This window comes from Klebsiella sp. CN_Kp100 (assembly GCF_040065315.1).
Taxonomy (GTDB): Bacteria; Pseudomonadota; Gammaproteobacteria; order Enterobacterales; family Enterobacteriaceae; genus Klebsiella; species Klebsiella oxytoca.
In genome coordinates this window covers 173015-228853 of sequence record NZ_JBEAIJ010000059.1, presented here as the reverse complement: position 1 = coordinate 228853, position 55839 = coordinate 173015, and the positions used below count along the sequence as shown (strand labels likewise).

At 54.0% G+C, this 55839-nt stretch carries 58 protein-coding genes and 3 tRNA genes (2 of these 61 only partly in view); 40 read left to right on the top strand and 21 right to left on the bottom strand.

The window, feature by feature from the left end:
• On the top strand, positions 1–1342 hold the 3' portion of the coding sequence (gene dgcQ, locus ABLV12_RS26975) for a cellulose biosynthesis regulator diguanylate cyclase DgcQ (RefSeq protein WP_070556987.1). 326 nt of this gene lie to the left of the window's left edge; only the last 1342 of its 1668 coding nucleotides appear in the window; its start codon lies beyond the left edge, outside the window; the stop codon is at positions 1340–1342.
• A gap of 329 nt (positions 1343–1671) precedes the next feature.
• Here the strand turns inward: dgcQ and yodD are convergent, their stop codons facing one another.
• Positions 1672–1887, bottom strand: coding sequence for a YodD family peroxide/acid resistance protein (yodD, locus tag ABLV12_RS26970; protein WP_004103467.1), 216 nt, complete (start codon positions 1885–1887; stop codon positions 1672–1674).
• A 132-nt stretch (positions 1888–2019) separates the two neighbouring features.
• Between yodD and dsrB the strand changes: the two genes are divergently transcribed.
• Positions 2020–2208: a protein DsrB gene (gene dsrB, locus ABLV12_RS26965; RefSeq protein ID WP_004103466.1), complete on the top strand. Its 189-nt coding sequence runs from the start codon at positions 2020–2022 to the stop codon at positions 2206–2208.
• Between the two features lie 41 nt (positions 2209–2249).
• Here dsrB and rcsA read toward each other — a convergent pair whose 3' ends face one another.
• Positions 2250–2873, bottom strand: coding sequence for a transcriptional regulator RcsA (rcsA, locus tag ABLV12_RS26960; protein ID WP_004103465.1), 624 nt, complete (start codon positions 2871–2873; stop codon positions 2250–2252).
• 456 nt (positions 2874–3329) lie between these two features.
• Here rcsA and yedD point away from each other — a divergent pair, with 456 nt between their 5' ends.
• A complete protein-coding gene (gene yedD / locus ABLV12_RS26955; protein WP_026055909.1) occupies positions 3330–3746 on the top strand; it encodes a lipoprotein YedD in 417 nt (138 codons plus the stop codon).
• A gap of 38 nt (positions 3747–3784) precedes the next feature.
• Here the strand turns inward: yedD and amyA are convergent, their stop codons facing one another.
• On the bottom strand, positions 3785–5272 hold the full coding sequence (gene amyA / locus ABLV12_RS26950) for an alpha-amylase (RefSeq protein ID WP_348867486.1): 1488 nt from the start codon (positions 5270–5272) through the stop codon (positions 3785–3787).
• Between the two features lie 202 nt (positions 5273–5474).
• Here amyA and tcyJ point away from each other — a divergent pair, with 202 nt between their 5' ends.
• The 5 genes from tcyJ (at position 5475) to sdiA (ending at position 9805) form a co-directional block, all read left to right on the top strand.
• Positions 5475–6275, top strand: a complete 801-nt coding sequence (gene tcyJ, locus ABLV12_RS26945) for a cystine ABC transporter substrate-binding protein (RefSeq protein ID WP_017145622.1) — start codon at positions 5475–5477, stop codon at positions 6273–6275.
• 95 nt (positions 6276–6370) lie between these two features.
• Positions 6371–7357: a D-cysteine desulfhydrase gene (dcyD, locus tag ABLV12_RS26940; protein ID WP_004113837.1), complete on the top strand. Its 987-nt coding sequence runs from the start codon at positions 6371–6373 to the stop codon at positions 7355–7357.
• A gap of 15 nt (positions 7358–7372) precedes the next feature.
• Entirely contained in the window at positions 7373–8041 is a 669-nt protein-coding gene (gene tcyL, locus ABLV12_RS26935) for a cystine ABC transporter permease (protein WP_049591813.1), read from the top strand.
• Positions 8038–8790: an L-cystine ABC transporter ATP-binding protein TcyN gene (gene tcyN, locus ABLV12_RS26930; protein WP_348867485.1), complete on the top strand. Its 753-nt coding sequence runs from the start codon at positions 8038–8040 to the stop codon at positions 8788–8790. Before tcyL ends, tcyN begins: the two co-directional genes overlap by 4 nt.
• 292 nt (positions 8791–9082) lie before the next feature.
• Positions 9083–9805 (top strand): transcriptional regulator SdiA, encoded by a 723-nt coding sequence (gene sdiA / locus ABLV12_RS26925; protein ID WP_004113835.1) that lies wholly within the window; start codon positions 9083–9085, stop codon positions 9803–9805.
• A gap of 67 nt (positions 9806–9872) precedes the next feature.
• Here sdiA and ABLV12_RS26920 read toward each other — a convergent pair whose 3' ends face one another.
• Positions 9873–10097, bottom strand: coding sequence for a DUF2594 family protein (locus ABLV12_RS26920; protein WP_004103455.1), 225 nt, complete (start codon positions 10095–10097; stop codon positions 9873–9875).
• A 463-nt stretch (positions 10098–10560) separates the two neighbouring features.
• On the opposite strand from ABLV12_RS26920, the gene uvrY reads away from it, so the two are divergent.
• From uvrY to ABLV12_RS26880, 8 genes are all read left to right on the top strand, one after another.
• Positions 10561–11217, top strand: a complete 657-nt coding sequence (gene uvrY, locus ABLV12_RS26915; RefSeq protein ID WP_004122102.1) for a UvrY/SirA/GacA family response regulator transcription factor — start codon at positions 10561–10563, stop codon at positions 11215–11217.
• Positions 11214–13046: an excinuclease ABC subunit UvrC gene (uvrC, locus tag ABLV12_RS26910; RefSeq protein WP_004113833.1), complete on the top strand. Its 1833-nt coding sequence runs from the start codon at positions 11214–11216 to the stop codon at positions 13044–13046. The genes uvrY and uvrC overlap by 4 nt, the downstream gene beginning before the upstream one ends.
• Positions 13047–13103: 57 nt before the next feature.
• Positions 13104–13652, top strand: a complete 549-nt coding sequence (gene pgsA, locus ABLV12_RS26905; RefSeq protein ID WP_004113831.1) for a CDP-diacylglycerol--glycerol-3-phosphate 3-phosphatidyltransferase — start codon at positions 13104–13106, stop codon at positions 13650–13652.
• Positions 13653–13803: 151 nt separating this feature from the next.
• Positions 13804–13879 (top strand) — tRNA-Gly (locus ABLV12_RS26900).
• 38 nt (positions 13880–13917) lie between these two features.
• Positions 13918–13991: transfer RNA gene (locus tag ABLV12_RS26895), tRNA-Cys, on the top strand.
• Between the two features lie 13 nt (positions 13992–14004).
• A tRNA-Leu gene (locus tag ABLV12_RS26890) sits at positions 14005–14091 on the top strand.
• 199 nt (positions 14092–14290) lie between these two features.
• Positions 14291–15178, top strand: a complete 888-nt coding sequence (locus tag ABLV12_RS26885; protein WP_064398741.1) for a dihydrodipicolinate synthase family protein — start codon at positions 14291–14293, stop codon at positions 15176–15178.
• A gap of 66 nt (positions 15179–15244) precedes the next feature.
• Positions 15245–15913, top strand: coding sequence for a YecA family protein (locus tag ABLV12_RS26880; protein ID WP_023321234.1), 669 nt, complete (start codon positions 15245–15247; stop codon positions 15911–15913).
• A 26-nt stretch (positions 15914–15939) separates the two neighbouring features.
• Here the strand turns inward: ABLV12_RS26880 and tyrP are convergent, their stop codons facing one another.
• Positions 15940–17151 (bottom strand): tyrosine transporter TyrP, encoded by a 1212-nt coding sequence (gene tyrP / locus ABLV12_RS26875; RefSeq protein WP_004103448.1) that lies wholly within the window; start codon positions 17149–17151, stop codon positions 15940–15942.
• A gap of 195 nt (positions 17152–17346) precedes the next feature.
• On the opposite strand from tyrP, the gene ABLV12_RS26870 reads away from it, so the two are divergent.
• Positions 17347–17586: a YecH family metal-binding protein gene (locus ABLV12_RS26870; protein ID WP_017145627.1), complete on the top strand. Its 240-nt coding sequence runs from the start codon at positions 17347–17349 to the stop codon at positions 17584–17586.
• A 37-nt stretch (positions 17587–17623) separates the two neighbouring features.
• On the opposite strand, the gene ftnA is transcribed toward ABLV12_RS26870, so the two are convergent.
• Complete coding sequence (gene ftnA, locus ABLV12_RS26865) at positions 17624–18121, bottom strand: non-heme ferritin (protein ID WP_004113821.1); 498 nt, start codon at positions 18119–18121, stop codon at positions 17624–17626.
• 419 nt (positions 18122–18540) lie between these two features.
• Here ftnA and ABLV12_RS26860 point away from each other — a divergent pair, with 419 nt between their 5' ends.
• On the top strand, positions 18541–19179 hold the full coding sequence (locus tag ABLV12_RS26860) for an RpiB/LacA/LacB family sugar-phosphate isomerase (protein WP_004103442.1): 639 nt from the start codon (positions 18541–18543) through the stop codon (positions 19177–19179).
• Positions 19180–19228: 49 nt separating this feature from the next.
• On the opposite strand, the gene ABLV12_RS26855 is transcribed toward ABLV12_RS26860, so the two are convergent.
• Positions 19229–20650 carry an MFS transporter gene (locus ABLV12_RS26855; protein ID WP_064398748.1) on the bottom strand — a complete coding sequence of 474 codons (1422 nt, stop codon included), beginning with the start codon at positions 20648–20650 and terminating at the stop codon, positions 19229–19231.
• Positions 20651–20858: 208 nt separating this feature from the next.
• On the opposite strand from ABLV12_RS26855, the gene azuC reads away from it, so the two are divergent.
• Together azuC and ABLV12_RS26845 are read left to right on the top strand one after the other, a co-directional pair.
• Entirely contained in the window at positions 20859–20942 is an 84-nt protein-coding gene (gene azuC, locus ABLV12_RS26850) for a stress response protein AzuC (RefSeq protein ID WP_014229869.1), read from the top strand.
• 79 nt (positions 20943–21021) lie between these two features.
• On the top strand, positions 21022–21273 hold the full coding sequence (locus tag ABLV12_RS26845; RefSeq protein WP_004103438.1) for a DUF2766 family protein: 252 nt from the start codon (positions 21022–21024) through the stop codon (positions 21271–21273).
• A 46-nt stretch (positions 21274–21319) separates the two neighbouring features.
• Here ABLV12_RS26845 and ABLV12_RS26840 read toward each other — a convergent pair whose 3' ends face one another.
• Positions 21320–22831 (bottom strand): MFS transporter, encoded by a 1512-nt coding sequence (locus ABLV12_RS26840; RefSeq protein ID WP_024274409.1) that lies wholly within the window; start codon positions 22829–22831, stop codon positions 21320–21322.
• A gap of 283 nt (positions 22832–23114) precedes the next feature.
• Positions 23115–23657 (bottom strand): non-heme ferritin-like protein, encoded by a 543-nt coding sequence (locus tag ABLV12_RS26835; protein ID WP_023321233.1) that lies wholly within the window; start codon positions 23655–23657, stop codon positions 23115–23117.
• A gap of 548 nt (positions 23658–24205) precedes the next feature.
• On the opposite strand from ABLV12_RS26835, the gene ABLV12_RS26830 reads away from it, so the two are divergent.
• From ABLV12_RS26830 to otsA, 6 genes are all read left to right on the top strand, one after another.
• Complete coding sequence (locus ABLV12_RS26830; RefSeq protein WP_004113816.1) at positions 24206–24763, top strand: DJ-1/PfpI family protein; 558 nt, start codon at positions 24206–24208, stop codon at positions 24761–24763.
• 288 nt (positions 24764–25051) lie between these two features.
• Positions 25052–26032 (top strand): arabinose ABC transporter substrate-binding protein, encoded by a 981-nt coding sequence (locus tag ABLV12_RS26825; protein ID WP_064398751.1) that lies wholly within the window; start codon positions 25052–25054, stop codon positions 26030–26032.
• 61 nt (positions 26033–26093) lie between these two features.
• Positions 26094–27608, top strand: coding sequence for an L-arabinose ABC transporter ATP-binding protein AraG (araG, locus tag ABLV12_RS26820; protein WP_004103427.1), 1515 nt, complete (start codon positions 26094–26096; stop codon positions 27606–27608).
• Between the two features lie 14 nt (positions 27609–27622).
• Positions 27623–28603, top strand: coding sequence for an L-arabinose ABC transporter permease AraH (gene araH, locus ABLV12_RS26815; RefSeq protein ID WP_348867494.1), 981 nt, complete (start codon positions 27623–27625; stop codon positions 28601–28603).
• A 158-nt stretch (positions 28604–28761) separates the two neighbouring features.
• Entirely contained in the window at positions 28762–29565 is an 804-nt protein-coding gene (gene otsB, locus ABLV12_RS26810) for a trehalose-phosphatase (protein WP_016808315.1), read from the top strand.
• Positions 29540–30964, top strand: a complete 1425-nt coding sequence (gene otsA / locus ABLV12_RS26805; RefSeq protein WP_348867484.1) for an alpha,alpha-trehalose-phosphate synthase — start codon at positions 29540–29542, stop codon at positions 30962–30964. Before otsB ends, otsA begins: the two co-directional genes overlap by 26 nt.
• A 28-nt stretch (positions 30965–30992) precedes the next feature.
• Here the strand turns inward: otsA and uspC are convergent, their stop codons facing one another.
• Both uspC and ABLV12_RS26795 read right to left on the bottom strand, forming a co-directional pair.
• The gene (uspC, locus tag ABLV12_RS26800) at positions 30993–31421 is read right to left on the bottom strand and encodes a universal stress protein UspC (protein WP_348867483.1); all 429 of its coding nucleotides are present in this window, start codon (positions 31419–31421) and stop codon (positions 30993–30995) included.
• A gap of 103 nt (positions 31422–31524) precedes the next feature.
• Positions 31525–31710: a hypothetical protein gene (locus ABLV12_RS26795; RefSeq protein WP_158414345.1), complete on the bottom strand. Its 186-nt coding sequence runs from the start codon at positions 31708–31710 to the stop codon at positions 31525–31527.
• Positions 31711–31786: 76 nt separating this feature from the next.
• Here ABLV12_RS26795 and ABLV12_RS26790 point away from each other — a divergent pair, with 76 nt between their 5' ends.
• Both ABLV12_RS26790 and ABLV12_RS26785 read left to right on the top strand, forming a co-directional pair.
• Entirely contained in the window at positions 31787–33370 is a 1584-nt protein-coding gene (locus tag ABLV12_RS26790; protein ID WP_004103413.1) for an MFS transporter, read from the top strand.
• Between the two features lie 4 nt (positions 33371–33374).
• Positions 33375–34514, top strand: a complete 1140-nt coding sequence (locus tag ABLV12_RS26785; RefSeq protein WP_064398752.1) for a glycoside hydrolase family 88 protein — start codon at positions 33375–33377, stop codon at positions 34512–34514.
• Between the two features lie 76 nt (positions 34515–34590).
• Here ABLV12_RS26785 and argS read toward each other — a convergent pair whose 3' ends face one another.
• On the bottom strand, positions 34591–36324 hold the full coding sequence (gene argS / locus ABLV12_RS26780; protein WP_049591819.1) for an arginine--tRNA ligase: 1734 nt from the start codon (positions 36322–36324) through the stop codon (positions 34591–34593).
• A 229-nt stretch (positions 36325–36553) separates the two neighbouring features.
• Between argS and ABLV12_RS26775 the strand changes: the two genes are divergently transcribed.
• Entirely contained in the window at positions 36554–37123 is a 570-nt protein-coding gene (locus ABLV12_RS26775; RefSeq protein ID WP_004113810.1) for a VOC family protein, read from the top strand.
• Between the two features lie 76 nt (positions 37124–37199).
• Entirely contained in the window at positions 37200–37943 is a 744-nt protein-coding gene (cutC, locus tag ABLV12_RS26770) for a copper homeostasis protein CutC (RefSeq protein WP_064383030.1), read from the top strand.
• A gap of 298 nt (positions 37944–38241) precedes the next feature.
• On the opposite strand, the gene cmoB is transcribed toward cutC, so the two are convergent.
• Genes cmoB through ABLV12_RS26745 form a run of 5 tightly spaced genes read right to left on the bottom strand, consistent with a single transcriptional unit; the run spans position 38242 to position 41874 of the window.
• Entirely contained in the window at positions 38242–39264 is a 1023-nt protein-coding gene (gene cmoB / locus ABLV12_RS26765) for a tRNA 5-methoxyuridine(34)/uridine 5-oxyacetic acid(34) synthase CmoB (protein WP_160885933.1), read from the bottom strand.
• Positions 39261–40004 carry a carboxy-S-adenosyl-L-methionine synthase CmoA gene (gene cmoA, locus ABLV12_RS26760; RefSeq protein WP_004103405.1) on the bottom strand — a complete coding sequence of 248 codons (744 nt, stop codon included), beginning with the start codon at positions 40002–40004 and terminating at the stop codon, positions 39261–39263. The genes cmoB and cmoA overlap by 4 nt, the downstream gene beginning before the upstream one ends.
• Before the next feature lie 39 nt (positions 40005–40043).
• Complete coding sequence (locus ABLV12_RS26755) at positions 40044–40439, bottom strand: MAPEG family protein (protein ID WP_004103403.1); 396 nt, start codon at positions 40437–40439, stop codon at positions 40044–40046.
• Positions 40440–40492: 53 nt separating this feature from the next.
• On the bottom strand, positions 40493–41311 hold the full coding sequence (locus ABLV12_RS26750; protein WP_160885935.1) for a DUF72 domain-containing protein: 819 nt from the start codon (positions 41309–41311) through the stop codon (positions 40493–40495).
• Positions 41308–41874 carry a hydrolase gene (locus ABLV12_RS26745; protein ID WP_064397741.1) on the bottom strand — a complete coding sequence of 189 codons (567 nt, stop codon included), beginning with the start codon at positions 41872–41874 and terminating at the stop codon, positions 41308–41310. Before ABLV12_RS26745 ends, ABLV12_RS26750 begins: the two co-directional genes overlap by 4 nt.
• Before the next feature lie 269 nt (positions 41875–42143).
• Between ABLV12_RS26745 and aspS the strand changes: the two genes are divergently transcribed.
• The 7 genes from aspS (at position 42144) to ruvB (ending at position 48472) form a co-directional block, all read left to right on the top strand.
• The gene (gene aspS / locus ABLV12_RS26740; protein WP_004103400.1) at positions 42144–43931 is read left to right on the top strand and encodes an aspartate--tRNA ligase; all 1788 of its coding nucleotides are present in this window, start codon (positions 42144–42146) and stop codon (positions 43929–43931) included.
• 1 nt (position 43932) lies between these two features.
• Positions 43933–44376, top strand: a complete 444-nt coding sequence (gene nudB, locus ABLV12_RS26735; protein ID WP_004103398.1) for a dihydroneopterin triphosphate diphosphatase — start codon at positions 43933–43935, stop codon at positions 44374–44376.
• A gap of 149 nt (positions 44377–44525) precedes the next feature.
• On the top strand, positions 44526–45266 hold the full coding sequence (locus ABLV12_RS26730) for a YebC/PmpR family DNA-binding transcriptional regulator (RefSeq protein ID WP_004103396.1): 741 nt from the start codon (positions 44526–44528) through the stop codon (positions 45264–45266).
• A 154-nt stretch (positions 45267–45420) separates the two neighbouring features.
• Positions 45421–45942 (top strand): crossover junction endodeoxyribonuclease RuvC, encoded by a 522-nt coding sequence (gene ruvC / locus ABLV12_RS26725; RefSeq protein WP_004113791.1) that lies wholly within the window; start codon positions 45421–45423, stop codon positions 45940–45942.
• 131 nt (positions 45943–46073) lie between these two features.
• The gene (locus tag ABLV12_RS26720; protein ID WP_335269962.1) at positions 46074–46718 is read left to right on the top strand and encodes a hypothetical protein; all 645 of its coding nucleotides are present in this window, start codon (positions 46074–46076) and stop codon (positions 46716–46718) included.
• Positions 46719–46841: 123 nt separating this feature from the next.
• Positions 46842–47453, top strand: coding sequence for a Holliday junction branch migration protein RuvA (ruvA, locus tag ABLV12_RS26715; protein ID WP_004103390.1), 612 nt, complete (start codon positions 46842–46844; stop codon positions 47451–47453).
• Positions 47454–47461: 8 nt separating this feature from the next.
• On the top strand, positions 47462–48472 hold the full coding sequence (gene ruvB, locus ABLV12_RS26710) for a Holliday junction branch migration DNA helicase RuvB (protein ID WP_004103386.1): 1011 nt from the start codon (positions 47462–47464) through the stop codon (positions 48470–48472).
• A gap of 207 nt (positions 48473–48679) precedes the next feature.
• Here the strand turns inward: ruvB and znuB are convergent, their stop codons facing one another.
• Positions 48680–49465, bottom strand: a complete 786-nt coding sequence (gene znuB, locus ABLV12_RS26705; protein WP_004113787.1) for a zinc ABC transporter permease subunit ZnuB — start codon at positions 49463–49465, stop codon at positions 48680–48682.
• Positions 49465–50217 (bottom strand): zinc ABC transporter ATP-binding protein ZnuC, encoded by a 753-nt coding sequence (gene znuC, locus ABLV12_RS26700; protein WP_004103383.1) that lies wholly within the window; start codon positions 50215–50217, stop codon positions 49465–49467. Before znuC ends, znuB begins: the two co-directional genes overlap by 1 nt.
• 78 nt (positions 50218–50295) lie before the next feature.
• Here znuC and znuA point away from each other — a divergent pair, with 78 nt between their 5' ends.
• The 3 genes from znuA to lpxM all read left to right on the top strand — a co-directional run bounded on the left by znuA (position 50296) and on the right by lpxM (position 53670).
• Entirely contained in the window at positions 50296–51240 is a 945-nt protein-coding gene (gene znuA, locus ABLV12_RS26695; RefSeq protein ID WP_064397736.1) for a zinc ABC transporter substrate-binding protein ZnuA, read from the top strand.
• A 15-nt stretch (positions 51241–51255) separates the two neighbouring features.
• On the top strand, positions 51256–52578 hold the full coding sequence (mepM, locus tag ABLV12_RS26690; protein WP_004113780.1) for a murein DD-endopeptidase MepM: 1323 nt from the start codon (positions 51256–51258) through the stop codon (positions 52576–52578).
• A 117-nt stretch (positions 52579–52695) separates the two neighbouring features.
• Positions 52696–53670, top strand: coding sequence for a lauroyl-Kdo(2)-lipid IV(A) myristoyltransferase (gene lpxM, locus ABLV12_RS26685; RefSeq protein ID WP_348867482.1), 975 nt, complete (start codon positions 52696–52698; stop codon positions 53668–53670).
• A gap of 70 nt (positions 53671–53740) precedes the next feature.
• Here the strand turns inward: lpxM and pyk are convergent, their stop codons facing one another.
• Both pyk and ABLV12_RS26675 read right to left on the bottom strand, forming a co-directional pair.
• Entirely contained in the window at positions 53741–55183 is a 1443-nt protein-coding gene (pyk, locus tag ABLV12_RS26680; protein ID WP_004103379.1) for a pyruvate kinase, read from the bottom strand.
• A gap of 125 nt (positions 55184–55308) precedes the next feature.
• Positions 55309–55839, bottom strand: partial view of a MurR/RpiR family transcriptional regulator gene (locus ABLV12_RS26675; protein ID WP_004103378.1) — the 3' portion only. 339 nt of this gene lie beyond the right edge of the window; 531 of the gene's 870 nt are visible here — the last part of the coding sequence; its start codon lies beyond the right edge, outside the window; it ends in the stop codon at positions 55309–55311.

The window sequence follows — 55839 nt, the reverse complement described above, 5'->3', positions numbered from 1 at the left end:
AGTTGAGATTCACAATCGACGAACGCTGCCGGTCTACGGCGTTGCCGATGCCTTTATCGACGGCGACGAACTTCTTTCCCGCGACACTCCCTTTTCCGGGAACGAGCTGATGGCTACCCTTGAACTCGGTTATATGCTGCGCCTGGCCAATAACAACCGGGGTTTCGCTAAGCGTATGATGTACGTGTCGCGCAGCGGCTTTTTTATCACCACTGAGCCGCTGAAAAATTCGACGCAGGCGCTCGCGCTCTATTCCCAGGCTACGAGCGATGCCTGGTTTACCCGCCAAACGCAGCGTAATAACCCTGCTCGCGGTATCGTATGGCAAACGGTTCCCGGCGATGAATCGCCGCGTGAAATACCGGTGATAACGGCGTCTATTCCGCTTGATTTCCAGCGTTTCTGGCTCGGTGTCCTGGCGATGGACTTCTCGGTACAGGAGATGAAGGCGTTTCTGGTCAATGCGATAAAGACGGGTGAGGAAGGCGAGTATCAGCTTTATGATAATCAACTTAATTTGATAGCTTCTTCTGCGCCGGGCAACGTGCTGACGCTGCTGTCTACACATGAACAGGAGATGCTGAAGCGCGCTTTTGCTGGTGAGAATCAGGGGGGGATTCGCCTGGTTACCCGTTATATCAGCTGGGAGAAGATCCGCAATTTTGATGGGGTGCTAATCCGTATTCACACTATTCAGGAGGGGGTACGCGGCGACTTTGGCAGCATCACTATTGCCCTGGTGTTGATGTGGTTAATGTTCACCCTGATGTTGATGATCTCGTGGTTCGTTATTCGGCGAATGGTGCGCAATATGAGTATGCTGCAGACCTCCCTCGAATGGCAGGCATGGCATGATGCGTTGACCCGCCTGTTAAATCGGGGGGCGTTATTTGAACGCGCCACGGCAGCTGCTCGCCAGAGCGAACGCCTGAAGCGTCCAGTGGCGGTGATTCAACTCGATCTTGATTACTTTAAAAGCGTTAACGATCGGTACGGGCATCATGCGGGGGATCGCGTGCTGACGCTGGTGGCCAGTACTATCGCCAGCCATATTCGCGAAGGCGATTTTGCAGGGAGGGTTGGCGGAGAAGAATTCTGCATCGTCCTGCCTGGTACCAGACTAAAAGAGGCGACGGCCATTGCAGAACGGATCCGTATACGGGTCAATAGTCGTGAAATTTTACTCGGCAACAGCGCCTCTTTACGTATCACCGCGTCGTTTGGAGTGAGCTGCAGTGAGGATTCCAGCGACTACAGCTTTGAGAACCTGCAGTCGGTCGCCGATCATCGTTTGTATCTTGCCAAGCAAAACGGGCGCAATCAGGTATGTGCGGACGGGTGATGTATCATTTATCGTGTGAATAAAATGAATTTAAATCATCCGTTTTGGCTATTTTAGTGAGATTATTCTTAAAAACATTGAGCGATGCGCAAACGTTCGTGGAAGAATAAATAGCGAGAGTCCTTGCCTGGCGAGCTTTGCCAGCGCAGGCGTCTTTCTTGACCCCATTTTTCAATAATTTACTCCATGAATGTTTGTTGTCATGCAAAATAATTGAGGGTAATGTTTGTAGCGCATCGGATATCCTGGTGTAACGAATTTTCAAGTGCTTCTTGCATTAGCAAGTTTCATCCCGACTCCTGCGAGTCGGGATTTTTTTCGCGCAACGATCAGCGATTAGCTTCGGTAACGCTAAAGTCATGGATATCGAGTTCAAAGGCCTCGGCCAGCTCGCGCCAGGTATGGTAACCCCGGCCATCAATGCTGACGTGATGAGGATCGTCTTGCGTTCGCTGGACTTCACTTTCGCTGATTTCATTAATCGCCGCCAGCAGGGCGTCAACATCAACGCTTCCCGTGCCTTTGTGCTCTTTGGCGATTTTCATTTCGGCTACCTCGCTTAACTCAGACAGGGCTCCTTAAGTATAGACGGTCTACAAAAACAGCAGTTGCCCGGCCGGACACTGCGCGATCGGCAGTTTTGTTCTACACTGGCTCAAAAATAGAGGAGATGAGTTATGCAGGTAAACGATCGTGTCACGGTGAAGACCGATGGTGGCCCACGTCGGTCGGGCGTTGTGCTGGCAATAGAGTCGTTTAGCGAAGGGGTCATGTATCTGGTTTCGCTGGAGGATTATCCGCTGGGGATCTGGTTTTTTAACGAGCACGGCCATCCTGACGGTATATTCGTTGAGCGGGAAGAGTGATTCGCCGCGAGTAAACTGGCGGCAGCGGCCGCCAGCGTTTTTCAACGCAGGTTGACGTGAATTCCGGATGTGATGTTTTCGGTCAGGCGGACGATGTGATAAATCACCTGTTTATTGTGGGTTTGAATCTTCTTTTTAATATTGCCCTTGTGCGAGGACACGGTCTTGGCCTTAATGTTCATCTGCGCTGATATGTGCGAGGTTCCGTGTCCGGCCATCCACATCTGAAGCATATTTGATTCGGTCTGGCTTAAGGTCAGCGTGGGAATATTAATCCGGGCAGCACGATAGTTCTCATATTTAAGACGGTTGGCGAGAATGTCATCAAGGTCTTTTTCGGTCAGCGATTTCGAGCACACGAGTAAGTTTTTGCGCACCAGCAGGTAATGGTCGAAATGAATATTGGCCAGCGACATAAAGATAATGAATAGCGTGGCGGGATACTGGCTGATGATTTGTCGGACAAGCTGGTTGCTCTCTTCATGATGAATAAAACAATCTTCATTGATAAATACTACGGCAGGGCGGCTGGCCTCACACATTGCCTTCAGGTTTGACGCACTCTGTACTTCTGCGATCTCACGCTTCTTTACCCCCCTGCTTGTCAGGTACCCGGTTAATCCCAGCCGGGTGAAGCTGCATAAATCCATGATAATCGTTGACATGACCCATCCTCAATCAACACGTAACGATAATTTATCCCTCGCCGACAAGCGCGATGAAGTCCATTTTGTTAGCAATTAAAACGACCGCTGCCGTGGAACCATTAGGCAGCCTGAACTATTCCTTAATATGCCCCTAATTTGCCAGGAATATTCTCAAAGTAAAGACGACAAAAGGCTATGTGGAAGAAATAAAAACATTAAATACCCGTCATATATAAGTTTGGCATTTTTACGCTTTTTTAAAATAGGATTATCCTTATATTGAGTGGTTAAAATAACGTCTTCGAATTAATGGCATTAATGGAATGGATGAGAATAACTTAACATTCCATGGCTATTTTTTGCCATATAACGCGGTGCAGGCGGGCGCTCTGCTTAGCCTGTACTCGATTCCGGAAGAGTGGCGGGCTTACCGCTTTAATGCCACAATGCTTTTTTTATCGGTTTGTGGGATGAATGATGAAAAAGATGGTACTGGCTGGCGCGCTGCTAGCCCTGACCGGGTGCGTGCAGGTTGATAGCTACAGCGATGTTGTTAAAGCGCCGGCGCCTGCAGGGCTGGAGGGATACTGGCAAACGGCAGGCCCGCAGAGTGAAATGATGAGTCCTGACGCGATAGCGAGCCTTATCGTGACCAAAGAGGGTGATACGCTTGACTGTCGACAGTGGCAACGGGTGATCGTCCTGCCGGGGAAATTAATGAAGCGTGATGATGTGATCTATAACGTTACCTCCGCGTTAGATGTCTATCCGCTTGAGCGTGAAGGCAATACGCTGCGCTACGATCGTATGACGCTTAAACGGGTGGATCGCCTCACTCCGGAGTGTGAACTGGCGTGGAAAAAAGCGTCGGCTGATAAAAGCGGACGGTAAGCTTGATGCGGGCTGAATCCTTCTCAGCCCGCGAAGTTTTATAGTGCTTCCTCAATCACCCACACGCTTACGCTGCCGCCACTACAGGTGAAAGTCCCGTTTCCTTCATCGTCGGTTTCAATAACCTCATCGCGGTTGCCGAGAAAATCTCGCCAGCGTTTATTGCGGTAATTTTCGCCCAGAGGGAGCGTTTTTTCCCCATCGTCGCCGTTGGATAGTACGACCACGCAGCCCGGATCATCCTCGGTGCCGCTCCGGCTGAAGGCAATACAGTTCGGATGATCGAACCAGAGCGTTTGTACACCGTGGGCAAAACGCTGGCGGGCGTCGATCAGTTCGTGTAGTTGTTCGATTACCGGCATCTCAATAGCGTAGCTCTCGCCATCGCCACCGGTATCTTCATAGCTGGCGCCGAAGAGATCGGCATAAAAGACCGAGGGAACGCCGTTTTCACGCAGCAGAATCAGCGCATACGCCAGCGGCTTGAACCAGGCCTCAACCGGCGCCTCGAGCGCCTGCAGCGGCTGAGTATCATGGTTGGTCACCAGGGTGACGGCGTGGAATGGGTCGGCTTCAACCAGCGTGCCGCTGAAAATCTGGCTCATGTCGTAATCGCGACCCTGCCGCGAAGCTTCATGAAATTTCATCTGCAGAGGGGCGTCGAACAGCATCGTCTTGCCGTCAACCATGGCGATATACTGCTGAAGCTTATCAACTTCGTGCGACCAGTATTCCGCGACGATAAACAGCGGTTTTGTCGCCACCTCCTGGACGTGTTCGATCCACTCTTTATAAAACCAGGCGGGGATATGTTTAACCGCATCAAGGCGGAAGCCATCGCACCCGGTCTGCTCCATTACCCAGCGCGCCCAGTATTTAATCTCCTCGGTAACCGCCCGATTGCGAAAATCGATATTTTCGCCCATCAGATAGTCGAAGTTGCCCATTTCATCATCGACCTGATCGTTCCATCCGTCGCCGGTGTAGTCATTGACGAGTTTAAACACGCCATCTTCTTCAGGATTCTCTATATGATCGATCCCGCTGAAGCACTTATAGTCCCAGATGAATTCAGAGTATTTACCGGCGCGGGCGGGGAAGGTGTAACGCGTCCAGGCCTCGCACTCAATAATCTCATCAGAGATTTGCGTACGATCGTTTTGATCAACGCGCTGAATGCGTACCGGCTCTTTTTCATCGGCCCCCATTTTGTGGTTAACCACAACGTCAAGCAGCACGGCGATATCGTGCTGGCGCAGCGCGGAGATTGCGGCGAGGAGCTGGTCTTTATCGCCATATTTGGTGGCGACTGAACCTTTTTGGTCAAACTCGCCGAGGTCAAACAGGTCGTAGCAATCATAGCCGACAGAGTAGCCGCCGGAGGCGCCCTTGTAGGCAGGAGGCAACCAAACCATGTTGATGCCGATTTCGTTAAGGTTTGGCGCGAGGGCTTCGACTTCACGCCATAATTCGCCGCCGGTTGGGTAGTACCAGTGAAAGCACTGCAGTAACGTGGGGTTTTTCATCTTCCTTGCTCCAGACGTCATCAAGCTGACCATTGCAGTATGAGAGATATCCAGCAAAACGGAGATGTTTTCGATACGTTTTCGCTATGCCCTAAAAGGCACCATATATAATAATTCGGAATAAGATGTAGCATATCGATGTTGGTGACTGAGGCTAAACGCCTTACACTGCAGCAAAATATCACTCTGTTAGGGGTATCTAATGAAATTAGCACTTCTGGGTCGTCAGGCGCTGATGGGCGCAATGGCCGTCGTTTTAATGGCTGGCGTCAGCGCAAAAACCTTTGCGGCTGAAAACCTGCTTAATCAGGTCAAAGAGCGTGGCACTCTACGCGTGGGTCTGGAAGGGACTTACCCGCCGTTCAGCTATCAGGGAGATGACGGTAAGCTGACCGGTTTCGAGGTGGATTTTGCCAACGAACTGGCGAAACATCTGGGCGTAAAGGCTGACCTTAAGCCCACCAAGTGGGACGGCATGCTGGCTTCGCTAGATTCTAAACGTATCGATGTCGTGATAAACCAGGTCACCATTTCCGATCAACGTAAGAAAAAATATGATTTCTCGACGCCCTATACTGTTTCAGGGATTCAGGCGCTGGTGAAAAAAGGGAACGAGGGCGTGATTAAAACCGCCGCTGACCTGAAAGGTAAGAAAGTCGGCGTGGGTCTGGGCACCAACTATGAAGAGTGGCTGCGTCAGAACGTCCAGGGCGTCGACATTCGTACTTATGATGATGATCCGACGAAATATCAGGATCTGCGCGTGGGCCGTATCGACGCCATCCTGGTTGACCGCCTGGCGGCGCTGGATCTGGTGAAGAAAACCGGCAATACCCTTGCCGTCACTGGTGAAGCCTTCTCCCGCCAGGAATCCGGCGTCGCGCTGCGTAAAGGTAACGAAGACCTGCTGAAAGCGGTTGATGGCGCCATTGCAGAGATGCAAAAAGATGGCAGCCTGAAGGCGCTATCGGAAAAATGGTTTGGCGCTGACGTCACGAAGTAACGGTCGGCGGTGAAAAAAGGCGCTCCTGATAGCGCCTTTTTTTATTTCGCGCTTCACAGCGTGCATAATTAAGGATAATTCAGTCAGGAGGTTTTATGTCACTGCAAAATTTAACCCTTTTCCCGCGTCTGGAGCTGATCGGCGCGCCGACGCCGCTTGAATATCTGCCGCGCCTTTCCGATTATCTCGGTCGTGAAATCTTCATCAAGCGTGATGACGTCACCCCGCTTGCAATGGGTGGTAATAAGCTGCGCAAGCTTGAGTTTCTTGCGGCTGATGCGCTGCGGGAAGGTGCGGATACGCTGATTACCGCCGGAGCCATCCAGTCGAACCATGTCCGTCAGACGGCAGCGGTGGCGGCAAAACTTGGCCTGCACTGCGTGGCGCTGCTGGAAAACCCAATGGGTACCCGGGCTGAGAACTATCTGACTAACGGTAACCGATTGCTGCTTGATCTGTTCAATACCCAGGTCGAAATGTGCGACGCGCTGACCGATCCTGATGCTCAGCTGGAAGAGCTGGCGACCCGCATTGAAGCTCAGGGCTATCGTCCCTACGTGATTCCGGTGGGCGGTTCGAACGCGCTGGGCGCGCTGGGCTATGTGGAGAGCGCGCTGGAAATTGCTCAGCAGTGCGAAGGGGCGGTTGAGCTTTCCTCCGTGGTCGTCGCATCCGGCAGCGCCGGTACGCATGCCGGTCTTGCGGTGGGACTTGAACAGCTGATGCCAAATGTCGAGCTTATCGGCGTAACGGTATCGCGCAAAGTAGCCGACCAGCTGCCAAAAGTCGCCGCGCTGCAGCAGGCGGTGGCAAATAGCCTGGAGCTGGAAGCAAAGGCCGGTATCCAGCTATGGGATGATTACTTTGCGCCGGGTTACGGGATACCGAACGACGAAGGAATGGCGGCGGTCAAGCTGCTGGCGCAGCTGGAAGGTATCCTGCTGGATCCGGTCTATACCGGAAAGGCAATGGCCGGACTGATTGATGGTGTCAGCCAGAAGCGCTTTAAGGATGAAGGCCCAATCCTGTTTGTTCATACCGGCGGCGCGCCTGCGCTGTTCGCCTATCATCCTCATATCTGATGCAGAACACATAGAATGCAAGAGAGTATCCAACTGGTTATCGATTCCGCGCCTTTTCTACTGAAGGGCGCGGTATTTACGCTACAGCTCAGCATCGGCGGCATGTTTTTTGGCCTGGTGCTGGGGTTTATTCTGGCGCTGATGCGCATGTCACCCATCTGGCCGATTAAATGGCTGGCGCGGATGTATATCTCCATCTTTCGCGGAACGCCGCTGATTGCGCAGCTGTTTATGATCTATTACGGCTTGCCGCAGTTCGGTATTGAGTTGGATCCTATTCCCGCAGCTATGATTGGCCTGTCTTTAAACACCGCGGCCTACGCGGCAGAAACGCTGCGCGCGGCGATTGCCTCCATTGATAAAGGACAGTGGGAGGCGGCGGCGAGTATTGGTATGACGCGCTGGCAGGCGATGCGCCGCGCGATTCTTCCCCAGGCCGCACGGGTGGCGCTGCCGCCGCTTTCCAACAGCTTTATCAGCCTGGTCAAAGATACCTCTTTGGCCGCGACTATCCAGGTGCCGGAGCTGTTCCGCCAGGCTCAGCTAATCACCTCGCGCACGCTGGAAGTTTTCACCATGTACCTGGCTGCTTCGCTGATTTACTGGGTAATGGCAACGGTGCTTTCCACGCTGCAAAACTATTTTGAAAATCAGCTGAACCGCCAGGAGCGTGATCCAAAATGAGTGCGATTGAAGTAAAAAACCTGGTGAAAAAATTCCATGGCCAAACGGTGCTTCACGGTATCGACCTTGAGGTTCAACAGGGCGAAGTGGTGGCGATTATCGGACCCAGTGGTTCAGGGAAAACCACGCTGCTGCGCAGTATTAATCTGCTGGAACAGCCGGAAAACGGTACCATTCGCGTCGGCGACGTGACCATCGATACCGCGCGCAGCCTCGGTCAGCAAAAAGCGGACATCCGCCGTCTGCGTCAGCATGTGGGCTTCGTGTTTCAGAACTTTAATCTTTTTCCCCACCGTACGGTGATGGAGAACATCATTGAAGGGCCGGTGATCGTCAAAGGGGAGGATAAAAATGAATCCATCGCCCGGGCGCGTGAGCTGCTGGCCAAGGTGGGGCTTACCGTTAAAGAAAACAGCTACCCGCGTCGTTTGTCCGGCGGGCAGCAGCAGCGCGTGGCAATTGCTCGCGCGCTGGCGATGCGCCCCGATGTCATCCTGTTTGATGAACCAACCTCGGCATTGGATCCCGAGCTGGTGGGGGAGGTGCTGAACACCATACGTCAGCTGGCGCAGGAGAAGCGTACGATGGTTATCGTTACCCATGAGATGAGCTTTGCCCGCGACGTAGCGGACCGCGCTATTTTTATGGATCAAGGGCGTATCGTTGAACAGGGAGACGCGAAATCTCTTTTTGCCAATCCTCAGCAGGCGCGTACCCGCCAGTTCCTCGAAAAATTTCTGATGCAATAATCTCAGTGCCCAGGCCGCTTCCGCTAAGGCTGAGGGGAGCGGCCTGCTAAACGACGCTTAACCGAGTTTCGGTAAAAGTTAAAAGTCCAGCCTCAGGACATAATCAACGCCGATATATCTGTCAAGGTTTTGTGCCACAACTGCGGGCATACTTTTCACGCATCAGGCGCTGTTGCCGGCCGCCATCTAATAAATGCGATGGCTACCATATTTTATACATATAAGCAGGATTTATGTGTTAGTTTTATGTATTTATAATAATGATTATCACTCAGGAGTTATTTGGTCAGTTATGAGGGACAATGATTTTTTCAGCTGGCGGCGGGAAATGCTGCAACAATTTCAGTCAGCTTCTGCAGGCGAAGGAGTTTTTCATCTACTCCAGCAGCAGGCACAAGCGCTGGAATATGACTACTTCGCGCTCTGCGTACGGCATCCCGTGCCTTTCACTCGCCCCAGGGTAACCCTGCAATCGACCTATCCTCCGGCCTGGATGTCGCATTATCAAGCCGAGAATTATTTCGCGATTGACCCGGTACTGCGCAAGGAGAATTTCCTTCGCGGGCATCTACCCTGGAACGATAAGCTATTCCACGACACCCCTGAATTATGGGACGGTGCGCGCGATCATGGCTTACGCAAGGGGGTAACGCAGTGCCTGACGCTGCCTAACCATGCACACGGATTCTTATCCGTCTCAGGAACCAGCCACAGCCAGGGGCCCTTTGAGGAAGATGAACTGGAGATGCGCTTAAGAACCCTGACCGAACTGAGTCTGCTGACGCTCTTGCGGCTGGAGGACGAAATGGTTATGCCGCCGGAAATGAAATTTAGTCGACGTGAACTGGAGATTTTGAAATGGACAGCGGAAGGCAAAACCTCGGCTGAGGTCGCAATGATTCTGTCTATCTCAGAAAATACCGTCAATTTTCATCAGAAGAATATGCAGCGAAAATTCAATGCGCCAAACAAAACGCAAATTGCCTGCTACGCGGTAGCGACGGGATTAATTTGATCTTATAGGTTGTTCTGCGTGCCAGACGTAAGACCGGCTGTTAGTCATACCTTCAGCCGGTGAATCATTACTGACGATATGCCTGCTTAATTTGCTTAACGGTGCTGGAGAATACGGCAGCCTGAGCCACATCTTCCATCTGCGCAATTTGCTTTTCCATTTTAATAATCACTCGGCCTGCATCAGCCTGACCCATGGCCTGCAGCATCAGCGTCATCATCGCTTTCAGGCACGAAACTTCCTGTGCCAGTTCTTGATTATTTTCCGCAGTGGAAAAATCTGGTGTGCTCATCGATATCCTCGTTTGCTTTCTGCGCAAATGCGCATGTCTAAAAGTGAAGGCGGCGCAGTATACCACAAGCAAAGGAAAAAAAAGGAGTGCTTGATTTTCGTTCTCTCATTTGAATGGTGAATGTTTTAATTGGCTGAATAATACGTAATCATGAGATGTAAGCAGCTTAATTTTTTCCATGACGCCGTTTCACTGTTAATATTTGTTACATATTCAGGCGCATATTTCTCATCTACGCAGAGTGTTGTGTTTTTACGTAATCTGTGTGATGAATGTTAAAAAACAACCGTTTCGCAACTCTATGTTAAGTATGGCTTTCCAGCAGGTGTGCAGGCAGATTTCCATAATTGCCTAAGAAATCTTTTCCAGGACATTTTTTGACTTTTAAAGTTACGCTAAAACCCGGTAATATGTAGGAGATAAGCTATCAGTGGCGTTATCCCTAATTCTGGAGAATATTCCTTTGATCAACGTCCTTCTTGTTGATGACCACGAACTAGTGCGCGCAGGGATACGACGCATTCTGGAAGATATAAAAGGGATTAAAGTTGCCGGCGAGGCCTGCTGCGGTGAGGATGCCGTGAAATGGTGCCGCGCAAATCCCGTTGATGTAGTCCTGATGGATATGAACATGCCGGGAATCGGCGGCCTTGAGGCTACGCGAAAAATTGCCCGTTCCGTTGCTGATGCCAAAGTGATTATGCTGACCGTGCATACGGAAAATCCGCTGCCGGCGAAAGTCATGCAGGCCGGCGCCGCTGGCTACCTCAGTAAAGGCGCTGCGCCGCAGGAGGTAGTCAATGCGATTCGTTGCGTGGCTTCGGGTCAGCGTTATATCGCATCCGATATCGCTCAGCAGATGGCGCTCAGCCAGATTGAACCGGAAAAGGCCGAATCGCCGTTTGCCAGTTTGTCTGAGCGAGAATTGCAGATTATGCTAATGATTACTAAAGGTCAGAAGGTCAACGAGATATCAGAGCAGTTAAATCTGAGTCCCAAGACCGTGAACAGCTACCGCTATCGCATGTTCAGTAAATTGAACATTCACGGCGATGTGGAGCTGACGCACCTGGCAATTCGCCATGGCCTGTGCAATGCGGAGTCGTTAGCAAGTCAGTGAGTGATGTTTTTGATGCAAAAGCTTTCCTGAAAACCGTAACCAGCCAGCCGGGCGTCTATCGTATGTATGATGCTGGCGGTACTGTTATCTATGTAGGCAAAGCAAAAGATCTGAAAAAGCGGCTTAGCAGCTATTTTCGCAGCAACCTGGCTTCGCGTAAAACCGAAGCGCTGGTGGCGCTTATTGCCCAGATTGACGTTACCGTGACCCACACCGAAACGGAAGCGCTGCTGCTTGAGCATAACTATATTAAGCTTTATCAGCCGCGCTATAACGTGCTGCTGCGCGATGATAAATCCTACCCCTTTATTTTTCTTAGCGGCGATACGCATCCCCGCCTGGCGACGCATCGTGGAGCCAAGCATGCGAAAGGCGAATATTTCGGTCCGTTCCCCAACGGCTACGCCGTTCGCGAGACGTTAGCGCTGCTGCAAAAGATCTTTCCTGTCCGCCAGTGCGAAAACAGCGTTTATCGCAACCGCTCGCGGCCGTGCCTGCAGTACCAAATTGGCCGTTGTCTCGGGCCATGCGTTGCCGGGCTGGTGAGTGAGGAAGAGTATGCTCAGCAGGTCGACTACGTACGCCTGTTCCTGGCGGGTAAAGACGATCAGGTACTGACTCAGCTGATTGCCCGCATGGAAAAAGCCAGCCAGGCGCTGGAGTTTGAAGAGGCTGCGCGGATCCGCGACCAGATTCAAGCCGTCCGTCGGGTAACGGAGAAGCAGTTCGTCTCCAATACCGGGGACGATCTCGATGTTATCGGCGTGTCGTTTGATGCCGGAATGGCATGCGTCCACGTGCTGTTTATACGCCAGGGGAAAGTCCTTGGCAGCCGCAGCTATTTCCCCAAAGTGCCGAATGGTACCGAACTGGGTGAAGTGGTGGAAACGTTTGTCGGGCAGTTCTATTTACAGGGCAGCCAGATGCGGACGCTGCCGAGCGAGATCCTGCTGGATTTCAACCTCGGCGACAAAACCCTGCTGGCGGATTCGCTCTCAGAACTGGCCGGACGCCGGGTTAACGTACAGACCAAACCTCGCGGCGATCGCGCCCGCTATCTGAAACTGGCGCGGACTAACGCCGCGACGGCGCTGACCACCAGGCTTTCTCAGCATTCAACGATAACTCAGCGCCTGCAGGCGCTCGCGACGCTACTCAAACTCCCCGCCGTCAATCGGATGGAATGTTTTGATATCAGCCATACGATGGGCGAACAGACCGTCGCGTCGTGCGTGGTTTTCGATAGCAACGGACCGCTGCGTGCGGAATATCGCCGCTACAATATCACTGGCATCACGCCCGGGGACGATTATGCGGCGATGAATCAGGTACTTCGTCGTCGCTACGGCAAGGCAATAGAAGAGAGTAAGATCCCCGATGTCATCCTGATCGACGGCGGTAAAGGCCAGCTTGGCCAGGCGAAAACGGTCTTTGCCGAGCTGGACGTGCCGTGGGATAAAAGTCATCCGCTGTTATTAGGCGTGGCAAAAGGCAGCGATCGCAAAGCGGGCCTGGAGACGTTGTTTTTCGAACCGGAAGGCGAGGGCTTTAGCCTGCCGCCGGATTCCCCCGCGCTGCATGTCATACAGCATATTCGCGACGAGTCGCACGATCACGCCATTACCGGCCACCGTAAAAAACGGGCAAAAGTAAAAAGCACCAGCACGCTGGAAACCATCGAAGGGGTGGGGCCAAAACGCCGACAGATGCTGCTGAAATATATGGGTGGTCTGCAGGGACTGCAGAAGGCCAGCGTCGAAGAGATTGCGAAAGTACCGGGTATATCTCACGGTCTGGCAGAAAAGATCTTCTACTCGTTGAAACATTAGGGGCTCTGTAGCAACATAGGGCTAATTTTTACTTACAACAGATAGTTACCCGTTACCATGCAATTTAATATCCCTACGTTGCTTACTCTGTTTCGCGTCATTCTTATTCCATTCTTTGTACTGGCGTTTTATCTCCCGTTTAGCTGGGCTCCTTTTGCCTGCGCGCTGATTTTCTTCATCGCGGCGGTGACCGACTGGTTTGATGGCTACCTGGCGCGTCGCTGGAATCAGAGCACTCGTTTCGGCGCTTTCCTTGATCCGGTTGCGGACAAAGTCATGGTGGCGATTGCGATGGTGCTGGTGGCCGAGCATTATCATACCTGGTGGGTAACGTTACCGGCCGCTACGATGATCGCGCGCGAAATCATCATCTCCGCGCTGCGCGAGTGGATGGCTGAACTGGGTAAGCGCAGCAGCGTAGCGGTATCATGGATTGGTAAAGTAAAAACAACGGCCCAGATGGCGGCGCTGGTGTGGATGCTGTGGCGGCCAAATATCTGGGTTGAATGGGCGGGGATAGGGCTATTCCTCGTGGCGGCGGTGCTGACGCTGTGGTCGATGCTGCAATATCTGAACGCCGCGCGCGGGGATTTGCTTGATCAGTGATCGTTTCGGCGCAATTTTCAGCAAACAACACAAGGTTTTGAAAAATATCGTTGACTCATTGCGCCAGGTAAGTAGAATGCATCGCATCGAACGGCAGCACAGTCTGGCAGACGATAACAAAATCAACTAATTAGCAAATTAGCTTGATGATGCGGGAATAGCTCAGTTGGTAGAGCACGACCTTGCCAAGGTCGGGGTCGCGAGTTCGAGTCTCGTTTCCCGCTCCAGTTTAAGACATCGGCAGTTGCGGGTGTTAAAGCATTAAGGCGCGTTAGCAAAGCGGTTATGTAGCGGATTGCAAATCCGTCTAGTCCGGTTCGACTCCGGAACGCGCCTCCAATTTCTATCCCGAGCCCGGATGGTGGAATCGGTAGACACAAGGGATTTAAAATCCCTCGGCGTTCGCGCTGTGCGGGTTCAAGTCCCGCTCCGGGTACCATTGGGATAAAACAGAATAATCAAAGCAATAAGCAGTGTCGTGAAACCACCTACGGGTGGTTTTTTTGTTTTTGTCCCTTATGAAAAACCGCTTCAGCGCTACCTCGCGATCGTCGGGTACATTTTGTCATAGGACAAAATACTTTTCTGTTGCTATTATCTGCCAGCACTCAATCATTATCTCAATAAGTGGGGATGAAATGTTTACTGGCCTCTGCGCTTTTCCTCTGACTCCGTTACATCCACATGGCGTTGATGAATCGGCATTTGCCCGAATTGTCACTCGTCTCGTCGAATCTGAGGTCGATTCCCTCGGCGTACTTGGCTCCACCGGAAGCTATGCCTGGCTTAGCCGTGAGCAGAGAATGCAGGTGGTGCGCCAGGCAAAATCGCATGCCGGACCCATTCCGTTGATGGTCGGCATAGGGGCGCTGGGGACCGATCAGGTTCTCCGTCTGGCTGAAGACGCGCAGATGGCAGGCGCCGGCGCGCTGCTTCTGCCAGTAATGGCTTATCAACCCCTGACAGACGAGGAGATTTTGACTTTTTACCAGACCGTCACCCAACAGGTCTCCGTCCCCGTCTGCGTTTACGACAATCCCGTTACCACGCATGTGACGACTTCGGATGAACTTAAAGGCGCGATCGCCGCGCTACCCGGGATCGCCTCAATTAAAATCCCCGGCCCCGCGAAAAATGAAACCGTCCGCCGGATTCAGAGCCTGCGGCGCCAGCTACCGGCAGGGGTGAGTATTGGCATTAGCGGGGACGCCTGCGCGGCCGATGGCCTGAATGCCGGCTGCGAAGTCTGGTATTCGGTGTGCGGCGGCCTTTTCCCGCAGGTCGCCAAAGAGATAACCGCGGCGGCAGCGCGAGGGGACGCTGAGCAGGCGACGGCAATCAGCGCCAGGCTCGCGCCGCTGTGGATGTTATTCAGTAAATATGGTGGCAGCCTGCGAGTGACCGCCGCAGCGGCAAGTATCCTCGGGCTGTGTGGGGAGGATTGCTTACCGCGACCGCTGCTTCCGCTTTCGTCGGATGCCTTTAGCGAAATTGCGGAAACACTTCGCACGCTGAAGCTCCTGTAGCCGGGTAGTTTTCTTTCGCTATTTCCGCTACTGTAAGCGCCATTTTTTACGACGATGAGCCTGTTTATGAAAACTGGACCCCTGAACGAAAGCGAAGTGGAATGGCTGGATGATATCCTGTCGAAATACGCGGTAGAAGGCACCATCATGGATGTTGCTGAACTGGATGGCCTACTGACGGCCATACTCTCCGGGCCGACCGAGATTGAGCCCGCGCAGTGGCTGATTGCTATCTGGGGCGGAGCGGATAATGTGCCGCGCTGGGCCAACGATCGCGAGCGGGATCGCTTCGTCAACCTGACGCTGCAGCATATGAGCGATATTGCCGAGCGTTTAAGCGACTATCCCGATCAGTTCGAACCGATGTTCGGCAGCCGGGAAGAGGAGGGGCAGGAGCTCACCATTGTTGAGGAGTGGTGCTTTGGCTATATGCGCGGCGTGGGATTAAGCGACTGGTCAGCTCTGCCTGCCGAGCTGCAGGCAGAGCTGGACGCCATCGCTCTGCACGGTACCGAAGAGCGCTTCGAGGCGCTGGATGAACTATCCGCGGAAGAGTTTATCGCCAGCGTTGAGCGAATTCGTCCTGCGGCCCTGGCGCTTTACAACTACTGGACTGAGCACGCTCAGCCTGCACAAGTTCAACAGCCCATCAGGAATGAGAGCAAGATTGGGCGCAACGATCCTTGCCCGTGCGGCAGCGGTAAGAAATATAAGCAGTGCTGTTTAACGAAGTAACATCAGGGGCCGAATTGGCCCCTTTTTTATCCCACCGCCGGCAGTAATCCTGCGACTATCGCAAACTGAATCACTACGATAGCGATCCCGCAGAGCAGGACAAGCCACAGCGCCGCTGAACCGCCTGCGACCCGCCACGGGGCATCAGGGTGCTGTTGGCGGCTCTTCATTACCAGCAGCGAAGGCAGCATGAGCGCGAGCACGGCAAGCGCAACGCCCGCATAGCCTAACGCCATCACGAAGCCACGCGGATAAAATAGCGCGAAGGCCAGCGGAGGCAAAAAGGTAATCAGACCGCTCTGTAGCCGGCCACCGGCGCTGTTCTGGCGTTGAAACAGATCGGCCAGATAGTCGAACAACCCAAGCGCCACGCCGAGAAATGATGTCGCCAGCGCCAGGTCGGCGAACAGATGGACCGCCAGCTCAACGTGCGACGATGCCACCACTTCACGGATGGCCTCCAGCAGGCCATTGAGCCCGGCATTCTGCGCCAGCAGCGCGGTAAACGCAGGAGAGTCAATGCTGCCCAGCGTCGCCAGCTGCCAGAAAATATAGGCGACCAGAGGAATAAAGCTTCCGATGATAAATACCCGGCGCAGCTTGCGAATATCGCCGCCCAGGTAGCTCACAATACTGGGTATGCTGCCGTGAAAACCAAAGGAAGTAAAAATCACCGGAATGGCCGACAGCGCCAGCCCCTGCTGTAGCGGCAGAGTCAGCAGGTTTATCTGGTGAATGTGCGGCAGCAGAAGCGCGAGCATGATGGCGAGGAAAATAATCTTTGCGCTGAATAAAAAGCGGTTAAAAAGATCGACCAGCGAAGTCCCGATGCAGACGACCGTCCCACCGATAGCGGTAAAGATCAGAACGCCTGCCGCAGGAGGCAGCGTCCAGTCCAGCCACTGATTGAGGCTTGAGGCCAGCAGTTCGCCGGCGCCGCTGATATAGGCTGCCGTGAGCGCGTAAAGCAGAAACAGCATGCAAAAGCCGGTTGCCCATTGCCCGTATCGGCCCAGATAGCGTGCCGCCAGCGAACCCAGACCCATGTCGGCCGGCACGTGCTGGTAGACTTCCAGCAGCAGCAAAGCGGTATAACACATTAGCGCCCAAAGCGTTATCAGCAAAGCTAACGTTACGCCGAAACCTACGCCCGCCGATGCCAACGGCATGGCTAACATCCCTGCGCCGATGGTGGTGCCGGCGACGATTAAAATACTACCCAGAGTGCGGTTCTTCACGCTTTTCACTATCCATTACGGCATTCACAATTCATTATGCCGCGCAGAGTATGTGAAATCAGTCGCTTCGTCAAATGAGGGTTACAGGCTTTGTAATGAGAACTTTACAGTAACACAGGGTTTGCTTCAAAGCTGCGCTGGCGCAAGAATTCGCCGCCCGGGCTGGTATATTCTGCGGGCTTTACGGGAGAGAATATGCAATCGATTCATGGTCACGAAGTGCTGCAAATGATGATCGCCTCAGGCGAAACTTACACCGTGGCGACGCTTGAAGCGGCCATCGTCGCGCGTTTCGGTAAAGAAGCCCGATTCCACACCTGCTCGGCGGAAAATCTGAGTGCGGCGGAACTGGTGGCGTTTTTGCAGAAAAAAGGCAAGTTTATTGCCGCTGAAGAAGGGTTTAATACGCACGAAAGTAAAATTTGCCGCCATTAATACGGCAGCGGGCGCTGGAGCCTCGCTGCCGGCTTAATTAATTTTGCGTGTCGAGCGTTGCCAGCTCTTTATCAATAAAGTACAGACCTTCGCCGCTTTTACCTGCGAGGGTTAATTTATCAATAACCGATTTAAACAGCTTCTCTTCTTCGTGCTGTTCAGCAACGTACCACTGCAGGAAATTAAACGTCGGATAATCCTGACTGGTCATTGCCGCATGTGCCAGTTCATTAATTTTTTGCGTAATTAACTGTTCATGTTCGTAGGTCGCACGGAATAGCTCGTCAAGAGAGGCATACTCGGCAAACGGCGACGCGATAGCCGTGATGCAGGGCAGACTACCGGTATCGGTCAGGTAGTCGAACAGGCGCTGCATATGAGTCATCTCTTCCTGCGCGTGGCGACGAAGAAACGCCGCCGCGCCTTCAAAGCTGTGGTAACTACACCAGGCGCTCATTTGCTGATAAAGCAGAGAGGAATAAAGTTCAAGATTCATCTGCGCATTAAGCTTATCGATCATTTCAGTTTTTAGCATCTGGCTGCTCCGGGAAAAAAGAAATAAGTTTTAGTGCGCACACTATAATTTGTTATTAATTTATTTGCAAAAAGTAAATTAATAAATTCATTTATTAATAATGCAAATGGGAATAACACGCATTGGCACTTTTAAAATAATGAGAATGGTTTTAATTCCTTATTTCGTTCACTTCGCCGTTGGGCCAAATTTCGCCGTGTTAATCCGATCCCCCGCACACAGACCTGGCCTGAGATGACGCGACTTGCCTCAGGATGAGGCGGCGTCCTGGCAGGACGGAAGGCAAAAGTGTGAGGCGAGATGTAATTTATAAAACAACTTTTCATAAAAATTGAAAGTATGTTCGTAAGGTAGTATTGTCATAGCAACGCTAACGAACTATCGCGGGAAAACCCGCACAGCATTCAGGAGAGTAAAGCATGAAAATCGCACTGATGATGGAAAACAGCCAGGCGAACAAAAACGCCATCATCCTCAATGAATTAAACGCCGTTGCTGACGAGAAGGGCTTCCCGGTTTACAACGTCGGGATGAGCGATGAAAACGACCATCACCTGACCTATATCCATCTGGGCATTATGGCCAGCATCCTGCTGAATTCGAAGGCGGTCGACTTTGTGGTTACCGGCTGCGGCACTGGTCAGGGCGCGCTAATGTCGTTAAATATTCATCCGGGCGTAGTTTGTGGCTACTGCATCGACCCTGCGGACGCCTTCCTGTTTGCGCAGATCAATAACGGTAACGCGCTGTCTCTGCCGTTTGCGAAAGGATTTGGCTGGGGTGCAGAGCTGAACGTACGCTTTATCTTTGAAAAAGCCTTCACCGGCCGCAAAGGCGAAGGCTATCCGCCGGAGCGTAAAGAGCCTCAGGTGCGTAACGCCGGCATCCTGAACGCGGTCAAAGCCGCGGTGGTTAAGGAAAACTATCTGGATACGCTGCGTGCGATCGATCCGGAGCTGGTGAAAACTGCCGTTTCCGGCCCTCGCTTCCAGCAGTGTTTCTTTGAGAACTGCCAGGATAAAGAGATCGAAGCGTTCGTTCGCCAGATCATCGGTTAATCGATTAACACATCCTATGCCAGGCCAGCGCTGCTGGCCTTTTCGTTATCTATTTCTTTTTGTTCGACACGCTGCTACCCGCATCTTTTGTCAGATGCAGAGTATCAATCATGCCGACCAGGCAAATCAGCGCAATAAAGATAAACGACAGGCGGAAGCTGATGCCCGGAAGGTGAGAAAGCGTAAGCCATTCACTGAACTCTTCCCCAATACGAATACCTATCGCTCCAAGCGTTATCCCAAGTCCAACGGCCAGCTGGGATGCGGTGCTGAACAGCGTATTGGCATAGCTCATTTGTCCGGAAGGAACATCGGCAAAAGCGAGGGTGCTGATGCCGGTAAATTGAATCGATCGGAAGACCCCGCCGAGATAGAGAATTACAAAGATGAGCCAAACCGGCGTATGCGGGGTTAAAAAAGCGCAGGCCAGCAGCGATAATACGTTTAATGCGCCATTGATCAGCAGCAGACAGCGAAAACCCAGCCAGCGAATCAGCGGCGTTGTAAGGGGCTTGATGGTGAAGTTGCCGACGAACACCGCCAGCACCAGCAGCCCCGAGTGGAAGGGATCCATGCCGAAGCCGACCTGAAAAAGCAGCGGCAGCAGAAACGGAACGGCGCTGATGGAGGAGCGGAACAGCGAACCGCCGTACATGGTGACCCTGAAGGTGGGGATCTCCAGCGCATCAAGGCGCACCATCGGCCATTCAGCGCGGCGGAAGTGCCGTAACGAGAAAAGCATGCAGCCCAGGCCTAACGCCAGCAGCGCCAGGGTCTGCCAGCCCAGAGGCTGACGATCGCCGAGAAGCTCCATGGCGGCAACCAGGCTAACCATCGCCACCGAGGTCGCAAGAAAACCGGAAAGATCGAACGGGCGGCGCTCTTCTTCCCGAATATCCGGGATGATGCGCAGCGCCAGGGCAATCGCCACAAGCCCGAGCGGCACGTTAATAAAGAAGATCCAGTGCCAGCTGGCGTAGCTGGTGATAAATCCGCCCAACGGTGGGCCAATAATAGGCGCCACCAGCGCCGGCCAGGTCAGAGTGGCAATCGCTTTAATCAGCTGATGCTTCGGTGTGGTGCGCAACACCGCCAGGCGGCCCACGGGCACCATCAGCGCGCCGCCAATTCCCTGAAGAATACGCATGGCGACAAACACATCGACATTGGTCGACAACCCGCAAAACACCGAGGCGAGGGTAAAAATCGCCAGCGCCAGGCTAAAGATTTTCCGCGCGCCGAAGCGATCGGCGATCCAGCCGCTGGCGGGTATCAGCACCGCAAGGGTAATAAGGTAGGCGCTAATTCCAATGTTGAGATCCACGGCCGTTACGCCGAAGTCTTTCGCCATGTCGGGCAGGGCGGTGGCGATGACTGTGCCGTCGAGGAACTCCATAAAAAACGCGCCGGCCACCAGCAGAGCAGGTGCTGAAAAAGAGCGGTTGTCCCTGGAAGAGATGTTTGTACTCATCGTTGTATCGCTGCCATTGCTAAGCGATCCCGGATTCACCTGGAGCCCGCAGCTCTTAACTATCCGAAATAACTCACTTTTGTTGAATGTTTAAATTTATTTTGTAAATAAAACGTGATTTATCGCACATTGAGATTGATTTTTGTGATGCAAGTCATATTATAGCCGTGTAGATATTAACACCTGCATAACAAAAATGGAGCCAACCATGAAACTGCGCAAAATTCTGAAGAGCATGTTCGAAAACTACTGTAAAACCTTTAAAGACGTACCGCCTGGCGCTATGTTCTGATAAAAAAACCTGCTGCGGCAGGTTTTTTTATATCCGAGGAATTAGGGTACTATTACGCTCCTGTAAAAAGGAGTGAAAAATGTCTCAACATCTTACCGAACACGACGAACTGGTCTCTGACGTTGTTGCCTGCCAGTTAGTTATCAAGCAGATCCTCGACGTCATCGATATCATCGCCCCTGTCGAGGTGCGCGAAAAAATGACTACCCAGCTGAAAGCCATCGATTTTGCCAGCCACCCGGCCTCGGCTGACCCGGTGACGCTGCGGGCGGTACAAAAAGCCATCGCGCTGATTGAGCTGAAATTCACCCCACAGGAAGAAGCGCACTAGCGGCGTGAGCCCCGCCATCAACGCGATAGCGGGGCGTTATTGCTGATTAATGGGACACGGCGGTTTGAATGACGTTCTCCTGCGCATTCTTGAACAGTTTGCTGTTGCCCCAGCACTCTTCATAACGATGGCCAACTAAATCTTCCACGATAAGGCGAACGTCCGGCGCGATGTCGGCAATTTTGCCTCCCGCTTTAATGCGCGCGACTTCCTGTAGCACCACCAGGTGGGCCTTGCGATCGAGCTTCATCTGTTTACTGAACACGATGGCTGCCAGCGCCAGTAAAATCACCCCTGCGCAGAATACCACCGCAATCGCGGTGACCGCACTTTCCGGCTGCGTGTGCGCCTTTGACTGGAACCCGTAGAAGCTGAGGATAGCTCCCATTGTAAAGACGATAATCGAGCGCAAAATTTTACCTGAGAAAGTCATGGCGCCTGCATAGATCCCCTCGCGACGGCGGCCGGTGTAAATTTCATCGACATCAGCCAAAAAGGTGTAAACGGTCCAGGGAATGTAGTAGACGCCGCCGGTGCCGAGACCGAACAGCACCGTGATGCCAAACATCAGGATGGTGGCCAGGCTTGAAGGCAGGTGGAAGAACCACAGCGAGGTGTAGAGCAGCACGGCAAAGATGACCACGCTCAGCGCCAGAATATACGGCTTACTGAAGCCTTTCTTCACGCACAGGCCGATAAACAGGGCCGTTGATACCAGCTGCAGAATTGAGTTCAGGCTGTTGAGCCCGGCCACCATCGCCGGATCGTGTTGCAGCACGAAGATGACGAAGTAAGTGAAGATCGACGCAAACAGCCATTCGGCGCCGAAACCGCAGAGATACATACCAAGGTGTTTACGGAATACGCGCAGATAAAAGGTTGAGCGCATATCTTTGGCCAGCATAAGCAGCGTATTGAGTAGCCCCTTTTTCTCCCCCGAGCTTTTTTCCTCTTCGCGCGGTCGTTCCCAGCTGCAGTACCACAAACAGGAGATGGCCACGATAAGAATGACACCGTAGGTCAGTCCGGTAAGAAAAAACGGGGTGGCGGATTCTTTGCCATAAAGCAGGATGAACTGCCCGGGGATAAATGCCGCGAGGAAGTTAGCCAGTTTGCCGAATATCGCTTTATAACCGGTGAGTTTCGAACGCAGTGAGAAATCATCAGTCATTTCGGTCGCCAATGTTTCATAGGGGACCATAATCGAGGTATAAATGATTTCAAAGACGACGTAGGTGCACAGGTAGTACCAGAAACCGAGACCTTCTACCCACAGCAGCGGGTAGAACATCATTAGCGGAATGCCTATCAATAAAAAGAAGCGACGGCGGCCAAAGCGTTTACCGAGCCGGGTTTTGCCAAAGTTATCTGTGAGGTAGCCCATCAGCGGGTTACTAATCGCGTCGATAATGCTGGCGACTGAGAAAATAAAGGAGGCTTCGATCAGCGTCAGCCCACAGAAGGTTGTATAAAAATAGAGCAGCCAGGCACCGCTGATCGCCAGTGCGCCGCTTCCCAGCAAATTTCCGCCGCCGTAGGCTAACTGATGGCGTAACAAAATCGGTCTTCCCTGCAGCCCGTTTGAGGCTGAAGCCGTATATCTTGCCATTAAAATAAACTCCGCGTTTTAAATTTTTGAAACGCTGTTTTTATATTATCAACCCAGGGTTTTAAACGTGATCCAGATCACCAATACCCTGCTAATTCCTCCGATTGAGCGGGAATGAGATCTGGTTAAAAGTTTTTAATGCCTTTCAGGAATAAAAACGGCGCCGAAGCGCCGAAAAAGATTGGTTCGCTGAGGGGCGATGAGGGCATTAAAGGCAGAAACACGCCTCTTTTTACGCTTTATCGCGCGCTCCGGTATTTGCCGACATGACGCTGGCGTACTGTTGGCTGACCAGTTCAAGCAGGTGACGATCGGTTTGCTGTTCGCTGGTCCCGGCCTGGTCCGCGCAGCGGACTTCATCCAGAATGGTCTCCAGCAGCATGCCATCCAGCTGCTGTTCTTTCGCCAGCAGCGCGAGGAAGCGTAGGGTGGATTCGTCGCTTTGCGCCTTCGCCTCTGCCGTCAGGCCGGAAAGCATGCTGCTGCGCTGCTGATAATCAGCAACGGTTTTGCTAAACAGGTCTTCAAGAGAGGCGCATTCCGCGCTGCAGGCTTCGTCTGCTTTAACCACAGGCCAGGCGCCGGAACTTTTCATAAAATCAAAGACCCGCATCATCTGCGTTATGCTGGATTGCGCTCGATTACGCAGAAAAGTGGCGGTACCGTTCAACCGCTGCTGAATACACCACTCGCTTAACTGCAGATACAAGTTGGAGGTATGGAACTCAAGATTCAATTGGTTATTCAGCTTTTGCACCATTCCTGGAACGACCATAACAATATCCTTATTTACTGTGCGGGAAGCGCCTGCGTCATATCCAGACGCGATTGTGACCAAAGGAGTTTGCGAAATTAAAACCAGCAGATGAAAAGCTCAGAATAATTCTATTCAGAACTTAAGCCCGAACCATGGAATTAAATTTCTTGTCTCAACGAAGATAGAATAGCGCTATATCTGAATTAAGAAAACTCTCAATGGTGGTTATTTACATTATGTTACAACATCTGGATTTAACTTTATACAGGCTGGAAATGTAATAGTAATCGCTTACTGTAGTACATTGTTATTTATATTAACTTTATGATTTAACACCTCTTTTATTGGCTTCCTGATTAAAAGGTAGTATCTCTAATATTTTTTATTGAAATTGTGTTTTAAAAATAACGATTCAAAATTCCTTTTTGTGATATCGTGCGTCATAAAAGCGAAGGCTGCACTGGTTCATCTTTTCGCCTGGGTAACTGAAAAGATGATGATAATTTAAAAAAAGATGTTTTTTTGTAAAAGGCTTATGACTACCACGCTAACGAAAGGAGACTGAAATGAAAAAAGTTGCGGTGCTACTGGCGTCGGGTTTTGAAGAGGGAGAGGCGATTGTGGTGGTTGATATCCTCCGCCGTCTGCATCTGAATGTGGAGCTTCTCTCCTGCGCCGAATCGCGCGCGGTGGTGAGCTACCACGATATCCCAATGGTTGCGGATAGCACTTTAGCCGAACGCGCAGGGATGCTGTACGACGCGGTGGTTCTGCCCGGCGGTCCGCAGGGAAGCGTCAACCTTGCCGCCAGCCAGGACGTCGTAGCGTTTATTACGGCCCACGATAAAGCAGGAATGCTGATCTGTCCGATCTGTTCGGCAGCCGCAAGGGTTCTCGGCGGCAATGGGCTGCTCAGGGGGCGACGCTACGTCTGTTCGGGGGAGTTATGGCAGAACGTGGCGGACGGGGAGTATGTTGATCAACCCGTAGTGGAAGATGCTAATTTGATCAGCGGTAAAGGGTTAGGCCATGTTTTTGATTTTTCTTTTACCGTTGCCGCTCGTTTATTGGGGGATGAGGTGCCGGTACGCAATCATGCGGAGCATATTTATTGCCGCTGGTAATATCGACAAGGATAACTCTGCTGATGATATAGAGAATATTGCTACAGCCTGCGCTAATTGTCTGACAATTAGCGCTTTTTTTATGTCATTTTTCGCTGTTTTTATGTACGCAATTACTGTAATTCCGCGATGTGATTGCGCTCTCGTATGGAGAAATAATTTCCGGTTAATACTATTTTAACAACGGCAGTCTTGATTGAGACTTTCCTAATGCCTTGTTTTGCGTCCGATAAAAAAATTAACTCTTAATTTTCCCTACATAAAAGCGAATTAAAGCTGGAGTTTACCATGCACAAATTTACTAAAGCGCTGGCGGCGATCGGTCTCGCCGCAGTTATGTCACAATCAGCTATGGCCGAGACGCTTAAGCTGGGTTTTCTGGTCAAACAGCCTGAAGAGCCATGGTTTCAAACAGAGTGGAAATTTGCCGATAAGGCCGGTAAAGATTTAGGTTTCGACGTCATCAAAATTGCCGTCCCCGACGGTGAGAAAACCCTCAACGCCATTGATAGCCTGGCGGCTAGCGGAGCCAAAGGCTTTGTTATCTGTACGCCCGATCCCAAACTCGGGGCGGCTATAGTCGCCAAAGCGCGCGGCTATGATATGAAAGTCATTACCGTCGATGACCAGTTCGTTAACGCCAAAGGCAAACCGATGGAGAGCGTACCGCTGGTGATGATGGCGGCCAGTGAGATCGGCGCACGTCAGGGGCAGGAGCTCTATAAAGAGATGCAAAAACGCGGCTGGGACGTGAAGGATACCGCCGTCATGGCCATCACTTCCGACGAGCTGGACACCGCCCGTCGTCGCACTACCGGATCGATGGACGCCCTGAAAGCTGCCGGTTTCCCGGAGCAACAAATCTACCGTGTGCCAACGAAATCTAACGACATTCCCGGCGCCTTTGATGCCGGTAACTCTATGCTGGTTCAGCATCCGAACGTCAAACACTGGCTGATCGTCGGCATGAACGACAATACCGTTCTGGGCGGCGTACGCGCCACAGAAGGCCAGGGCTTTAAAGCGCCTGACGTTATCGGTATCGGTATTAATGGCGTTGATGCAGTGAACGAACTCTCTAAAGCGCAGGCCACCGGTTTCTACGGCTCTCTGCTGCCAAGCCCGGATATTCACGGCTATAAAACCAGCGAGATGCTTTATAACTGGGTGACAAAAGATGTCGAACCGCCAAAATTCACCGCGGTGACCGACGTGGTGCTGATTACCCGCGACAATTTTAAAGAAGAGCTGGCTAAAAAAGGGCTGTAAGGCCGGTTGACCGGGCCTCTTGCCTTGAGCGAGAGGCCCTGTACAGAAAAGCGGAGTCGTTATGCAACAGTCTACCCCTTATCTCTCATTCCACGGCATCACCATGACATTCCCGGGCGTTAAAGCGCTGTCCGATATTAGCTTTGACTGCTATGCCGGACAGGTCCATGCCCTGATGGGAGAAAACGGCGCCGGGAAATCCACGTTGCTCAAAATCCTCAGCGGCAACTACGTACCCACTGCCGGCAGCCTACAGATCCAAGGCCAGCAGATGACCTTTACCCACACCACCGAGGCGCTGAACGCCGGTGTGGCGATTATCTATCAGGAGCTGCATCTGATCCCGGAAATGACCGTGGCGGAAAATATCTACCTCGGCCAATTGCCGCACAAGGGCGGGATTGTGAATCGGTCGCTGCTGAATTATGAAGCCGGCCTGCAGCTGCAGCATCTGGGGCTGGATATCGACCCGGAAACGCCGTTGAAGTATTTGTCGATTGGCCAGTGGCAGATGGTGGAGATCGCCAAGGCGTTGGCGCGGAACGCCAAAATCATCGCTTTTGACGAGCCCACCAGCTCACTGTCGGCCAGGGAAATCGACAATCTGTTTCGGGTCATCCGCGAACTGCGCCAGGAAGGGCGGGTGATCATTTACGTTTCCCACCGGATGGAAGAGATCTTTGCGTTAAGTGACGCCATCACGGTCTTCAAAGATGGTCGCTACGTGCGCACCTTTGACAATATGCAAGAGGTTAACCACGACGCTCTGGTACAGGCGATGGTCGGTCGCGAGCTGGGCGATATCTACGGCTGGCAGCCCCGTGAATATGGCAAAGAGCGTTTGCGCCTCGATCGGGTGAAGGCGCCTGGCGTACGGCAACCCGTTAGCCTTTCGGTGCGTAGCGGAGAAATCGTCGGCCTGTTTGGGCTGGTTGGCGCCGGACGCAGCGAACTGATGAAAGGCCTGTTCGGCGGCAGCAGAATAACCGCCGGTCAGGTTTATATCGACGGCGAGGCCATTGATATCCGCAAGCCGGCTCAGGCGATTCAGGCCGGGATGATGCTCTGCCCGGAAGACCGCAAAGCAGAGGGGATTATTCCGGTTCACTCGGTCCGCGACAACATCAATATCAGCGCCCGCCGCAAGCACATTCTCGCGGGCTGCGTCATCAATAACGCCTGGGAAGCGCAGAACGCCGACCAGCATATTAAATCGTTGAATATCAAAACGCCCGGCGCAGAGCAGCTGATTATGAATCTCTCCGGTGGCAATCAGCAAAAGGCGATTCTCGGCCGCTGGTTGTCGGAGGAGATGAAAGTCATCCTGCTTGACGAGCCCACGCGCGGCATTGATGTGGGCGCTAAGCATGAGATCTATAACGTTATTTACGCATTAGCGGCATCGGGCGTCGCGGTGGTCTTTGCCTCCAGCGATTTACCGGAAGTTCTCGGCGTAGCCGATCGCATCGTGGTGATGCGCGAGGGTGAGATTGCCGGAGAGCTGCTGCATGAACATGCCAATGAACAGCAGGCATTGAGCCTTGCCATGCCAAAAGTGAGCCAGGCAGTCGCCTGAGTAAGGAGTCTATGATGTCATCAGTTACCACTTCAGGTACTTCCCGGTCGGCTTTTAGTTTCTCCCGTATCTGGGATCAGTTCGGCATGCTGGTCGTTTTCGCGGTGCTGTTTATTGGCTGCGTAATTTTTGTGCCCAATTTTGCCTCGTTTATTAATATGAAAGGTCTGGGGTTGGCTATTTCTATGTCCGGAATGGTCGCCTGTGGGATGCTGTTTTGCCTGGCGTCCGGCGATTTCGATCTGTCGGTCGCCTCGGTTATCGCCTGCGCCGGCGTGACCACGGCGGTGGTGATTAATCTGACTGAAAGCATGTGGGTTGGCATCGGCGCCGGTCTGCTGCTTGGCGCAGTGAGCGGTCTGGTCAACGGTTTTGTCATTGCCCGCTTAAAGATTAATGCTCTGATTACCACCCTCGCCACGATGCAGATCGTCCGCGGTCTTGCCTATATCATCTCCGACGGTAAAGCGGTAGGGATTGAAGATGAGCGCTTTTTTACTCTCGGCTACGCCAACTGGTTTGGTCTGCCTGCGCCTATCTGGTTAACCGTTGCCTGCCTGATTGTATTCGGTCTGCTGCTGAATAAAACCACCTTTGGCCGAAACACGCTGGCGATAGGGGGTAATGAAGAAGCGGCTCGTCTGGCCGGCGTCCCGGTTGTGCGGACGAAAATTATTATTTTCGTCCTTTCAGGGCTGGTTTCCGCGGCGGCGGGCATTATCCTGGCATCCCGTATGACCAGCGCTCAGCCGATGACGTCCATTGGCTATGAGCTGATTGTCATTTCGGCCTGCGTGCTCGGGGGCGTATCGCTGAAGGGCGGGATCGGCAAGATCTCCTACGTGGTAGCCGGGATCCTGATTCTGGGAACGGTGGAGAATGCGATGAACCTGCTGAACATTTCGCCGTTCTCGCAGTACGTTGTGCGCGGCGTGATTTTGCTGGCTGCGGTGATCTTCGACCGCTATAAACAGAAAGCGAAGCGTGCGGTTTAATTCGTCCAACTTTTCAGTTTAATCCTAAACCCTCGCCAGCGCCCGTTGCGCTGGCGATGACTATCAAAAATGGCGATGCTGGTCACACTGTCTATACTTACATGGCTACAATAATTTAACACCCAGCATGTTGCTGGCCATGATAAGGAGGAAACAGGGTGGCTGACCAGATTTATGTACCGCCTGCGTTAACCGGAAACTACGCTTTTTTCTTTGACCTCGATGGTACCCTTGCCGGTATCAAACCCCATCCCGATCAGGTGGTCATTCCAGCCGATGTTCTGCAGTCGCTGCGCCAGCTTGTGCAGCAGCAAAACGGCGCGGTGGCATTGATTTCAGGGCGCTCAATGGTTGAGCTGGATGAGCTTACCCGTCCTTACCGGCTACCGCTTGCCGGTGTCCACGGGGCTGAACGCCGTGACATCAATGGTAAAACGCATATTGTCTCTTTACCGGATTCACTTCTGAAGGCGCTCTCTGCGCAGTTGACGACGGAACTGGATGCTTTGCCGGGATGCGAACTGGAAAGTAAGGGGATGGCTTTTGCTTTGCACTATCGACAGGCGCCGGAGCAGCAGCAAGCGGTGCTGGCGCTGGCGCAATCTATCGTCCAGCGCCATCCCATTCTGGCCCTGCAGCCGGGTAAGTGCGTGGTGGAGATCAAACCGCGTGGAGTGAATAAAGGTGAAGCGATAGCCGCTTTTATGCAGGAAGCTCCATTCAAAGGACGCAAGCCGGTGTTTGTTGGTGATGACTTAACCGATGAAGCTGGTTTTAGCGTTGTGAATCAATTGAATGGCGTATCGGTCAAAGTGGGCGGCGGCGAAACGCAAGCGCGTTGGCGTTTGCCTGACGTGCCCGCCGTTCATCTTTGGATTAGTAACATCGCGAATCATGGGCAACAACCAGATGCGCTAACCGACAGGAGAGATGGCTATGAGTCGCTTAGTCGTAGTATCTAATCGTATTGCCCCGCCGGATGACAAAAAGGCCAGCGCCGGTGGCCTTGCCGTGGGGATTATGGGGGCATTAAAAGCAGCCGGAGGTTTGTGGTTCGGCTGGAGTGGGGAAATCGGTGACGACCAACAGCCGTTAAAAAAAGTGACTCAGGGCAATATCACCTGGGCCTCTTTCAATCTTAGCGAGCAGGATCACGACGAATATTACAACCGCTTTTCCAATGCCGTTTTATGGCCCGCATTCCATTATCGTCTTGACCTGGTTGATTTTCAGCGTGAAGCCTGGGAGGGCTATCAGCGCGTTAATGCGACCCTGGCGGATAAACTGCTGCCGCTGATTGAACCTGACGATATCGTCTGGATCCACGATTATCACCTGCTGCCGTTGGCCAGCGAACTGCGCCAGCGCGGCGTCAATAATCGTATCGGCTTCTTTTTGCATATTCCGTTCCCGACGCCGGAAGTGTTTAATGCGTTACCGCCGCATGCGGAACTGCTTGAACAGCTTTGCGATTACGATTTACTGGGTTTCCAGACCGAAAGCGACCGACTGGCGTTTCTGGATTGCGTATCGATGCAAACCCGCCTGACGACGAGCGACGGCAAAAAGCATGTGGCCTGGGGAAAACCTTTCCAGACCGAAGTTTATCCGATCGGTATCGATCCGGAAGAGATTGCGCGCAGCGCAAAAGGGCCGCTGCCGCCGAAGCTGGCGCAGCTGAAGAGCGAGCTCAAAAGCGTCCAAAATATCTTTTCCGTTGAACGGCTGGACTATTCGAAGGGGCTGCCGGAGCGTTTTCTTGCTTATGAAGCCCTGCTGGAGAACTATCCGCAGCATCACGGCAAGATTCGCTATACCCAGATTGCGCCGACTTCACGCGGGGACGTTCAGGCTTATCAGGATATTCGTCATCAGCTGGAAAACGCAGCCGGCCGTATCAATGGCCAGTATGGCCAGCTGGGCTGGACGCCGCTTTACTACCTTAACCAGCACTTTGAACGCAAGCTGCTGATGAAAATCTTCCGCTACTCCGACGTTGGTCTGGTTACCCCGCTGCGCGATGGTATGAACCTGGTGGCGAAAGAGTATGTTGCCGCGCAGGACCCGCAAAATCCGGGCGTGCTGGTGCTGTCGCAGTTTGCCGGCGCGGCCAACGAGCTCCCGACGGCCTTAATCGTTAATCCTTACGATCGCGATGAGGTCGCTGCGGCGCTGGATAAGGCATTAACCATGCCTCTGGCCGAGCGTATTGCCCGCCATTCGGCCATGCTGGCGGTGATTAAGGAAAACGATATTCATCGCTGGCAGGAGCGGTTTATTGCCGATCTAAAGGAGATTGAGCCAGGGAGCGAGGAGAGCCACTTAGAGCGCAAGGTCGCCACTTTCCCTAAACTCGCCTGAGGCCAAGACGGTTAGCGCCTCCCCGGCGCTAGCCTTTTTCCAGACATACCAGCAGCACATCGACGCCGCTGCTGCCAACAATATCTTTTGCCGAACAGGTGGCGCGAGAAAACAGACTCTGGTTGTGGTTACCGCAAATCACCAGGTCAACGCGATGCTGTCGGCAAAAATCCTGCACGTGGTAAGCAATTCCGCCGCTGGCGATTGTCATTTTCTCTATAGGATAGTCGGCGTGGCGGGCCAGCTCGGCCAGAAATCCGCGCGTCTCCTCCTGCATCACTTCGCGTAAGTTTTCCATCATGGGCGCCGCAAACTGATTATACAGCTCCGGATCCGTCGCCAGCGTAATCAGGCTGACTTTTGCATTGACCGGACGTGCGATGGAGACGGCTTTTTGAATGAGGACCCGGCTTTCCGGGGTTGGCGCCACGGCGACCAACAGATGTGAGTAGGGCATCAAGCCTCCTTGATATACGCGAAACAACCCTTTTCTTATTGTCTTTACTCCCATTCCTTAGCATTCGCAAGGTTTATCCGCAGCGAAATACATCGCCCAAATTTCATTCCACGACGCGCCGTTTCGGTGGCCACATCTCAGTTTTTGGTCCGATCTTTTGTATTAAAAGAAACGCTGTTTTATAAATCAGTGAAGCGTGTTCATCGACTCTTTGTGTTTTTGCCAGTGAACGCTTTTGGCTGGCAAAAATGAAAAGGTAACGCCGTTCCCATGTTCTTACTGTAGCCATGTATCAACCCCCTTTTGGCGGAATGGGCCAAAAAGCGGTTCGGAGTTCTCAAAAAAAAGACACAGGATTTACGGCGATGAAAACACGTAAAATCGGTTTGGTTAACTACCTTGCCTATGGATCGGGCGATTTTCTTGGTGCGGGAACAACTGCACTCACGGCAGCCTGGCTGCTCTACTTCTACACCACCTTTTGCGGACTTTCGCCTATCGAGGCGACGCTCATTTTTGCCACTGCCAGAGTTCTGGATGCGGTAATCAGCCCGCTGATGGGCTTTCTGACGGATAACTTTGGCTCGACCTGGCTGGGAAAACGTTTTGGCAGGCGTAAGTTTTTTATCCTGCTCGGCATCCCTTGCGTGTTTAGCTACTCCATTATGTGGGTAGGGGATATGGGGTTCTGGTACTACCTGCTGACCTATCTGCTGTTTGACATCGTCTATACCATGATTCTGGTGCCGTATGAAACGTTGGTGCCGGAAATGACCGACGATTTTAAACAGAAAACCAAATTCTCCGGCGCGCGTATTTCTATGGCGCAGATGTCGGCGATCCTGGCTTCTTTCCTGCCGGGCATTCTGCTGACCATCTTCGGCAAAGACAACGCCGTCTCTTTCTTCTACGCCAGCCTGGTGTTCTCGGTGCTGTGCGCAATGATGTTAACTTTTGTCTGGTTCTTTACCTGGGAGCGCCCGCGTGAAGAGTGGACCGAGGCTGCGCTGCGCGCCGAAGAGGAGAAACAGAACCTGAGCTTGTCTCAGAGTCTTAATCGCCTGTTTATTGAATTAAGTTCGACCCTGCGCATTAAAATTTTCCGTCAGCATTTGGGGATGTATCTGGGGGGCTATATCGCCCAGGATGTCTTCAATGCGGTCTTTACTTACTATGTGGTGTTTGTCCTGATGCAGGAAGCCTCAATGGCCTCCAACCTGCTGGGGACCATGGCGATCTTCCAGTTTATTGCGGTTATTGCGATGATCCCGCTGTGTATTCGCTTCGGTCCGGCGCCATCGTACCGCATGGTGGTAGTGCTGTTCGGGCTGAGTTCGCTCTCTTACGCGGTGCTGTACTACGCTGGCCTCAGCGATGTTTATTCGCTGCTGCTGCTGATTTCCGCAGTGGCGGGTCTGGGCCGCGGCGGCATCAACTATGTTCCGTGGAACACCTATACGTATATTGCCGACGTGGACGAAGTGATCACCGGCCAGCGTCGCGAAGGCATCTTTGCCGGGATTATGACTCTGACGCGTAAGGCTTCCCAGGCCGGTGCGGTGATGCTGGTAGGGATCATCATGCAGATGTCCGGCTTTGTCTCCGGGCAGAAAACGCAGCCTTATGAAGTGAGCCATACCATTCTGCTGATCCTCAGCGTCGGCACTTTGCTGGTGCTGGCCTGCGGCTTCCTCGTTTCCCTGCGCTTTAAGCTCAATCTGCAAACCCACAGCGTCCTGCGTGCGGAAACGCTCAAAATGCGTGAATCCGGACGCGCTCAGCCGGAACTGGCCAGCGCCCAGGATCGTGAAGTAGTCGAGATGCTGGCCGGGATGCCGTACGACTCCCTGTGGGGAAACAACAATATTGGTTATCTGAATCGTAATAAACCCGCCGCGCCATCGCTGAAACAGCGTTCTGCCATGAATTCGACATATAACAGAGGTTAAGGATATGAAAGTTTGGCCTGTCAAACATAGCCCACTACTGCGCCAGCCTGAGCGCTTTATCGCCCGCAATGAACTGCAGGCGCTGATTCAGAAGGTCACGCAAAATCTGGTCAACATTAAAGATGAAAGCGGGCAATTTTTACTGCGGCTGGACGACGGGCGCATCATTGATACGAAAGGGTGGAACGGCTGGGAGTGGACTCACGGCGTCGGCCTGTACGGCATCTGGCAGTATTACCAGCAGACCGGCGATATCGCGATGCGCGATATTATCGATAGCTGGTTTGCCGATCGCTTTGCCGAGGGGGCGACCACCAAAAACGTCAATACTATGGCGCCGTTTCTCACCCTCGCTTATCGCTATGAAGAGACGGGCAACGCCGCGTATCTGCCCTGGCTCGATAGCTGGGCCGAGTGGGCGATGAACGAGATGCCGCGCACGGAGTCTGGCGGCATGCAGCACATCACGCTGGCGGAAGAAAATCATCAGCAAATGTGGGACGACACGCTGATGATGACCGTTCTGCCGCTGGCGAAAATCGGTAAGCTGCTTAATCGCCCCGAATACGTAGAGGAGGCGGTGTATCAGTTTCTGCTGCACGTGCAGAATCTGATGGACCGCGAGTCCGGTCTGTGGTTTCACGGCTGGAACTACGAGGGGCGACATAATTTCGCTCGCGCCCGCTGGGCGCGCGGCAATAGCTGGCTGACGATCGTGATCCCGGATTTCCTGGAGCTGGTGGATTTACCCGAACACAGCGCGGTGCGACGTTACCTGGTGCAGGTGTTGGATACGCAGATTGCGGCGCTGGCGCGCTGTCAGGACGATAGCGGCCTGTGGCATACGCTACTTGATGACCCTGACTCCTATCTGGAAGCCTCGGCGACCGCCGGTTTTGCGTATGGGATCCTCAAGGCGGTGCGCAAGCGCTACGTGAGTCAGGCGTATACGGAGGTTGCGGAAAAAGCGATTCGCGGCATTGTGGCGAATATCTCTGCGCAAGGGGAACTGCTGCAAACGTCCTTCGGTACCGGGATGGGGTCGGATCTCGATTTTTATCGCGACATCCCGCTGACGTCGATGCCGTATGGCCAGGCGATGGCGATCCTGTGTCTGACGGAGTATCTGCGGAAGTATTTTTGAATCAGGTGAGAACAGCCGGGTGAGGCGTCAGCCGCCGCCCGGCAAACCCGGCGTTAAGCCGGGTTCTTTCGACACATTACATCCGTTCTACGGTTTCGATACCCAGGGTATCAAGACCCAGCTTCAGCGTTTTCGCCGTCAGCAGAGCCAGTTTCAGGCGGCTGTTGCGCGTCTCTTCGCTTTCAGCGCTCAGGATCGGGCAGTGCTCATAGAAACCGGAGAACAGACCCGCCAGATCGTACAGGTAAGAACACATAACGTGCGGCGTGCCTTCACGGGCAACGACCGTAAGGGTTTCTTCAAACTGCAGCAGACGGGCCGCCAGCTGGGCTTCGCGGTCTTCGGTGATGACTACCGGCGCCGCCACTAGCGCACTTTCATCAATATCCGCTTTGCGGAACACGGAGAGCACGCGGGTATAGGCATACTGCATATAAGGCGCGGTATTGCCCTCAAAGGCCAGCATGTTATCCCAGTCGAAGATATAGTCAGTGGTGCGGTTTTTTGACAAGTCGGCATACTTAACCGCGCCAATCCCGACCGCGTTCGCCAGTTTTTCCAGTTCATCGGCGGGCATATCCGGGTTTTTCTCCGCCACCAGACGGCGGGCGCGTTCCAGCGCTTCGTCCAGCAGGTCGGCGAGCTTCACGGTACCGCCGGCGCGGGTTTTGAACGGTTTGCCGTCCTTGCCGAGCATCATGCCGAACATGTGGTGCTCCAGCGGTACGGACTCCGGCACGTAGCCGGCTTTACGTACGATAGTCCACGCCTGCATCAGGTGCTGATGCTGGCGAGAGTCGATGTAGTAAAGCACGCGATCCGCATGCAGATTCTCGTAGCGGTATTTTGCGCAGGCGATATCGGTAGTGGTGTAAAGGTAGCCGCCATCCTTCTTCTGGATGATGACGCCCATCGGTTCACCTTCCTTGTTTTTGTACTCATCAAGGAATACCACCGTCGCGCCTTCGCTTTCTACCGCCAGCCCTTTGTCCTTCAGGTCGGCCACGATACCCGGCAGCATCGGGTTATAAAGGCTTTCGCCCATAACATCATCGCGGGTCAGGGTGACGTTCAGGCGGTTATAGGTTAACTGGTTTTGCGACATGGTGATGTCGACCAGCTTGCGCCACATTTCGCGGAAATATTCGTCGCCGCCCTGCAGCTTAACGACGTAGCTGCGCGCGCGCTCGGCGAAGGCTTCATCTTCATCGTAGTGTTTTTTCGCTTCACGATAGAAACCTTCGAGGTCGGCCAGCGCCATTTCACCGGCGTTCTCCTGCTGCTGTTTTTCCAGGTACGCGATAAGCATACCGAACTGGGTACCCCAGTCGCCCACGTGGTTAGCGCGGATCACTTTATGCCCGAGAAACTCCAGCGTACGCACCGCGGCATCGCCAATGATGGTGGAGCGCAGATGGCCTACGTGCATCTCTTTCGCCACGTTCGGCGCAGAGTAATCGACCACCACGGTTTGTGCCGGCGGCTGAGCCACGCCCAGACGTTCCGATTTCAGCGCGCTGCTGACATTTTCCGCGAGGAAGGCCGGATCGAGGAAAATATTAATAAAGCCAGGGCCGGCGATCTCTACCTTATTGGCAATCCCGCTCAGATCGAGATGAGACAGTACCTGCTCTGCAAGTTGTCGCGGCGCCATGCCCAGTTTTTTGGCAACGGCCATCACGCCGTTGGCCTGATAGTCGCCGAACTGGACTTTTGCTGACTGGCGGACCTGAGGTTCGCAATCGGCAGACGCGCCTGCTGCGATCAGGGCCTGACTGACTTTTTCTGAGAGAAGAGCCTGAATATTCACCGAAACACCTTACGTTAACACGCCGTCACCCTGATGGGGCGGCGCGGGAATGTGGACAAATTAGGGCAGGAGTATACTGCATTTGCACCCACGCGTCAGCACCGCACGGAGGTTGCTGAGCCTCGCGCTCAACGAATAGCCGTTCGCCGGACGTCGCCGACGATTGCCGGTTGGTCGGCTGCGGAAAACGCGATAGATTAGCGCTTTTTAGCGCGTACCGAGGCTTACGATGGCGAACTGGCAGCAGATTAATGAATTAAACGATATTTCCGCGGACCTGCCGCGCTTTACCGAGGCGCTAAACGCGCTTGCTCATCGGCTTGGTCTCGATATTACGCCACTTGATGCCGACCATATTTCCCTGCGCTGTCACCAGAACGCCACGGCGGAGCGCTGGCGTCGCGGCTTTGAGCAATGCGGCACGCTGCTGTCGGAAAATGTCATTAACGGCCGCCCCATCTGCCTGTTCAGGCTGGATGAGCCGGTGGTCGTGGCGCACTGGCGTTTTAGCATTGTTGAACTGCCGTGGCCGGGCGAAAAGCGCTATCCGCATGAAGGCTGGGAGCATATTGAAATCGTTCTGCCTGGCGAGCCCGAAACGCTCAATACCCGCGCCCTGGCGCTGCTTTCCGATAATGGATTGAGCCAACCGGGCATTTTTGTAAAGACCAGCGCGCCAAAAGGAGAGCATGAGCGCTTGCCGAATCCAACTCTGGCGGTTACCGATGGCAAAGTGACGATCAAATTTCATCCGTGGTCGATTGAGCAAATTGTCGCCAGCGAACAATCAGAACGATAACAGTGTGAAGCTACGCGGCGTCTGTCGGAAGAAATCGTGACATTCTGTCGTGTCTGCCATATCGACGGAGAGAAGAATGACCTTACTGGAAGTCTGCTGTTACAGCATGGAGTGCGCGCTGGAAGCCCAGCGCTGCGGCGCCGACCGCATCGAGCTATGCGCCGCGCCGCAGGAGGGAGGGCTGACGCCCTCCTCGGGCGTCCTTAAAACGGTGCGTGAGTCGGTGACCATCCCCGTTCATCCAATTATTCGTCCGCGCGGCGGTGACTTTTGCTATACCGCTGGCGAATTTGCCGCAATGCTTGATGATGTGGCTGCGGTGAGAGATCTCGGCTTTCCCGGCATGGTGATCGGCATCCTGGACGCCGACGGTCAGGTAGATAGGGCGCGAATGAAAAAAATAATGGCGGCGGCGGGAACGATGGCCGTCACCTTTCACCGTGCCTTTGATATGTGCGCCAACCCGCGCCAGGCCAGCGTTGAGCTGGCTGAGCTCGGCGTTCAGCGGATCCTGACTTCGGGCCAGCAGCCGTCTGCCGAAAAAGGAATTTCATTAATCAGGGAACTTATTTCCCAAAGCGACACTCCTATTATTATGGCCGGCGCAGGAGTGCGTGCCGCCAACCTGCCGCTGTTTTTGCAGGCTGGGGTAAAAGAGGTCCACAGCTCGGCAGGCCAGTGGCTACCGTCCCCGATGCGCTTTCGTAATCCCGGGTTGTCGATGTCTACGGATGCCGATGCTGATGAATACTTACGCTACGCCGTCAATGGCGAAGCGGTAGCGGAAATGAAGAAGATTATTTCCGCACAGAGAGATTAAAACCCTAAATAATTCGAGTTGCGAGAAGGCGGCGACGCAGGGAATCCCCAGGAGCTTACTCAAGTAAGTGACTGGGGTGAGCGACAAATCTGTCTGGAACAGATTTGAACGCCGTATCCCGGCGGCCCGTAAGGGCGAGGCTCATGGATGAGCCGAGTAACAAAGCCAACGCACATGCAACTTGAAGTATGACGGGGATAAACCGTTTTTTGCTGCACATCATGTCGCCCAATATGATGATTGCCCGTACCAGGCCCCTGCCCATTAAACAGGGGCCTTTTTTTATGCTAAAAACGCGTCAACCGGCCCGCTTGTCGGCACGTTTTTTCGCTGCCAGAGACTGTTCCGTTTCCGGTTTGGTGGCAATAATCACCGCGCGCAGCGGGGCGGGATAGCCTTCGCGGGTTTTGCTACTGTCCTCGGGATCGAGGAAGTCGGCCAGCGACTCGGTGGTCATCCACTCGGTGCGGCGCTGCTCTTCGGTCGAGGTCACGCACGCATCGACGATGCGTACATCGATAAATCCGCACTTCTCCAGCCACTGCTTCAGCGCGGCGGCAGAGGGAATAAAGTAGACGTTGCGCATCTGCGCATAGCGATCGCCCGGCACCAGCACGGTATTTTCGTCGCCTTCAACGACCAGCGTCTCCAGCACCAGCTCGCCGCCGGGAACCAGCTGATCTTTTAGCTGCCAAAGGTGATCGAGCGGGGAACGACGATGGTACAGCACGCCCATCGAAAAAACGGTATCAAAGGCGTTCAGCGCCGGAAGCTGTTCAATTCCCAGCGGCAGCAGATGCGCCCGCTGGTCGTTGCCCAGCAGTTTACGTACGGCTTCAAACTGGCAAAGGAACAGTTGGGTGGGATCGATGCCTACCGCCAGATGAGCGCCGGCGCCAATCATCCGCCACATGTGATATCCGCTGCCGCAGCCGACATCAAGAATAGTCCGTCCGGTCAGGTCGGAAAGGTGCGGCAGTACGCGCTCCCACTTCCAGTCGGAACGCCATTCGGTATCGATATTCACGCCGTAAAGGGAGAAGGGCCCTTTACGCCAGGGCATCAGATTCTTCAGCAGGTTTTCAATGCGCAGGCGCTGGCCTTCACCGAGCGGCGTTTCGCTCTCAGCAGTGACGCTATGCAGCAGGTCGAGGCGGTAGGGCGCAAACTCGGGCAGAAACTCGACGGCCCGTTCCCACTCCCGGTATTTGCCGTGCAGCGCTTCACGTTGCCAGGCCGCGACCTGAGCGGGTAGCGTCTCCAGCCAGTGTGACAGCGGGCTTTTGGCAATCAATTGATAAAAGTTGCTGAAATCAATCATGCCGGTTCCCCGGATTTTACGGCGATTAACGATCCGAAGTTAAAGCACTGGAACCACAATTCGGCATGTTCGAAACCGGCCTTGCGCAGGCGGGCTTTGTGGGTTTCCACGGAATCGGTGAGCATGACGTTTTCCAGCATGCTGCGCTTCTGGCTGATTTCCAGCTCGCTGTAGCCGTTGGCGCGCTTGAAGTCGTGATGCATGTTGAACAGAAGTTCGCCGACGTTGTCATCCTCGAAGCTGAATTTTTCTGATAGCACCAGCGCACCGCCCGGATTCAGCCCCTGATAAACCTTATCAAGAATGGCCTGGCGTTCGCCCGGCTCGAGAAACTGAATGGTGAAATTCAGCACCACCATCGAAGCATTTTCGATAGTGACGTGACGGATATCGCCTTCAATAACTTCGACCGGCGTCGGCGCTTTATAGGCGTCAATATGGCGACGGCAGCGTTCGACCATTGCCGGTGAGTTATCAACGGCGATAATTTTACAGCCGGCATGGGCAATGTTGCGGCGCACGGACAGCGTGGCTGCGCCAAGCGAGCAGCCGAGATCGTAAACCTGGGTATCCGGCTGAACGAAACGTTCCGCCAGCATGCCGATCATTGAAATAATGTTGGAATAGCCGGGAACAGAGCGCTGGATCATATCCGGGAAGACTTCAGCAACCCGTTCATCAAAGGTCCAGTCGCCGAGACTGGCAATCGGCGCGGAAAAAAGCGTATCGCGGTGAGACATAACGTTAAACCCGAAAAATCGAAAACGGCGTATTGTGCGCTAACGGACGGAGAAAACCAACTCCCAGGGCATATACCAGAAGTTCGCCAGCACCATCAGCAACAATGAACACCACGTCGCGCTCATGCCGGAGCGGCGCCAGCGATACAGGCGATGATGGAAACCATAAGAGTGCATCAGGCGCCCGACAATCAGCAAAATACCGCAGACGTGGACCATCCAGGTCTGCGCGCCGTTCATTTCCATAAACAGCAGCAGAATCAGGCCAATGGGAACGTATTCCACCGCGTTGCCGTGCACGCGAATAGCAACCTGCAGCTCGCTAAAACCACCGTCGCCGTAGCCAACGCGATATTGCGTCCTCAGGCGTACGACATCGTAAGAAAACTTTATTAGCAATAACGCACCTAAAACCGCATACAGCGCGCTGACCATACTCAAAACTCCCTTTTATTCCATCCGGTGGCTCAGTTGAGGATAGCAGGATATCAGAAAAGAGAGGTTTGCTGCGGAATTGACGGCGCATCACCTATTTCCGGTAGGGCGGCGCGCAGATCGCTCCACAGGATGTCGACCAGCTGCGGAGCCTGGGCGATATCCGGTGTGTGGAGGAACAGGTAGGGCGTTGTGGTTTGCGCCCATTTTGGCAGCGTCCTTATCCACACGCGAAAAAGCTCGCGATTTTGCGCCATATCGTCGCTGCCAATAAAGCGCACCATCGGGTGCCGGGCCGTCACCAGCGCATGGACGGGGACTTTGGGCTTTTTGTTTTGCGCTTCGATCATTGCCTGACTGCGGGCGATGGCGCTGTGAACCGGGCGGCTATCGAGGATAACGCGGTTGACGTTTCGCTGATGCAAGCCGCGATTAAGCTGCTGTTCCGCTTCCCCCTTGGCGAAAAATTCCGCATGCCTTACTTCGACGCCGTAGCTGAATTCACGCGGCAGGCTATCAAGGAAGTGCCAGAGGGCGGGAAGGTCTAGGGGGCCAAACGTCGCCGGCAGCTGTAGCCAGTATTGGCCGATGCGCGAAGACAGCGGCGCCAGACGAGTAAAAAACTCCTGGCTTAAGTCGTCGCAGTTGCGCAGCGCCGCCTGGTGCGAAATGGTGGCCGGAAACTTGAAGCAGAAGCGAAAATCGTCGTGGGTCTGTTCATACCATCGGCTGACAATCTCCGCTTTTGGTAACGCGTACAGGGTGGTGTTGCCCTCCACGCAATTAAAGTGGCGGGCATACTCTTCAAGGCTGGTGATACCCAGGCGCACCCACTTCGGGTGCGCCCATTGGGGAAGCCCAATATAGATCATAAGGCGGCAAGTACCTCCTCGGTACTGCGCACGCGAGCAATACGCGGGAAGATGTGCGTCATGCTGCCCTGATGCTGTTCGGCCGACGCCGCGCTGCAGGCATCTTCAACCAGAATCAGATTAAATCCCAGCTCCCAGGCGTTGCGCGCCGTGGATTCGACGCCGATGTTGGTGGATATTCCGCACAGAATGATGGTGTCGATGCCGCGACGGCGAAGCTGCAGCTCGAGGTCAGTGCCGTAAAAAGCGCCCCACTGACGTTTAGTAACTTCGATATCGCTTTCCTGTTTGTCCAGCGCGAGCGGGTAGGTCCACCAGTTTTCCGGTAGCGTATGGGCGCCAGCCTCGGCATCGACCGGCTGTTTCAGCGCTTCGGCGAAATCCGCTGACCAGCCGACGCGAACCATCACTACGGGGGCGCCCTGCTGGCGACACTTTTTCGCCATCTTCGCGGCCCGCTCAACCACTTCATCAGCGCGATGAGGGCCGCCAGCAAACGGTAAAATACCTTCCTGCAGGTCAATAATGACCAGCGCGGTGTTTTTTGCATTGAGTTCTAACATAATATCCCCGTATCTTCTCCAGGTGGTCAGGTCGCTACAATACCGTTGCCGATTCTGCCCAAGGGTAACAATTTTTGTTAATTTTTGTGAGTGCAGGCACTAAGCGCACAGCAAAGCAACGCTGCGCGCTGCGCCGGGCTTATCGTGCGGCATAATTTCCAGTATAATAGCCGCCTTTTTTCATTCAGTAGTGACATCAGCTAAAGCTGCGACCTCGTCGCCTGCAAGGCAGGCAACAATCCGCCTGCGGCTAAGTTAAGGGATATCTCATGCGTACAGAATATTGCGGACAGCTCGGTCTGTCCCACGTAGGGCAGCAAGTGACTCTGTGTGGTTGGGTCAACCGTCGTCGTGATCTTGGTAGCCTTATCTTTATTGATATGCGCGACCGCGAAGGCATCGTGCAGGTGTTTTTCGATCCGGATCGCGCGGATGCATTAAAGCTGGCCTCCGAACTGCGTAATGAGTTCTGCATTCAGGTCACCGGTACCGTGCGCGCGCGTGACGAAAAGAACGTCAATAATGATATGGCCACCGGCGCCATTGAAGTGCTGGCAACCGACCTGACGATCATCAACCGTGCTGAAGCGCTGCCGCTGGATTCCAACCACGTCAACACCGAAGAAGCGCGTCTGAAATACCGTTACCTGGACCTGCGTCGTCCGGAAATGGCGCAGCGCCTGAAAACCCGCGCGAAGATTACCAGCCTCGTTCGCCGTTTTATGGACGACCACGGTTTCCTCGATATCGAAACCCCGATGCTGACCAAAGCGACCCCGGAAGGCGCGCGCGACTATCTCGTGCCTTCTCGTGTGCATAAAGGCAAATTCTACGCGCTTCCGCAATCTCCGCAGCTGTTTAAACAACTGCTGATGATGTCCGGTTTTGACCGCTACTATCAGATTGTTAAATGCTTCCGCGACGAAGATCTGCGCGCTGACCGCCAGCCGGAATTCACCCAGATCGACGTCGAGACTTCCTTTATGACCGCCCCGCAGGTGCGCGAAGTGATGGAAGCGCTGGTGCGTAATCTGTGGCAGGAAGTGAAGGGCGTGGATCTGGGGGATTTTCCGATCATGACCTTTGCCGAAGCCGAGCGCCGCTATGGTTCTGACAAACCGGACCTGCGTAACCCGATGGAACTGGTGGACGTCGCCGATCTGGTGAAAGCGGTGGAATTCGCCGTCTTTGCGGGCCCGGCTAACGACGCCAAAGGCCGCGTTGCCGCGCTGCGCGTGCCTGGCGGCGCTGCGCTGAGCCGTAAGCAAATCGACGAATACGGTAAGTTTGTCCAAATCTACGGCGCCAAAGGTCTGGCATACATTAAAGTCAACGAACGGGCTAAAGGCCTTGAAGGTATCAACAGCCCGGTGGCTAAATTCCTCAACGCCGACATCGTTGAAGCGATCCTTGAGCGCACCGGCGCGCAGGATGGCGATATGATCTTCTTCGGCGCGGATAACAAAAAAGTGGTTGCCGATGCGCTGGGCGCGCTGCGTCTGAAGCTGGGTAAAGATCTGAACCTGACCGATGAAGAGAAATGGGCGCCGCTGTGGGTGATCGACTTCCCGATGTTTGAAGACGACGGAGAAGGCGGCCTGACCGCGATGCACCATCCGTTTACCTCGCCGAAAGATATGACCGCCGCAGAGCTAAAAGCCGCGCCGGAAGATGCGGTAGCTAACGCTTACGACATGGTGATTAACGGCTATGAAGTTGGCGGCGGTTCCGTGCGTATTCACAGCGGTGAGATGCAGCAGACCGTATTCGGTATTCTGGGAATTAACGAGCAGGAGCAGCGCGAGAAGTTTGGCTTCCTGCTGGATGCGCTAAAATACGGTACTCCACCGCATGCGGGTCTGGCTTTTGGCCTTGACCGTTTGACCATGCTGCTGACCGGCACCGATAATATCCGTGACGTTATCGCCTTCCCGAAAACGACGGCGGCGGCCTGCCTGATGACCGAAGCCCCGAGCTTTGCGAATCCTGCATCGCTGAGCGAGCTCGGTATTCAGGTGGTGGCGAAAGAGGCAAAAGAGTCTCCGGAGAATAAGTAAGATGTCATTCAAGCTCCCCGTTTCCGTTCTGGTGGTAATTTATGCCGAAGATACGAAGCGGGTGCTGATGTTGCAGCGTCGCGACGATCCCGCCTTCTGGCAGTCGGTTACCGGCAGCCTTGAGGAGGGGGAAACCGCGCCGCAAGCTGCCGCGCGTGAAGTAATGGAAGAGGTCGCCATTGACGTTGCCTGTGAGCAGCTGGCTTTGGTTGATTGTCAGCGAACGGTAGAGTTCGAGATATTTTCTCATTTACGTCATCGCTATGCGCCGGGCGTTGAGCGCAATACGGAGTTTTGGTTCCGTCTTGCGCTCCCCCATGAACGCCAGATTGTCTTTACGGAACATCTGGACTATCGCTGGGTTGATGCGACGGAAGCCGCCACGTTGACCAAGTCCTGGAGCAACCGGCAGGCGATTGAAGAATTTGTAATTAACGCCAACTAATTTCCCCCAGAATTTTAGTTATCAGGAAGGCGGCCAGTTGGGATATCACCCGGAGCTTACTTGCGTAGGTAATGGGTGTGAAACAACGCAGCCAGTGCTCCTGAGAGCTAAAAGGCGCCGGGAAAAGGCTTTTTTGGAGATATTATTTTATGGCAGGTCATAGTAAATGGGCCAACACCAAACACCGCAAAGCGGCACAGGATGCCAAACGCGGTAAGATCTTTACGAAAATTATTCGCGAGCTGGTCACCGCGGCCCGTCTTGGCGGCGGCGATGCGGGCTCAAACCCGCGTCTGCGCGCAGCGATCGACAAAGCGCTGAGCAACAACATGACCCGTGACACCCTGAACCGCGCTATTGCCCGCGGCGTCGGCGGCGATGATGATGCGAACATGGAAACCATCATTTATGAAGGTTACGGTCCTGGCGGTACGGCGGTAATGGTTGAATGTCTGTCCGACAACCGCAACCGTACCGTTGCTGAAGTACGTCACGCGTTCAGCAAAACCGGCGGTAACCTGGGCACCGACGGCTCCGTTTCCTACCTGTTCAGTAAAAAAGGCGTCATCTCCTTCGAGCAAGGCGATGAAGATGCGATCATGGAAGCGGCGCTGGAAGCGGGCGCGGAAGACGTGGTGACCTATGACGACGGCGCAATTGACGTCTACACCGCCTGGGAAGAGATGGGTGCGGTACGCGATGCGCTGGAAGCTGCCGGTCTGAAAGCGGACGCCGCTGAAGTCTCCATGATCCCGTCAACCAAAGCGGATATGGACGCGGAAACTGCGCCGAAACTGCTACGTCTGATCGATATGCTGGAAGATTGCGACGACGTGCAGGAAGTTTATCATAACGGCGAGATCTCTGATGAGGTCGCCGCAACCCTGTGATACCCGTACACTTTCAGCGCACAGCGGTGTTGGCGTTCCTCGCTTACCCCGGTCACGTAGTGAATCCAGGCTCCCGGGAATGCGCTGCGTGGCCGCCTGGCTGTGAACTGAAATCGTTAGGGTCTCACGAGTTAGTTATGACCGGGGGCGCGTGATGGCTATTATTCTCGGTATTGACCCGGGGTCGCGCGTCACTGGTTATGGCGTTATCCGTCAGGTTGGACGCCAGCTGAGCTACCTCGGCAGCGGCTGTATACGCACGAAAGTGGATGATTTACCGTCCCGCCTGAAGCTTATCTATGCCGGCGTTACGGAAATTATCACCCAGTTCCAGCCGGACTACTTCGCCATCGAACAAGTTTTTATGGCCAAAAACGCCGACTCGGCGCTGAAGCTCGGCCAGGCGCGCGGAGTGGCCATCGTCGCGGCGACGAATCAGGACCTGCCGGTCTTTGAGTACGCCGCCAGGCAGGTGAAGCAGACCGTTGTCGGGATTGGCAGCGCGGAAAAGAGCCAGGTGCAGCACATGGTGCGCACGTTGCTCAAGCTTCCGGCCAACCCACAGGCGGATGCGGCGGATGCTTTAGCTATCGCCATCACTCATTGCCACGTCAGCCAGAACGCAGCTCAGATCAGTGAAAGTCGCCTGAACCTGGCGCGCGGACGCCTCCGCTAATCTACACCGCCCCGGCGCTTGTTGCCCGGGGCGTTTTACTTTCCTCACTGACATCGTTAACTAAAAAGAGTAAGGGTGCAGATTATTCGACATAGCGTCGAATAGTCAGTTGAATGATGAAAATCCGGGTGGTGAAATCTCTTTTTTTTATGCTGCTAATTATCGTCAGTGGATATTATTTACTGACCGAATATCAGTATTACCATCAGAGTTCGACGGTTTTCGGCACAGTCGTCAATACCCGCACCGTCAGCAGCGCAGAGCGGCGCCTGGCCGACGCCTGCACCACATTTCGCGGACGCGAAGATTGTTCCGCGCTCTTTGAGTATGATATTACCTGGCTGTCAGGCGGTCACTCCTACCTCTATCACGTTGCAAAGGCCTGGTCTCCGCCCGCAGACAGACTTTGTATGAATATCGTGCAGGGAAAACCCGCTATTGCCAAACCATGTGACGCTCTCTTTTTTAACGTCAGCCGGCTCCCGGGTCTGATAGCAATCTGGGCTATCGTGGCTTTTATTACTTTGACGCTATTTTTATACCGTAAGCGTTACGCCATTTCTCGTCAGTGGCCTGCGCAGACGCTTTATCGGATTTATCACCGCAGGCACAGGCTGATGCTGGAAACCCCGGATGAACAAGAAGCGCTAAAGTTCATCAACAGCGGTTATCGAATAAGCGAAACTTTCCACCATCAGAAAGTCGTTGGGTCGGGTCGTCAAAGACGCGTCATTCACTACATCATCTACCTTGTGCGGGGGAAAAAGAGCGCATAAAAGCGCAAGCCAGGCTCGCGCCCCACCGATGTACGGGAATTACGTGTTTTTCATCTGGATATCTATCCAGCCTTTTTTTATGATACCGCATTAGACTTTCGGCCCTTAATCCAGGAGCTCCATGTGATAGGCAGACTCAGAGGCATTATTCTCGAAAAACAACCCCCGCTGGTTTTACTCGAAACGGGAGGCGTAGGCTATGAGGTTCATCTGCCGATGACCTGCTTCTATGAGCTGCCGGACGTGGGCAAAGAGGCGATCATTTTCACCCACTTTATCGTTCGTGAAGATGCGCAGCTGCTGTATGGCTTTAACAATAAGCAGGAGCGCACGCTGTTTAAAGAGCTGATTAAAACTAACGGCGTCGGTCCAAAACTGGCGCTGGCAATCCTTTCCGGCATGTCCGCTCAGCAGTTTGTCAATGCCGTTGAGCGTGAAGAGCTGGCGGCGCTGGTCAAACTGCCGGGGATCGGTAAGAAAACCGCGGAACGCCTGATTGTCGAGATGAAAGACCGCTTCAAAGGACTGCACGGCGATCTGTTCACTCCGGCAGCCGATCTGGTTCTGACGTCGCCGGCCGGGCCGTCTGACGATGATGCTGAACAGGAAGCGGTTGCTGCGCTGGTGGCGCTGGGCTATAAACCTCAGGAAGCCAGCCGGATGGTCAGCAAAATCGTGCGTCCGGATGCCAACAGTGAAACGCTAATTCGCGAAGCGCTCCGCGCCGCGTTGTGAGGTAAGGGATGATAGAAGCAGACAGGCTGGTATCGGCAGACAGCAGCGGCTTTGAAGAGGCGGCGGACCGCGCAATCCGCCCCAAACTGCTGGAAGAGTATGTAGGCCAGCCGCACGTCCGTTCGCAAATGGAGATCTTTATCCAGGCGGCGAAACTGCGCGGCGACGCGCTCGATCACCTGCTGATTTTTGGTCCTCCAGGGCTGGGAAAAACCACGCTGGCGAACATCGTCGCTAACGAAATGGGCGTTAACCTGCGCACGACCTCCGGCCCGGTGCTGGAGAAAGCGGGCGATCTGGCGGCGATGTTGACCAACCTTGAACCACACGACGTTCTGTTTATCGACGAGATTCATCGCCTTTCACCGGTTGTCGAAGAAGTCCTGTATCCGGCAATGGAAGATTACCAGCTGGATATCATGATTGGTGAAGGGCCTGCGGCGCGTTCAATCAAAATCGATCTTCCGCCGTTTACCCTGATTGGCGCGACCACTCGCGCCGGCTCGCTGACGTCGCCGCTGCGCGACCGCTTCGGTATCGTCCAGCGCCTGGAGTTCTACCAGATCCCGGACCTGCAGCATATCGTCAGCCGCAGCGCTCGCTATATGGGGCTGGAGATGAGCGAAGAGGGAGCGCTGGAAGTTGCGCGTCGCGCGCGCGGTACGCCGCGAATCGCTAACCGCCTGCTGCGCAGGGTGCGCGATTTTGCCGAAGTCCGCTACGATGGACGTATCTCAGAGGATATTGCCGCTCAGGCGCTGGATATGCTCAACGTGGATGCCGAAGGATTTGACTATATGGACCGTAAGCTGCTGCTGGCGGTCATCGATAAATTCTTTGGCGGGCCGGTTGGGCTGGATAACCTGGCGGCGGCAATAGGTGAAGAGCGTGAAACCATCGAGGACGTGCTGGAACCGTATCTGATTCAGCAAGGTTTTCTACAACGCACCCCGCGCGGACGTATGGCGACGGTACGGGCCTGGACCCACTTTGGCATTACGCCGCCTGAAATGCCTTAATCCTTGTCGGTGTTTAAAACAACAGACCGCAAGGGTCGGTAGCCCGGCTAAGCGCAGCGCAAGCCGGGGAAATCGTTGAAGCGGTATTGCGGTTGATGTCCCGGCTTGCGGGGTGAACGCCTCAGCCGGGCGACAAAGTCCGCAGACAGCTGTGACCCTATAGCAATCTGCCGAGTTTTGATGGCGGTTGAGGCGGGCGCATAAGCGTCAGGCGGCCGGCTTCTTGCTCATGCTGATGATAAACAGCACCGCAGCGCACAGCACCACGGAAGGCCCGGCGGGCGTGTCGTAAAACGCTGAAAAGGTCAGTCCGCCGGTGACGGCAATCATCCCCATTCCTACCGCAATACCCGCCATTTGTTCAGGCGTACGGGCAAAGCGACGCGCCGTGGCTGCGGGAATAATCAGCAAAGACGTAATGATCAGCGCCCCGACGAACTTCATCGCCACGCCGATGGTCAGCGCGGTGACCAGCATCAACAGCAGTTTAACCCTCTGTAGCTTAACGCCGTCAACGAAGGCCAGATCCGGACTAATGGTCATCGATAGCAGATTACGCCACTGCCAGAGCAGGATCGCCAGTACGATCGCTACGCCAATCGCGATGGATATTAAATCCTCCGGCGTAACCGCCAACAGGTCGCCAAACAGATAGGCCATCAGATCGACGCGCACGTTCGACATCAGACTGACTACCACCAGGCCCAGAGACAGCGCGCTGTGGGCCATGATGCCGAGTAGCGTATCTACCGCCAGATGAGGACGTTTTTCCAGCCATACCAGCCCGCCCGCCAGCAGCAACGTCACCACGATGACCGCATAAAAAGGATTAACGTTCAGCAGCAAACCAAAAGCGACGCCGAGCAGAGAGGCATGGGCCAGGGTATCGCCAAAGTAGGACATGCGGCGCCAGACGACAAACGACCCCAGCGGACCCGCCGCACAGGCGAGCATTATCCCGGCCAGCCAGCCGGGGAGCAGTAATTCAATCATTAACGGTCATTTCCCCGACGCAGTACAATCCGCCCCTGCAGGTCGTGGCGGTGATTATGATGATGGCGATAAATACCCAGCTGTTCCGCGCCGCGCTGGCCGAACATTGAGATAAATTCCGGATGCATGGAGACCACTTCCGGCGCGCCGGAGCAGCAGATATGCTGATTGAGACACAGTACTTCATCGGTTTTCGCCATCACCAGGTGCAGGTCGTGGGAAACCATCAGCACGGCACAATCAAGCTCCTGGCGCAGCTGATTAATCAGATCGTACAGCGCCACCTGACCATTCACGTCAACGCCCTGCGTTGGCTCGTCGAGCACCAGCAGCTGCGGTTGATTGAGCAGAGCGCGCGCCAGAAGTACCCGCTGAGTCTCGCCGCCAGAAAGCTTTTGCATAGGCGCGTCAATCAGATGACCGGCCTGCACGCGCTTCAGAGCCGGCAGTATGTCGCGCTTGTGCGTTCCCGGCCGCAACAGCATAAAGCGGCTGACGGTGAGCGGCATCGTGGCATCAAGGTGCAGCTTTTGCGGGACATAGCCTATCCGCAGATGTCCCTCGCGTTTGATAACCCCTTCTGTAGGTGCTACCAGCCCAAGAACGACTCTGACGAGGGTCGATTTACCGGCGCCGTTGGGGCCCAGCAGAGTTAAAATTTTGCCCGGCTTAAGCGTGAGCGAAATGTCAGACAGCACGCGCCTTTGGCCATAGACGACCGCGACGTTTTCCAGAGTTACAAGATTTGTCATATCAAATTAGAGGTTGCACAAGCCAGTGAATGTTATAATATCACATCTTTCTCATTCATTACGATGATTAGACGCATTATGTTACATAAAAATACGCTTCTTTGCGCTGGACTTAGCGCCGCTTTTTTGTTCGCTCATGCACCGCTGGCAAGCGCCGCGGTCGTCACCTCGCTTAAACCGCTGGGCTTCATCGCATCAGCCATTGCTGATGGGGTAACCGAGACCCAGGTACTGCTGCCTGACGGGGCATCGGAGCATGATTATTCACTGCGTCCATCGGATGCAAAACGCTTACAGAACGCAGACTTAGTGGTCTGGATTGGTCCAGAGATGGAGGCGTTTATGGATAAGTCAACGCGAAGCATTGCGCCGAACAAAAAGGTGACGATTGCCGAGCTTGACGGCGTGAAACCGTTACTCATGAAAGGCGTCGACGATGACGATGACCATCACGGTCACGATCATGGCGCCGGGGAAAATAGTGACGACGATCACCATCATGGCATCTATAACATGCATCTATGGCTTTCCCCAGAGATAGCGCGCCTTTCGGCGGTTGCAATCCACGATAAATTATTGGAACTTATGCCGCAGAGTCGAGCCAAACTTGACGCCAACCTGAAGGATTTTGAGGCAAAATTAGCCGCAACCGACAAGCAGGTTGGGACCGAGCTGGCACCGCTGAAAGGGAAGGGGTATTTCGTTTTTCATGACGCCTACGGCTACTTTGAAAAACACTACGGTTTGACCTCCTTAGGTCATTTTACTGTCAACCCTGAAATCCAGCCTGGTGCGCAGCGTTTACACGAAATCAGAACACAGCTGGTTGAGCAAAAAGCAACTTGCGTTTTTGCTGAGCCACAGTTCAGGCCAGCGGTTATAGAAGCTGTTGCCAGGGGGACGTCCGTGCGCATGGGAACCCTGGATCCACTTGGAATCGGAATTAAGCTGGGTAAAGAGAGTTATCCGCAATTCCTGAGCCAGATGGCAAATCAGTATTCAAGCTGCCTGAAAGGAGAATAACGAGGAAGTGAATACGTGCAACAGATAGCCCGCGCTGTCACTCAGGCATTTAACAATCTGCCACGACCTCACCGCGTTATGCTGGGGTCGCTTAGCGTTCTTACCTTAGCGGTCGCCGTCTGGCGACCCTACATTTACCATCATCCCGAAACGGCTCCCATCTCCAGAACCATCGAGCTGGAACAAAGCGAAATTCGTTCTCTGCTGCCAGAGGCCTCGGAACCTATCGATCAGGCGCCTCAGGAAGAAGAAGCCATCCCTCAGGATGAGCTGGATGATAAAGCGGACAGCGATTCCGGCGGCCATGAATATGTGGTGTCGACCGGGGATACGCTCAGCAGCATTCTTAATCAGTACGGTATTGATATGGGCGATATCGCCCGGCTCTCCTCGGCGGATAAAGAGCTGCGTAATCTGAAAATCGGCCAACAGCTCTCCTGGACGCTGACGGCGGATGGTGATTTACAAAGCCTGACCTGGGAGATGTCGCGCCGCGAAACCCGTACCTACGACCGGGTGGCCAACGGTTTCAAAATGAGCAGCGAGCTGCAAAAAGGCGACTGGGTCAATAACGTACTGAAAGGTACCGTGGGCGGAAGCTTTGTCGCCAGCGCTCGCGATGCCGGCCTGACCAGCACTGAAATTAGCGCGGTGATCAAAGCCATGCAGTGGCAGATGGACTTCCGTAAGCTGAAAAAAGGCGATGAGTTTTCCGTACTGATGTCGCGTGAAATGCTGGACGGTAAGCGCGAGCAAAGCCAGCTGCTTGGCGTACGCCTGCGTTCGGATGGCAAAGACTATTACGCGATCCGCGCTGAGGATGGCAAATTCTACGATCGCAACGGTACAGGGCTTGCGAAGGGCTTCCTGCGTTTCCCGACCGCCCGCCAGTTCCGCGTCTCATCAAACTTTAACCCGCGTCGTCTGAACCCGGTCACCGGCCGCGTGGCTCCGCATCGTGGCGTCGATTTTGCGATGCCGCAGGGCACCCCAGTGCTCTCGGTTGGCGATGGCGAAGTGGTAGTGGCTAAACGTAGCGGTGCGGCAGGTTATTACGTTGCCGTCCGCCACGGTCGTACCTATACCACCCGCTATATGCACCTGCGTAAGCTGCTGGTCAAACCCGGGCAGAAGGTGAAACGCGGCGATCGCATCGCGCTGTCGGGCAATACCGGCCGTTCGACCGGTCCGCATCTGCATTATGAAGTGTGGATCAACCAGCAGGCGGTTAACCCGCTGACGGCGAAACTGCCGCGTACGGAAGGGCTCAGCGGTTCCGACCGTACCGATTTCCTGGCGCAGGCCAAACAGGTGATTCCGCAGCTGCGGTTTGACTAACCTCACGCCAGTTAAAGCCGGTGCCTTCTGCGCGCCGGCTTTTTCTTTTGTACGTTACTCCACGTATCGCTAAACTAACCCATTATCTTTACTGAGCGGAAATTCTGCGGATTGGGCATGGAAACGAAAAAAAATAATATTGAGTTTATTCCAAAATTTGAAAAATCCTTTTTACTGCTGCGCTACTGGGGCGCGTGGTTCGGCGTTTTTGCCTTCGGCGCCATTGCCCTGACGCCCGCGTCTTTCCGCGATCCGATCCTGGGTAAACTGGGGCGTTTTGTTGGTCGTCTGGCAAAGAGTTCGCGCCGCCGGGCGCAAATTAACCTGCTGTACTGCTTTCCGGAAAAAAGCGAGCAGGAACGTGAAGAAATAATTGATGCCATGTATGCCTCCGCGCCGCAGGCGATGGTGATGATGGCCGAGTTAGGCCTACGCGATCCGCAGCGGATTCTTTCCCGCGTCGACTGGCAGGGCAAAGAAATTATCGATGAGATGCAGCGCAACAACGAGAAAGTTATCTTCCTGGTTCCTCATGCCTGGGGAGTGGACATCCCGGCGATGCTGATGGCGTCCGGCGGGCAAAAAATGGCGGCGATGTTTCATAACCAGGGCAACCCGGTATTCGATTACGTCTGGAATACCGTGCGTCGTCGTTTCGGCGGTCGTATGCACGCGCGCAACGACGGCATCAAACCCTTTATTCAGTCGGTACGTCAGGGATACTGGGGCTACTATCTGCCGGATCAGGATCACGGGGCCGAACACAGTGAATTTGTTGATTTCTTTGCCACCTACAAGGCGACGCTCCCGGCAATTGGTCGTTTAATGAAAGTATGTCGCGCCCGGGTTGTCCCGCTGTTCCCGGTTTACGATGGCGAAACGCATCGCCTGACGGTGCTGGTGCGCCCGCCGATGGACGATCTGCTGGAAGCGGACGACAATACCATTGCCCGACGGATGAATGAAGAGGTAGAGATTTTCGTTAAGCCGCATACCGAGCAGTATACGTGGATCCTTAAACTACTCAAAACGCGCAAACCCGGCGAAATCGAACCGTACAAGCGCAAAGAGCTGTATCCGAAGAAGAAATAGTCCGCGTAGACGCTGCGGGCAAAAAAAACCTGCCGACAACTGCCGGCAGGTTTTTTTATGGCGCAGCAAATTACTCGACGGTCAGAATACGGGTGGTGTTGGTGCTGCCGATGGTGCTCATTACGTCGCCCTGAGTGACGATTACCAGGTCACCGGTCACCAGATAGCCTTTATCACGCAGCAGCGTTACCGCATCGTGCGCGGCGGCGACGCCGTCGCTTGCGCTATCGAAATAAACCGGAGTCACGCCGCGATACAGCGCAGTCAGGTTCAGTGTACGCTCGTGGCGAGACAGCGCGAAAATCGGCAGGCCGGAGCTGATACGGGAAGTCATCAGCGCGGTACGCCCGGATTCCGTCATGGTTATGATAGCGGTGACGCCCTTGAGGTGGTTCGCCGCGTACATAGCCGACATCGCAATGGCTTCTTCAACATTATCGAACTGAACGTCCAGACGGTGTTTGGAGACGTTGAGGCTGGGGATTTTTTCCGCGCCCAGGCAAACGCGCGCCATCGCGGCAACGGTCTCAGACGGATACTGGCCCGCGGCGGTTTCTGCAGACAGCATGACGGCGTCGGTACCATCCAGCACGGCGTTCGCCACGTCCATCACTTCGGCGCGGGTTGGCATCGGGTTGGTGATCATCGACTCCATCATCTGCGTCGCGGTAATGACCGAGCGGTTGAGCTGACGAGCGCGGCGGATTAATGCTTTCTGGATGCCGACCAGCTCCGGGTCGCCAATTTCTACGCCGAGGTCGCCGCGGGCTACCATGACAACGTCGGAGGCCAGGATCACGTCATCCATCGCGTCCTGATCGCATACCGCTTCCGCACGCTCTACTTTGGCCACGATTTTTGCATCGCAGCCCGCATCGCGCGCCAGACGACGCGCGTAGTTCAGGTCTTCGCCGCAGCGCGGGAAGGAGACGGCCAGATAGTCGACGCCGATTTTGGCGGCGGTGATGATGTCTGCTTTGTCTTTTTCAGTCAGCGCTTCGGCAGAGAGGCCACCACCCAGCTTGTTGATACCTTTGTTGTTAGACAATGGTCCGCCGACGGTGACTTCGGTGAACACTTTCATGCCCTGAACTTCCAGGACTTTCAGCTGCACGCGCCCGTCGTCCAGCAGCAGGATATCGCCAGGAACCACGTCAGCCGGCAGGCCTTTATAATCGATGCCGACTTTTTCTTTATCGCCTTCGCCTTTACCCAGGTTCGCGTCGAGCAGGAATTTATCACCGATATTGAGGAAAATTTTGCCTTCTTTGAAGGTAGAGACGCGAATTTTCGGCCCCTGAAGGTCACCGAGAATAGCGACATGACGGCCCAGTTTTGCCGCAATCTCACGGACTTTATCCGCACGGAGCTGGTGATCTTCCGCGGTGCCGTGAGAGAAGTTCATACGTACCACGTTAGCGCCTGCGGCGATAACCTTTTCAAGGTTGTTATCGCGATCGGTAGCCGGGCCTAAGGTGGTAACGATTTTGGTTCTGCGAAGCCTTCTGGACATGTAATACTCCGTTGACTGAAACAACTTTGGTGTTGCGTGAACATGGATTCGGTAGCGCCAGCGAGCAAAGTCGCTATACCGGAACATTACCGACGTTGTAATAGGATACTGCTTTGTTTCTACTTTTATTGGTCATTACTGTGTAAGCTGAGCTCTTTATCAAAGCGCGATTCCTTCAGCGCTTCCTTGACCCTCTTCAAGTTATCTCTGAATTTCGCTCCCCGACGAAGGGTAAAGCCGGTTGCCAGTACGTCAATCACCGTCAGCTGCGCTAAGCGGGAAACCATTGGCATATAGATATCGGTATCTTCCGGGACATCCAGCGTAATGGCTAGCGTCGACTCGCGGGAAAGCGGGGTGCCCGGCGAAGTAATGGCGATCACCATCGCATCATTTTCGCGCGCCAGCTGCGCCAGCTCTACCAGGCTTTTGGTCCTGCCGGTATGCGAAATAATCACCACCACGTCATCGTCATTACAGTTCATACAGCTCATGCGTTGCAGGACGATGTCGTCGGAATAAATCACCGGCACATTAAAGCGGAAAAATTTGTTCATCGCATCGTGGGCGACGGCTGCCGATGAGCCCAGGCCGAAGAAGGCGATTTTCTTGGCCTGAGTGAGAAGGTCCACTGCCCGGTTGATCGCTGACATATC

What these genes read in the sequence shown, in the direction of transcription:
- yodD (WP_004103467.1), bottom strand. Translation starts at nt 1,887, where the DNA reads ATGAAAATCGCCAAAGAGCACAAAGGCACGGGAAGCGTTGATGTTGAC.
- dsrB (WP_004103466.1), top strand. Translation starts at nt 2,020, where the DNA reads ATGCAGGTAAACGATCGTGTCACGGTGAAGACCGATGGTGGCCCACGT.
- rcsA (WP_004103465.1), bottom strand. Translation starts at nt 2,873, where the DNA reads ATGTCAACGATTATCATGGATTTATGCAGCTTCACCCGGCTGGGATTA.
- yedD (WP_026055909.1), top strand. Translation starts at nt 3,330, where the DNA reads ATGATGAAAAAGATGGTACTGGCTGGCGCGCTGCTAGCCCTGACCGGG.
- amyA (WP_348867486.1), bottom strand. Translation starts at nt 5,272, where the DNA reads ATGAAAAACCCCACGTTACTGCAGTGCTTTCACTGGTACTACCCAACC.
- tcyJ (WP_017145622.1), top strand. Translation starts at nt 5,475, where the DNA reads ATGAAATTAGCACTTCTGGGTCGTCAGGCGCTGATGGGCGCAATGGCC.
- dcyD (WP_004113837.1), top strand. Translation starts at nt 6,371, where the DNA reads ATGTCACTGCAAAATTTAACCCTTTTCCCGCGTCTGGAGCTGATCGGC.
- tcyL (WP_049591813.1), top strand. Translation starts at nt 7,373, where the DNA reads ATGCAAGAGAGTATCCAACTGGTTATCGATTCCGCGCCTTTTCTACTG.
- tcyN (WP_348867485.1), top strand. Translation starts at nt 8,038, where the DNA reads ATGAGTGCGATTGAAGTAAAAAACCTGGTGAAAAAATTCCATGGCCAA.
- sdiA (WP_004113835.1), top strand. Translation starts at nt 9,083, where the DNA reads ATGAGGGACAATGATTTTTTCAGCTGGCGGCGGGAAATGCTGCAACAA.
- ABLV12_RS26920 (WP_004103455.1), bottom strand. Translation starts at nt 10,097, where the DNA reads ATGAGCACACCAGATTTTTCCACTGCGGAAAATAATCAAGAACTGGCA.
- pgsA (WP_004113831.1), top strand. Translation starts at nt 13,104, where the DNA reads ATGCAATTTAATATCCCTACGTTGCTTACTCTGTTTCGCGTCATTCTT.
- ABLV12_RS26885 (WP_064398741.1), top strand. Translation starts at nt 14,291, where the DNA reads ATGTTTACTGGCCTCTGCGCTTTTCCTCTGACTCCGTTACATCCACAT.
- ABLV12_RS26880 (WP_023321234.1), top strand. Translation starts at nt 15,245, where the DNA reads ATGAAAACTGGACCCCTGAACGAAAGCGAAGTGGAATGGCTGGATGAT.
- ABLV12_RS26870 (WP_017145627.1), top strand. Translation starts at nt 17,347, where the DNA reads ATGCAATCGATTCATGGTCACGAAGTGCTGCAAATGATGATCGCCTCA.
- ftnA (WP_004113821.1), bottom strand. Translation starts at nt 18,121, where the DNA reads ATGCTAAAAACTGAAATGATCGATAAGCTTAATGCGCAGATGAATCTT.
- ABLV12_RS26860 (WP_004103442.1), top strand. Translation starts at nt 18,541, where the DNA reads ATGAAAATCGCACTGATGATGGAAAACAGCCAGGCGAACAAAAACGCC.
- ABLV12_RS26855 (WP_064398748.1), bottom strand. Translation starts at nt 20,650, where the DNA reads ATGAGTACAAACATCTCTTCCAGGGACAACCGCTCTTTTTCAGCACCT.
- azuC (WP_014229869.1), top strand. Translation starts at nt 20,859, where the DNA reads ATGAAACTGCGCAAAATTCTGAAGAGCATGTTCGAAAACTACTGTAAA.
- ABLV12_RS26845 (WP_004103438.1), top strand. Translation starts at nt 21,022, where the DNA reads ATGTCTCAACATCTTACCGAACACGACGAACTGGTCTCTGACGTTGTT.
- ABLV12_RS26835 (WP_023321233.1), bottom strand. Translation starts at nt 23,657, where the DNA reads ATGGTCGTTCCAGGAATGGTGCAAAAGCTGAATAACCAATTGAATCTT.
- ABLV12_RS26830 (WP_004113816.1), top strand. Translation starts at nt 24,206, where the DNA reads ATGAAAAAAGTTGCGGTGCTACTGGCGTCGGGTTTTGAAGAGGGAGAG.
- ABLV12_RS26825 (WP_064398751.1), top strand. Translation starts at nt 25,052, where the DNA reads ATGCACAAATTTACTAAAGCGCTGGCGGCGATCGGTCTCGCCGCAGTT.
- araG (WP_004103427.1), top strand. Translation starts at nt 26,094, where the DNA reads ATGCAACAGTCTACCCCTTATCTCTCATTCCACGGCATCACCATGACA.
- araH (WP_348867494.1), top strand. Translation starts at nt 27,623, where the DNA reads ATGTCATCAGTTACCACTTCAGGTACTTCCCGGTCGGCTTTTAGTTTC.
- otsA (WP_348867484.1), top strand. Translation starts at nt 29,540, where the DNA reads ATGAGTCGCTTAGTCGTAGTATCTAATCGTATTGCCCCGCCGGATGAC.
- uspC (WP_348867483.1), bottom strand. Translation starts at nt 31,421, where the DNA reads ATGCCCTACTCACATCTGTTGGTCGCCGTGGCGCCAACCCCGGAAAGC.
- ABLV12_RS26795 (WP_158414345.1), bottom strand. Translation starts at nt 31,710, where the DNA reads ATGGCTACAGTAAGAACATGGGAACGGCGTTACCTTTTCATTTTTGCC.
- ABLV12_RS26790 (WP_004103413.1), top strand. Translation starts at nt 31,787, where the DNA reads ATGAAAACACGTAAAATCGGTTTGGTTAACTACCTTGCCTATGGATCG.
- ABLV12_RS26785 (WP_064398752.1), top strand. Translation starts at nt 33,375, where the DNA reads ATGAAAGTTTGGCCTGTCAAACATAGCCCACTACTGCGCCAGCCTGAG.
- ABLV12_RS26775 (WP_004113810.1), top strand. Translation starts at nt 36,554, where the DNA reads ATGGCGAACTGGCAGCAGATTAATGAATTAAACGATATTTCCGCGGAC.
- cutC (WP_064383030.1), top strand. Translation starts at nt 37,200, where the DNA reads ATGACCTTACTGGAAGTCTGCTGTTACAGCATGGAGTGCGCGCTGGAA.
- cmoB (WP_160885933.1), bottom strand. Translation starts at nt 39,264, where the DNA reads ATGATTGATTTCAGCAACTTTTATCAATTGATTGCCAAAAGCCCGCTG.
- cmoA (WP_004103405.1), bottom strand. Translation starts at nt 40,004, where the DNA reads ATGTCTCACCGCGATACGCTTTTTTCCGCGCCGATTGCCAGTCTCGGC.
- ABLV12_RS26755 (WP_004103403.1), bottom strand. Translation starts at nt 40,439, where the DNA reads ATGGTCAGCGCGCTGTATGCGGTTTTAGGTGCGTTATTGCTAATAAAG.
- ABLV12_RS26750 (WP_160885935.1), bottom strand. Translation starts at nt 41,311, where the DNA reads ATGATCTATATTGGGCTTCCCCAATGGGCGCACCCGAAGTGGGTGCGC.
- ABLV12_RS26745 (WP_064397741.1), bottom strand. Translation starts at nt 41,874, where the DNA reads ATGTTAGAACTCAATGCAAAAAACACCGCGCTGGTCATTATTGACCTG.
- aspS (WP_004103400.1), top strand. Translation starts at nt 42,144, where the DNA reads ATGCGTACAGAATATTGCGGACAGCTCGGTCTGTCCCACGTAGGGCAG.
- nudB (WP_004103398.1), top strand. Translation starts at nt 43,933, where the DNA reads ATGTCATTCAAGCTCCCCGTTTCCGTTCTGGTGGTAATTTATGCCGAA.
- ABLV12_RS26730 (WP_004103396.1), top strand. Translation starts at nt 44,526, where the DNA reads ATGGCAGGTCATAGTAAATGGGCCAACACCAAACACCGCAAAGCGGCA.
- ruvC (WP_004113791.1), top strand. Translation starts at nt 45,421, where the DNA reads ATGGCTATTATTCTCGGTATTGACCCGGGGTCGCGCGTCACTGGTTAT.
- ruvB (WP_004103386.1), top strand. Translation starts at nt 47,462, where the DNA reads ATGATAGAAGCAGACAGGCTGGTATCGGCAGACAGCAGCGGCTTTGAA.
- znuB (WP_004113787.1), bottom strand. Translation starts at nt 49,465, where the DNA reads ATGATTGAATTACTGCTCCCCGGCTGGCTGGCCGGGATAATGCTCGCC.
- znuC (WP_004103383.1), bottom strand. Translation starts at nt 50,217, where the DNA reads ATGACAAATCTTGTAACTCTGGAAAACGTCGCGGTCGTCTATGGCCAA.
- znuA (WP_064397736.1), top strand. Translation starts at nt 50,296, where the DNA reads ATGTTACATAAAAATACGCTTCTTTGCGCTGGACTTAGCGCCGCTTTT.
- lpxM (WP_348867482.1), top strand. Translation starts at nt 52,696, where the DNA reads ATGGAAACGAAAAAAAATAATATTGAGTTTATTCCAAAATTTGAAAAA.
- pyk (WP_004103379.1), bottom strand. Translation starts at nt 55,183, where the DNA reads ATGTCCAGAAGGCTTCGCAGAACCAAAATCGTTACCACCTTAGGCCCG.